The organism is Aquimarina discodermiae, from assembly GCF_040786235.1.
GTDB lineage: Bacteria > Bacteroidota > Bacteroidia > Flavobacteriales > Flavobacteriaceae > Aquimarina.
Map to the genome: position 1 here is coordinate 1 of NZ_JBFMKP010000014.1, position 57,671 is coordinate 57,671.

Below are 57,671 nucleotides of genomic sequence, written 5' to 3' on the forward strand. Positions count from 1 at the left end.
TAATAAACTTAACTGATCTTGATCATAGGTCTTAAAAACTACTTTTCTACTCATTCTTAAAGTTAAAAAATAACTCAAAAATCTACAAAAAAAAGACTGCCTTTTTAGACAGCCTCTTTATTTTATAAGCGAATTAGAGCTCCTAGTATTAATCAATAGAAATTCCTTCGGCTATTTCTTTTAAGGCCCCAAGATCTAATCTACCTTGTTCTACAGAACGTGCCAATTTGATCATTTTTTCGGGTTTCATATTATCGCCCAAAATACGCACCAAAGCCAACCCTTTGCTCTGATCGGTTGCAAATACCACCACCTCGTCTATATTTTCTTCTCCCAGAGACTTAAGCACGACTTTGGTATCATTAGATCCAAATCGTATCAGAGTTTCATAGGTATCTGATTTTAGAATATTACTAATATCATTGGTCTCTTTATCATAGGCATTTTGCATCTCTTCATTTTTAAGTGGCAATAACAGTAAATTTACCTTATGAATACTATTTAGTGCCTCTTTCTCTTCTTCGTTTAGATTAACTGCATCTGTTCTTATCAAACTAGCAGGCAGATCCAAAGAAATAAAATTTGCATCATTTTGATGATCTATAAAGTATTTCTGTAACGAAGGATCATTGTTACAACTTATCGATAAAGAAATACCTATAATTGCTACGATCCAAATTCCTATATTTTTCATATCCGTTTTTTGATTGATTATTTTTGATTGATCTAGTATATACTATCACATACTGTTTCTGTGATATACTTCTATTTTAAAATATGGCAAAACAGCTCTTTTAGACTTTTACATCAAACCGAACTGCCTTACCCCTTTTAGCAATTAGCCTAAATTATGTGTTGTAACGTCTTATCAACTCCAGTTACTATACTAAAGTATCCAAACACTATTTGATTAATTACCTTTTTTTACATTCTTAAGTTCTTTTCCGCCAGGTATGTTTAAATCATTGGCCAGCTTAGACACTTGCTTAAGATCTATATTACCGGTAATGGTCAAAATAACGGTTTCTGGCCCTCCTGTTTTATCATCATTACCTTGCAAGTACATAAAAAGTTCTCTTACATGATCTTCATCGCTTCCTGGCTTTATATAAAATTTAATATTCTCTCCATCATCACTTTTTATTCGCATTAATTCATCTAATGAAGAGCTCTTTAAATACGTCTGTACATCTGTTCTCATTTGATCACTAATTTTCTTGTTTTCTGTTACAAAAACCTTTATGTTATTAATATTTTCTACCAAATTAAGATACTCTTGGGTTTCTTTATCAGAGCTTTCGAAGTCTATCTTGCTAAGTAACTTAAACATTTTGCTAGTCATTACCATCGAGGTAACATCTTTCATGTTTTCATACTTATCAAAATAACTTTGGGCATTCGATACAAAAGGTAAAACGACCAGTGCTAAAACAATTGCTATTTTTTTCATAATAATTACATTTATACAATCACGAGTATAACTCGTAGTTTTTTTATTTAATAAATTTATTTTTAGTGTTTTCGAATTTTTTCAGGTACACTAGTTCCTGTTTGCCTTCATTCATATACGAAGAAACCATTTTTAATATTTTCTTGGTCTCTTGCAATGCTATTTCGGGATCTTCGTAAGTATCTATTGATTCTGAAGGCTTATTTATATCACTCATAAAAATCCCTGCTATTAACACAACCGAAGCTGCAATACCCACCCAGGCGTACCTCGTTTTTTTCTTTGGTTTGATTTTAAAATCTCGGGTCGCTGTAATGGTACTTTCTTCAGAAAAATACTGAAACATGCTTTTGTAATGTTCGAGGTGAGGCGACACAGTTTCTCTGGTAAAATATACCTTCAATTCTTTTTCTTCAGAAATGGTCGTTTTGCCTTCGAAATACTTTTCTAGTAGTTTTTCTATGTTAGACAACTCCATAATTATGTTTTTTTAATAATTCTTCTCTAATTTTTTTTCTTCCTCTCGATAATGCAACTCTAACCGCTCCTTCTTTAATGTCGAGCATTTTTGCTATTTCTACATTATCGTACTGTTCTATATCTCTTAACTGTATAATAAGCCGTTGTTGTTCTGGCAAATCATTCATTATTTTTTCTACCCATGTAAAACTGTCTTTTGCTTCTACCTGTCGCTGTAAAGAAGGTTGTTCATCCTTATAATTACTATGAACAATCTTTAGATTTCCTGCTTCTTTTCCTTTTAACTTGTCAAAACAATAGTTTTTGGTCATTGTCATCGCAAAAGCCTCGACATTATTATACTCTTGCATTTTATTTTTATTCTTCCAAAGCTTTAGCAAGATCTCTTGCGTAGCATCTTCTGCTTCCTCGTTACTTACCAATAATCGTTTGGCCATCCTAAATAGCTTATCTTTAAACTTATCGGTAAGCGTTATAAATGCGCTCTCTTTCATTTTGATTGGTGGTTTTATAAAACTCTGTTAGCTTTATACCTTGGAGACGACTATATCTTTAATTTGTTACATTCTTTTTTTAATTTACAATAAAGTAGTTACTTTTAACGCTATATAGTAAACTATGTTATACTGCAATATCTCTTTATAATAATGAGTAATTTGGGAAGAATATACTACCTTGAGGTAATTGTTATAAAGTTGCTTTCTAGCAACATATAGTAAAACGTAGATGATCAGAACAATAAAAATTTAATACATGCAAAATTTAAAGCACATAAAACGTATCCAGTATTTTCTATTACTTTTATTAGTTGGTAATTTATGTACCGGATGTTTTACTGATAAAGATGATGAAGTACAAACACCAACAGCCAGCTCGATACATGATTTTATCTGGAAAGGATTAAATGCTTTTTACTTGTATAAAGAAGAGGTTAGTGATCTGCAGAACGATCGATTTTCTTCTAATGAGGACTATGCTGCATTTTTAAATGGATTTACATCGCCAGAAGAAATTTTTAATGCGTTGCGAACCAAAAGAATAGTTGGAGAAATACCAGTAGATGATTTTAGCTTTTTGGTAGATGATTATGTAGCATTAGAACAAGCTTTTGACGGGATTACCAAAAACCACGGAATGGAATATGGGTTAAGAATATATGATGAAGACAGAGATAAATCTGATGACGAAATAAGAAAAGTATACGGATATGTAAGATATGTTCTTCCTAATACTGATGCATCTGACAAAGGAATCGAAAGAGGTTATATTTTTAGTACCATAAATGGCGCTCAAATTACCAACAAAAATTTTAGACAATTAGGTGATCTCGACAGCTATACTTTGGGCTGGGCTTCTTATAACAACGGAAATCCTGAGTCTGATGGTTCTACGGTATCACTTTCTAAAGTACAATACACAGAAAATCCTGTATTTATTACGAAGACAATTGATATAGCTGGTAAAAAGGTTGGCTATTTGATGTACAACTCTTTTACAGCAGACTTTGATAAAAAGCTAAACGAAGCCTTTGGGGAGCTTAAAGCTGCCGGTATTACCGATTTGGTGTTAGATCTTAGATATAATGGTGGTGGATCTGTACGATCTGCTATCGACTTATCCAGTATGATTACCGGGCAATTTAAAGATCAAATTTTTACAACAGAGCAATGGAACGATGATCGACAGGAACAATTTGGAAGTACGAATCGTTTTGGTGATCAATTAAGAGAAGATGACATTGCAATTAATAGCCTTAATTTATCAGAAGTATATATTTTGACCTCTAGAAGTTCTGCTTCTGCCAGTGAATTGGTTATTAATGCCCTTGACCCTTATATCACCGTAAAGAAAATAGGAACTACCACACGAGGAAAATTTCAGGCTTCGATCACTTTATATGACACAGAAGGTTTTGGTAGAAATGGTGCAGAGTTAGCTGGGCACACCTATGCCATGCAACCCCTGGTACTTAAATCTATCAATTCTAACGGAGTTACCGATTATTTTGCCGGTTTTGACCCAGATATAGAAATTGCAGAACAATATGACGCATTAGGTGTATTAGGAGATGAAAATGAACCATTATTAAAAGCAGCATTAGATGATATTACGGGTACAATTGCTAAGTCTTCAAAATCCAATATTGATCCATTTGACCATGTAAAGAATTTTGGAGATAGTAAGATGTTCTCTCCTATTTACGAACGTATGTATAAAGAAAATTAATTCTTATTACAATAAATAATACTCGGGAACAAGTCTAGGTATTAAACCTCAAATCTCGGAAAAAGCGCGATTAGTTTAACTATCTATTTGGAAAGCATTGCTACGCAACTTTTCAAAACAAAGTTTCACTAATATACTGGATATGTCATACATTTAGCAATTCAGAAAATAATTTTACATAAAAGTGATGAATCAACTTTAACTAAAAGTGATTCATCACTTTTTTTGTAGTATAGCATACCCCCTATCACATCCTTATTACTAACAAAAACTTAATTACTAATATTTTAATTAAGAAATTTTTATGTTTCGTTTATTAATAATTTTATTAATTTTGCAACCAAGTTGCATTAACAATACTATATAACATAAACTCAAAAATTACACTTATACTAAACTAACTCAAAGATGGCAGCACATACTTACATATCTGACTCATAATATTACCAACAAAAAGAAAGAAGTACTAAATTAAGAGACAACTAATCTTATTCAACTTTAATTTGCTTCTTGTTCTAAACCTACATCCAAATTGCAGAAAATAAAATAGCAAAAGCTATTTTGTATTTGGTAATACAGCAAAAATACTTCTAGAAATACTTTGCAAAGGTAATTATCTAGTCTGCATCATTAAATGATAGGCAACTGCTCATAACTACTTAATAGATTATAAATCTATTGGGATGGAAGAACTGTGCAACTTTTATATCGAAAAGAAGCAACAAACACACTTACGATTATCTTAAACTAAATATTTAACCAAAACCAAATATTAACACAAATTAATTCATTATGAAAAAAAATCATTCATGCAATTTTGAAAAGGGAAAATTTCAAACCCCCAAACAAAAACTAAGTATTATACTCTCGGTATCATTTTTATTTTTATCCAGCATAACATTTGCACAAACGCAATTACAAAAGGCCAAAATAATACAGCAAAGTAATTATTCTGCGCTAATGGAATTACAACAAAATATAGAACAAGAAGAAACTGCCCAGAAAGCTGAAGCTATCCAAGCTGCTCAAAACAATAATTGGGAAGTACAGAAAACGCTTTCTGATGGTAGTTTTGCCGAATTACAAAGATTAGACGCTGATGGAAATCCAATTTATTACAGAACCTTTAATGTTGCTGCTGCAAAGTCTACAAGAACCAACCACCTTAACTCTGGAGGATCATTAGGACTTAACCTTAATGGGCAGAATATGACAGCCCATGTTTGGGATGCAGGACATGCCAGACTTTCTCATCAAGAGTATGACGGACCTGGAGGTAATAACCGAGTTAGCATTGGAGATGCTGGGTCTGAAAGTTTGGGGGTTAATGATCATGCAGCTCACGTAACAGGAACCATAGTTGCCTCTGGTGTTCAGGCCGATGCAAAAGGAATGGCACCTCAAGCAAAAGCAGTAGGTTATGGATGGAACAGTGATACTTCTGAAGCTACCGCCGCTGCCGCAAACGGAATGATTGTTTCTAACCATTCTTATGGGTTTTTAGCCAATAGTGTACGTGATCAATTGTTTGGTGCTTATATCGATGAGTCTAGAAGATGGGATCAAATTATGTTTAATGCACCTTTCTACCTTATGGTAGTTGCTGCTGGTAATGATGGAAACAATAATACTGCAAATGCGGTACCTCTTGACGGAAACTCTTCATATGATAAACTTACAGGTCACAGTACCTCTAAAAATAATTTGGTAGTAGCTAACGCCAGAGATGCTAATATCGCTAACGATGGCACTTTAAATAGTGTAACTATTAATAGTAGTAGTAGTGAAGGACCTACAGATGATTATAGAATTAAACCTGATATTACAGGTAACGGAACTAGTGTTCGTTCTACATTACATAGAAATGATAGTGACTATGCATCCTATACAGGAACTTCTATGGCTTCTCCTAATGTTGCAGGTACCTTACTACTTTTACAACAACATTACAATAACATCAATAACAACCTGATGAGAGCTGCCACTCTAAAAGGTATTGCATTACATACCGCTGATGACATCGGACCATCGGGACCAGATGCAGTGCACGGTTGGGGGCTATTAAATGCAAAAGCTGCAGCCGAGGCTATCACAAACAACGGATCTTCTTCTAAAGTAGAAGAACTTACCTTAAACAATGGACAAACCTATACTATTACAGTTGAATCTGATGGAAATTCTCCTTTATTAGCATCAATATCATGGACCGACAGACCTGGATCGGCTGTAAGTGCTACTAACTCTAAAACTCCAGTACTGGTAAATGATCTTGATATTAGAGTAACTAAAGGATCTTCGACATTTAGTCCATTCAAATTAACAAGTATTACTACAAATAGCACAGGAGATAATAACGTGGATCCTTATGAAAGAGTAGATGTTGCGAATGCATCAGGAACCTATACTATAACGATTACACATAAAGGTTCTTTAGTAGGAGGTAGCCAAAATTTTTCTTTAATCCTTACAGGAATTAAAGAAAGTACTTCTAATTGTACTGCATCAGTACCAGCAAATGTTGCAAGTTCTAATGTAAATACATCTTCGGCTACTATAGGTTGGGATACTGTATCGGGTGCTACTTATGACCTAAGATATCGTCAAACGGGTACTAATAACTGGACTACTGTTTCCGCAAATACTAATTCTAGAGCGATTACAGGGTTAACGGCCTCTACTGCTTATGAAGCACAAGTAAGAAGTAAATGTCCAGATGGTACAAACTCAAATTATAGTACCTCTGTTAATTTTACGACCACAACTTCGCAAATCAGCTATTGCACTGCAAGCGGTAATAATGCATCAGAAGAGTATATTAGTAGGGTACAATTAGGATCTATAGACAATTCTTCATCTTTAGGAAGTGGCTATACAGACCATACTGCTATCTCTACCAACTTGTCTAAAGGGGTATCAAATACCATTACCATCACTCCTACCTGGACTGGTACTACATATAATGAAGCCTATAGTGTATGGATAGATTACAACCAAAACGGAGATTTTGATGATACAGGAGAGCAAGTATGGACTCAGGATCGTACTCAAAACACACCCGTAAGTGGTTCATTTACTGTACCAGAAACTGCAACCAACGGAGCTACCAGAATGAGAGTCATAATGCGATACAATGCGGCACCATCTGCTTGTGGTACATTTAACTATGGAGAAGTAGAAGATTATACGGTAAACATACAATCTGGAGGTAATTCTAATGATATTTGTGAAGGTGTAACAGCATGGAGTTCGTCACAAACCTATCAAGTGGGTGATAAAGTAACCTATCAAGGAAACCTGTACGAAAAAACTGCTGATAGCTGGACTAATCTGGGTGCTTGTGGTACCTCTGCAAATACTCTTTTTGCAAAACAAAGTACAAATCAACTTTCTAATATAGGTCGTTTTTCTATCTATCCAAATCCTGTAACCAATGGTATCCTTAATATAGAAACCAATACTTTGGAAATCAAAAATTATTCGATAATCAATACCTTAGGACAGGTGATACAGAAAGGAACATTTACTAATAGCATAGACCTACAAGAACTAAAAGCAGGTCATTATATCTTAAAAACTCAACATCAAGCAGAACACTTTATTGTTAACTAAGTTTTTTTAATACTAATTACCTTAAAAATATCCCCAAAACTTACGTTTTGGGGATATTTATTTATTCTATTTTACACAATTATGATTTCTTAAGTCAACTACCTCAGAGCAAGCTCACGAGGCATCAAGTTGAAAAACAGTTTTTACATTTCGAGGCAAGCCTCGAAGAATTAAACTCCACAATGTGAATTAAATAACACTATTTTTTATTGATACAGATTTCATAATATCATATCTTTTATTAGTGATTTATCGCCTCTTAAAATTTAAGATTAAAACCGACTCTAACATTCCTTCCTCTTGTACTAAAACCAAATACTTCTTGATATTCTTCATTAATAATATTATCTACACTACCATAGATGTTTAGGTTTTTTAATAACTGATGACTAACATAGAAATCAAGAAGATGATATGAATCCAATGACCTGGGTTCTGAGGCAAAAGTGATATTATTAAAAAAACTATCGTCTCGGCTATCATTAAACTGATAACGTATCGATGTATATGTTTTTTTGTTTAATTGATATCCAATATTTGTATTAACAATATATTCTGGGATTCTGATACTGGACACCTCATCATCTACATTGGTATAAGTAAGGTTACCACTTAGTGACAATTTATCATCAAACAGTGTCGAACTTACTTCAAATTCTACACCGTCTGTAGTAAATTCATTTTCTATATTTTGATACTTAAAAATAAAATCTCCCGTATCTACAAAATCCACAAAATTCTTTTCTTTTCTATTAAAATATACGGCACTTACTCTAATTTTTTTAGCCCACGAAAACTCTACCCCTCCTTCTATAGTAGCGTTTTCTTCTGGTTTTAGATCTTGATTCCCAAAATCAGCAGCATACAACTGAAATAAAGATGGAGTAATATAAGCTGTACTATAAGAAGCGATCCCTTTAAGATAGTTTTCTCCGATTTTATAGGTATAGGATGGATTTATAGTATAAACCACATGAGTACCATATGAGCTATGAACATTTAATCTAGCTCCGGCATTCACGTTTAACCCAAAACTAGAAACATATACCAAATTAGCATACGGATCTACAATATCAAAATCGGCTTCTCTATCATTAATAGTTTGTATCAACTCTTCTCCTCTACCAGAGGCATTAAAGCCATTATAATCACTATTTGAACCATTGATCCCTATAACAGTATACAATCGGTTATTAAATTTATATTTGTTATATACATCGTAGGTATAAAACCTACTTTCTGATTTTGATGGAAAAGCAGTTTCAAAAGTTCTTTCTAACAGCGCATAACTGGTAACAACACCAATACTCCCCTTTGGGTATGTATATGTTAGATTGGCACCAACTCTTACCTGTTCGCTATCAGAAATATTCTGTCCATCGACACCAGCTCCATCATCAATATCATTTTTATATGCATCTAGATTACCCAAAAAACCTATGTTAAGTCGGTCACTCCACTTGTATCCTAACTTTGCATTTACATTATATTGAGAATACGCATCACTGGTAAAAGAACCTACAGAAGTATCTTCTGGTAGTTTCTTTGCAGAAGAGATCCCATCTGTAAATCGGTTACTAAAACTTGTCAAATAAGTTAGCTTGCCCAATGTACCATTTACTGAAGCCAGATTAACAAACTCATTGATATCATAATCCTGATCATCATTCGTCTGATTGGTTCCTATACTCGATTGAAAATTTGCCGTTACCTTTTCTTTACTTGCTTTCTTTGTAAGAATATTAACTACTGCTGTCCCAGCACCTGATCCATAAAGTGTACTAGAAGCACCTTTTAGTATTTCGATTTCCTTTACTTGATTTACAGATAACAACCTTAAATCGAACTCTCCTGAAATAATAGCGGGATCACTAATGGTTACACCGTCTACTCGTATTACAACCTGACGATTACGTCCCCCTCTAATAAAATAGCCTAAGTCTTTTCCGGCACCGCTTGTATTACCATTAATCACCATCCCAGCGACCCTGCTTAAAACATTTGCTACCGATTGCCCTTGACTGCGTTGCAATTCTTTTTCTGTTACTTTGGTAATTACCTTACCACTATGCTCGCGCTTTAACTTGAACTTAGAATCAGAAATAACAACTTCTTCTAATTCGTTTACATTTTCCTCTATTTGAGTTTCCTGCCCAAATACAACAGAGGAACCTAGCATTAAAAATGCTACTCCCAAAAATCTCTTCTTGATCATTTTACTACTTAATTAATTACAATTACCGGAAAAAAGTATGTAGTTTACCCATACCCAAACCTTTATCCCGAAAGTTTGACTTCTATCGAATCATGGCAGGTATCCTGGCTCGCGTCTTGTTATTTACCTTCCCACCTAAAAAAAACATCATTCTGTACCGTCTTTAATTGATAAAAACATCGAATACTATCTGATCCAAGCAGTGGCTATAGAGAATAACAACAAGCACCTATTACTAGGCTAAGCATACAGTTGCGGGAACAGCTCAGGAGTCTTGATTTACGATTTTAGAGTCACCATCAAAAAAATTATAACTCATAAATTTACCTTCGTACTTCACTTTACCTGATTCCCTTTTAAGCTTCCACTTCAAAACGAGGTGTCAGCACCAAAATTCGGCGCGAATTTATTATATTTTAATGAATTTGAATTAAACTTTAGCAAAAAAATAATATATACTATTACCTTTAGCCTCTTTAAAACGTGAATATAATGATCTATTACATCACAGGAGGAGAACGATCTGGAAAAAGTGATTATGCGCAAAAGCTGGCATTACAGCTATCCAACACTCCACATTATTTGGCTACTTCTCGTATTTGGGATGACAATCACCAACAACGTATAGATCGACATATTGCAGATAGAGACGAGCGTTGGATCTCGATAGAAGAAGAAAAAGAACTTTCTAAAGTAATTAGCGAATCTAGTGTAGTAGTGATCGATTGTGTGACTTTATGGTTAACCAATTTTTTTGTAGATACCGATAATAATATAACCCAATCACTATCCCAGGCCAAAGCAGAGTTTGATAAGTTATTAGATCTTAATGCTACCATCATTATTATTTCTAATGAAATCGGAATGGGAGTTCATGCAACCACAGAAATTGGTAGAAAATTTACAGAACTACAAGGATGGATGAACCAGCATATTGCCAAACATGCAGACAAAGCAACTTTAATGGTTTCGGGAATCCCAGTTCAAATTAAATAATAGCTATATGAATTTTGATATACATCCCATACATAATAAAAGCTTAGCAGCTTCAATTCAACACAAAATTGATCACAAAACAAAACCTATAGGGGCACTGGGCACCTTAGAAAAAATTGCATTGCAAATCGGGCTAATTCAAAATACAGAAACTCCAACATTAAAGCATCCAGCTATTTTTGTTTTTGCAGGAGATCACGGTATTGCAGAAAAAGGAGAGGTAAATCCTTTTCCGCAAGAGGTTACATCACAAATGGTGTATAACTTTATTAATGAAGGAGCGGCCATCAATGTATTTTGTAAACAACATCAAATTGATTTAAAAATTGTTGATACAGGAGTAAACCATCAATTTGATAAAGGGCTTGATATCCTTCATGAAAAAATTGATTTCGGAACTCAGAATTATCAGGAAAAACCCGCAATGACTATTGATCAATGTAATCTGGCTCTCTTACAAGGGGGGACACTAATTACCAATACACATAAGAAAGGAACTAATGTTATTGGTTTTGGTGAGATGGGAATTGGCAATACTTCTTCTGCTTCTTTACTAATGGCATATTTTACCAAGACACCTATAGCAGAATGTGTAGGGGCTGGCACAGGACTCTCCTCTGAAGCTATCACAATCAAACAAAATATACTATCGAATGTATTTAAGAAGTATGCTCCTTCTTCTGCACTTGAAGCCTTAGCCACTTTTGGAGGGTTCGAAATTGCAATGATGACTGGAGCTATGTTAAAAGCCGCAGAATACAAAATGACAATTATTATCGATGGTTTTATTGTTACCGCTGCTCTATTAGTTGCACATGCCATCTGCCCTAATATATTGGACTATTGTATTTTTGCACATACCTCTGGAGAGCAAGGGCATCAAAAAATGCTTGCATTTTTGAATAAACAACCACTGCTTAACCTTGGGATGCGACTGGGAGAAGGTACTGGTGGAGCTATAGCATATCCCATACTCGAATCTTCGGTTGCATTTCTTAACAACATGGCCAGTTTTGAAAGTGCCGGAGTTTCTGAAGGGTAACGCCTATGGTGGTTGATGGTTGATGGTTGATGGTTGATGGTTGAAATTATTATATTTTTATAGAAATAAATATCCTCTAGTGCTAAATCATATAGTTAAAAAATGCTAAAAAAAGAACTACATATATTCTTTACTGCCTTGATGTTTTTTACTCGTATTCCTTGTCCAAAATGGGTAGATCATCAATCAGAATATCTACAATTAAGTGCTAAGTACTTTTCTTTGGTAGGTATCGTAGTGGGCAGTATAGGTGGGATTGTGTTTTATGGAGCCTCTTTTATTTTTTCTACAGAAATCTCATTACTTCTCTCTATGTTCGTGACTATTTACATAACCGGAGCATTTCATGAAGATGGATTTGCAGATGTATGCGATGGATTTGGCGGCGGGTGGACAAAGGATAGTATTTTACGTATCATGAAAGATTCCAGGCTGGGAACTTATGGTACCATAGGATTACTTTTTATACTCGCCATAAAATTTGCCGCAATACGAGAGATGGACCCTTATTTTATTCCTTTACTGATCATATCTGGCCATAGTCTAAGTCGCTTTATAGCAACTACTTTACTTTTTACACATCTCTATGTACGTGATGTTGAAAGTAGTAAAGTAAAACCTACCACAAAAAAAATAAGTAGTTGGTCGCTGGTAATAAGTTTGATTTTAGGCTGTATTCCTTTGCTATTTTTTAAAAATCTGTGGGTATTTCTAGTGATACTGCCTATGTATCTTTCTAAAGTATTTTTAGGAATTAAATTCAAAAAATGGATTGGTGGACAAACAGGAGATTGTGCAGGTGCTGTCCAACAGCTTAGCGAAGTTATTTTTTATCTATCAATTCTTGCCCTATGGAAATATATTTGGTAAGACATACAATCCCCAATATCGAAAAAGGTATCTGCTACGGGCAAAGTGATATCGGAATTACAGAAAGTTTTGATGCCGAAGTAGTAAAAATTCATCAAAATATTCCTATTTCAGAAATTTCTAAAATCTATTGTAGTCCTTTACAACGTTGCAAACTCCTTGCTCAAACTTGTAATAAACCTATTTTTTTTGATAATCGATTAAAAGAAATGGATTTTGGCGACTGGGAATTAAAATCATGGAATACCATAAACCCAAAAGAACTTGATCCATGGATGAAGGATTTTGTGACTACCAAGGTACCTAATGGTGAATCATACATACAGTTACAAAAGCGAATGTTGGATTTTTATGCAGATCTAAATCTTCTTTCTGACGAAAAAATAATCATCATTACGCATGCGGGTCCTATACGAGCGTTACTGTCATATTTACGTAACATAGATCTCAAAGACTCTTTTAGCATAAATGTAACCTATGGCGAAGTTATTAAAATCTAATACCTGAGTCCCATTATACTCCCTGATTTGTTTATAGGATAACCATGAAATGACACTACATTCAGTAAAATGACACTATCTATTTTTCACTGAAAACAGGTAAAAACTAATCGCCCAATACTTTTACATTTGAAACATACACATTTGTTCATCAAACAAGTAACTTTAAACACATCATCATGAAAAAAAAGATTTTAAAAACATTTTTTTTAGCGGCCTTTCTTGTTTTCATAAGTAGCTGTGAAACCAATGAAGATCACTTCCCGGTCATTGAGCAAAAAGAGGCGTTTACCATAGACAAATCAAAAGAAACGATCCATACCATTACCAAATCCAGTCAAAATATCAATTGTTGGGATATTGAAAAATACGAAGGTGGAACGGTAGTCATTACCCCTGAAGGCTTTTTTCCTTATGTAGGTGTTACCGTAGTAGGTGTTTCTGATCAAACTTGTGGCCCTTATATAGGTTGGTCTGCAACAGGAAGCTTTACAATTGTCGAAAAAAATAGTCAACGTGTAAAAGCAATTCGGAACAGTACGGACGCTGGCGAAATTTCATTTATCTATCAAGCAAGTGCTACTCAAATAGGTATATCTACAGTAAAGTTTAAAGCCATACCAGCATCACTTATATGTCCAGAAAGGAAAGATACAGAAATGCTACAGTACTATTCATCTATACATCCCAAAAACTATAGTTCGGATTATAAATATGAATGGACAGTAGTGGATAATATAGGAACCCGTCATACTACAGGACGTGATGCATCACTACGTCGAGGAAGATCGTCAAAAGTAACCCTTAAAGTATCAAAGAGAAATAGTATTTTTTGTGTTTCCCAAAGTAGAACGCAACACTTTTATGTTGATGGTCGACCAGGAAGGTAATACCATAAAAATTTCGCCCCATGCAAAAAGCAGTCAGTATTGGCTGCTTTTTTTATTTATACGCTTATCATCAATTTGGCAAAACACAATTATTCAATTATCAAATAAATAGTACTACTATGGTATAGCATTCATTAAAATTAACCTCATCCTACAATATAACTTATCCTGATTTACTATTTTTACAAAAAAGGATTTTTGATGCGTATTATTTTCTTCTTTACAATACTAACCACGTTTATGTTCTCTTGTAAGAAGGCACCCAAAGAAAGTACACCTCTTACGGTGATGTATATGGCACCGCAACATATCGAATGTGCATCTGGGCTTATAATTGAAAACCACGAAACCTATAAAGAAATCAAAGTCACTACTCCCTGGCCTGGCGCAAAGCGAGAATTAACCTATATTTTACATCCCAAAGGAACCGAAAAACCATTTAAATCAAATACAGCCATTTTTATACAAGTTCCTATAGAAAGGATTGTGGTCACCTCGACCACAGATATCCCCATGCTAGAATACCTAGGGCTTGAAGAAAAGCTGGTTGGGTTTCCGCATACCGATTACATTTCTTCAGAAAAAACCAGGGAACTGATCGATAAAGGAGCGATTAAAGAGCTAGGTAAAGAATACAATTTAAATACCGAAGTTGTTCTTGAACTATTGCCAGAACTCATCATTGGTTTTTCGACCACAGGAGATATCAAAGCCTATGATCTAATTCAGAAAACCGGAATACCTGTTGTAATGAACGGTTCCTGGATGGAAGAGCACCCATTGGGAAGAGCAGAATGGATAAAACTAATCGCAGCGTTTTTTGGCAAAGAAGATAAAGCAGAAGAAATCTTCCAGAGCATCAAAAAAAATTATAATGAAGCGGTTGGGTTAGCCTACAATACTTCGAATACCCCAACCGTGTTATCTGGTAATATGTTTAAAGATATCTGGTATCTTCCTGGGGGTAACAGTTATATATCTACTTTTTTTAGAGATGCACATACCAATTATTTGTGGAGCGACACCAAAGAAACCGGAAGTTTAACCCTAAATTTTGAAAGTGTACTCGAAAAAGGTCAAAACGCATCTCTTTGGATAGGTGCAGGTAATGCCACCTCTCTAGATGAACTTGCTCAAGAAAATCATAGATACCCATTATTTGATGCATTTAAAAATAAAGCCGTATATTCTTCGTCGTTAAAAAAAGGATCGAAAGGCGGTTTGATATATTATGAGCTTGGGCCCATGCGACCTGATTTAATTTTAAAAGACATTATCAAAATTGCTCACCCCGAACTATTAACAGATTATGAACCCTATTTTTTTGAAAAACTAGACTAATTGACCCAAAATAAATCATATAAACGAGCTTTTATAGGTATTCTGGTGCTTCTTATCATTTGCTTTATAGCCAATATAAGCTTAGGATCTGTTTTTATTCCCTGGTTGGATACCCTAAGCTGTTTGGTGGGTGGTGAAGTAGAAAAAGAATCCTGGAGACATATCATTATCAATTATCGTTTACCCAAAGCTATTACCGCAATTATTGTAGGTAGTGGATTGGGAGTTGCAGGTATATTAATGCAAACACTGTTTAGAAATCCATTAGCGGGGCCTTTTGTATTAGGAATTAGCTCTGGTGCCAGTTTAGGGGTCGCTTTATTAATTTTAGGAAGTTCCTTTGCCACCGCATCATTGTCTGTTTTCTTGGTTTCGAAATGGGGATTGGTTATTGCTGCCAGTCTGGGGAGTATATTGGTTTTGATAGCGGTCATGATTGTTTCCAGTAGTGTAAGAGATACTATGGCTATATTAATTATTGGCCTTATGTTTGGGAGTATTACCTCTGCCATTGTAAGTGTACTCTCTTATTTTGCTCCAGCAGATCAATTACAACAATATATTTTTTGGGGCTTTGGTAGCCTCGGTAACCTTTCCTGGTATGATGTATTCATCTTTTTTTGTTTATCAATTCTAGGCTTACTCCTTGCTCTTTTGGCCATAAAACCTTTAAACACTCTTTTACTAGGAGAAAACTATGCCCGTAGCCTTGGATTGAACGTTAAAAAAAGTAGAGTATTGATTATTATTGCAACAGGAATACTTGCGGGTAGTATCACAGCATTTGCCGGTCCTATTGCTTTTATTGGTTTGGCTGTACCTCATCTTACTCGTCAATTATTTCATACTTCGAATCATAAAACATTAATACCTGCTGTTATCTTACTCGGAAGCATTATTATGCTTATTTGTGATAGTATAGCACAATTACCCACCAGCGAATATACATTACCAATTAATGCAATTACCTCATTAATTGGCGCACCGGTAGTTATATGGTTATTAATACGGAAACGAAAAATGTTGTTTTAAAAAACACTATTAATGAACATTACCCATAAAACTATTGTTTGTTGAGTGTATAATTTTTGTCTTTATAATAACGTAAATGATTACTAGTTATACCTATCAAACTATTTGCACTAAAACTTTAAATTGAATGTCCGCAATGCATAATAACGCATAATTGTCAACTTGTTTCAGGCTTTTGTTATAAGTTATAGTTAAATCTATAGTATTTGTCATGGTGAACTTGATTCAGTATCTTAGTTAACAGCTGTACAGCCTAGAACAATGAGATCCCAAATCTAGTTTGGGATCTCATTATATACTGATTTAGCCCTATAGTACTTATGAATGTAACAAGATTCCGAAATAAATTCAGAATGACATTGAAAACATCAGTATTACACAAAACGGATAATCATTAACTTTAAATACCAATCGAACTTGAGTTCGAATTATTTTGTATTTATCATTTTTCTATACTTAGGCTAACATTTTATACAGTCAAATCAACACTTTATACAATCAAAACAACACTATATACAAGTGTAAAAAATAAACACTGGTTATTCTTTAGCTTTACTTCAATTAATATTAAAACCTAAATAATTATGAAAACTATTTTTGAAATTACAGGACAAAAACTGTCTAAAGAAGCACAAAGTAAAATTACTGGAGGTAATTTTTTCTTAAACGATTGTGAAGATGTGTTAGTTTGTATAAAATATGATTATGAAAATTTTGAATGTTTAGAAACAGTAATTGAAGTTGATTGTAATGAGAATTAACCTTCTCACCTCTCAATTTTGTACACACTAGAAACTAATGCCTATAATCAATATGGCATTAGAAACTAATTATTAGGGTTGTTAATTTCATAACTTATAAATTTTGTTGACAACCCTAACTACTTCTTTATTTTTATTAGGTTACTCTTTTAAATTTTGCCGATATATTATTGGACTGGTTTAAACTTCTTTCGAATGGAATATAAGAGCAGTAGATATTTGCGTTACCACACGTAAAACATCTAAAACCAATTCTTACAACAACAAACAGCTGGAAAGAATGTAACGATCTAGCATTTATGGTTACAAGCATTAGAAAATTTAAAAAGAAAAAAAATGAAAAAAGTTTAGACCACTCAAGTATAGGTGCTTTCTCCTAAAAAAAGCTTTTTAATTATAAATACGCAATAAATTTTTATAACAACATAAATCTATTTTTGACTAGCTAGCAGTCATTGTAATCTTAAAACTCTTAAAACTCAAAAAAATGAAAAAAATCGCATTGATTTTATGCGGAATATTAGCTATCACATCTTGTGAAAAATCTGAATTTGAAAATGAATCTGTAGAAGTTCAGGAAGCCTCTCGTGAAGAAATAAATAGTAATCATACTACAGCTTCTAAAAAGCCTATATTTCATGCTACTTATGATAAGAACTTAACCGAAAAAGAAGCTAATGCTAAATTTGAAAAAGATGCCAAAAGTTTTATCAATAAATACAAGCAAAAAAACTCAAAAAGTTCATCAGGTACAGATGAATGGTTTTATAGAGTAACAACACGTACAGGTCAATTACAGAATGCACAAACTGATGGTGATGTAACTTTCAATACACAATTTCTGACAGATTTAGGTTATTTCAATGCTCATGACATCGTATTAGATAATTTATATGGACAAGGTAAAGATGACAGAGAACAAGGGCAATGGGATTATTATATTTTTAGAATAGATAATACATATGGACCACGTGTTAAATGGGTTGAACTAGCTTATATAAAACTAAATTTGGATGGGAACGATGGATGGTATGTTACTACATTTAATGTTGATGTAGATCCAATTATACAAACCAATCAATCAAGCGGAAGAGCTTATCTTCATAGTAACCCTAATGTTTGGTTAGATAATGACGATCCTAAAGCAAATAATGAATATGCAATTTTTGGAAATGGTTCTGTCATAAATTTCAATTAATAAATTAGTTGTAACATAAATATATTTCTGACCAACTAGCAGTCATCGTAATCTTAAAACTCAAAAAAATGAAAAAAATGAAAAAAATCGCATTTATTTTATGCGGAATATTAGCTATCACATCTTGTGAAAAATCTGAATTTGAAAATGAATCTGTACAAGTTCAGGAAGCCTCTCGTGAAGAAATAAATAGTGATCATACTACAGCTTTAAAAAAGCCTATCTTTCATGCATCATATGATAAGAACTTAACCGAAAAAGAAGCTAATGCTAAATTTGAAAAAGATGCTAAAAATTTCATAAATAAATACAAGCAAAAAAACTCAAATCGTTCATCAAGTACTAATTGGTTAATAAGAGTAGCAACACGTACAGGTCAAATACAAAATGCAGAAACTGATGATGATGTAACTTTTACTGCAACTTTTGAAGTATTCTCTAATTCAGGTAAATTTATAATTTTTAAATCTCCCGATTTCATACTAGATAACCCAATTGATGACAGAGAACAAGGTCAATGGGATTATTATATTTTTTCAATAAATTATTCACCAAATTTTTCATCATCTTCAAAACCTCTTAGTCACATAATATTAGAGACCACACAAATCAAATTAAGTGGGAACGATGGGTGGTATGTTACTTATTTCAATGTAGACGCACCCTCATATATACAACCAAAACCTACTAGTGGATCAACTCGTATTTATACTCAACCTAATGTTTGGTTAGATAATGATGACCCTAATGCAAAAAACTTTTTTCAGGAATTTAGAAATAATAATCCTTCTGCTTTATATTTCGAATAATAAAGTAGTTGTAAACTTAAAAATTTTAGAGGGTGTCTAAAAAGTTAAAACACCCTCTTTTTATATTGAACTGGTTTAAAATTTCGTAGTTTATAAATTTTAATACAAACGACTATTATTTTTTCCTCATTTACTACCCGATAGATTGTAAAGAATCAACTGATTTTATCGATTTTCAGGAATTTTAACTGCTAACACAGAAATTCCTAGTAATGATTAGCTGTGCATTCAAAAAGAATTACTTTACTTTGTGTACTATAGCAAAATCTATATTATTTGTCATCATGAACTTGATTTGGCATCTTACTTAATATGCAAATAGCCAAGAAATATGAGATTCCAAATCTAGTTTGGAATGACATTATAAACTGATTTAGCTATAACACACACATAAATTATTTTAATTAGAAAAGTTTAATGCCAAAATTTCCTTTTTACCATCAAGCAGAGTCCAAAGACTGTGGCCCAACGTGTATTAAAATTATTGCAAAACATTATGGTAGGGTATTAAATACCCCAAAACTTAGGGCTTTGAGTGAAACCACTAGAGAAGGAAGCTCTCTTTTAGGGTTAAGCGAAGCTGTAGAGCAAATTGGATTTAGATCTCTTGGTGTAAAACTTTCTCTTACCAAATTAGAAGAGGTTCCGCTTCCTTGTATTGTACATTGGAACAAAGTACATTATGTAGTTGTTTATAACATAAAAACCTCGCGCAAAGGTACAATGACAATTTATGTTTCTGATCCCGCTCATGGATTAATCACCTATACCAAAGAGGAGTTTATCAAAGCTTGGATTGGTAACAATGCAGATGAACACACAGAAGAAGGAGTTGCTTTATTAATAGAGCCTACTCCCAAATTTTATGATGATAATCTAGAAGAAGAAAATGAAAAATTTGGGTTTAAATTCATCTCAAAGTATCTATTCAAATACAAAACTTTTCTTTTTCAGTTGGTGCTGGGGTTACTGGCAGGAAGTTTATTACAGCTTATTACTCCGTTTTTAACGCAAAGTATAGTCGATGTAGGGATTAAAAATCAGGATCTTAATTTTGTATACCTCGTACTCATTGCGATGCTATCTCTATTTATAGGTAGAACCCTAATAGATGTATTACGTAGTTGGATTTTGCTTCATTTAAGTACCCGAATTAATATCTCATTAATTTCTGATTTTTTTATAAAACTTATGAATTTACCTATCTCCTATTTTGATGTAAAAATGACAGGAGATTTATTGCAAAGAATTAACGATCATAAACGAATAGAACAGATCTTAACAATGTCTTCGTTAAGTGTATTATTTTCTATGGTCAACCTTATTGTATTTAGTATTGTACTTATCTATTACAGCGTCCCTATTTTCGGAATTTTTGCAGTGGGTAGTTTTTTCTATTTTGCCTGGGTACTTATCTTTTTTAAGAAACGTAAAAAGCTTGATTACAAACGTTTTTCTCAAATTAGTGAAGAACAAAGTAAGGTGATAGAATTGGTCAACGGGATGCAGGAAATTAAACTGCACAATGCCGAAAAAAGAAAGCGATGGAATTGGGAGTTTGTGCAAGCTAAACTTTTTAGAATTTCGATAGAAAATCTTGCTTTAGAACAATATCAAAACGTAGGATCTGCTTTTATCAATGAGTTAAAGAACATTTTGATCACTGTCTTTTCTGCCAAACTGGTTATTGATGGAGATATCACTCTAGGTATGATGCTTGCCATTACGGCAATCGTAGGACAATTAAATGCTCCTATCTCTCAACTTATCAACTTCTTACGTGAATTGCAAGATGCACAAATATCATTAGAGCGACTGGGTGAAATCCATAATAAAGAAGATGAAGAAGAGGCTGGTGTAGAGAGAATCAAAGAAATTCCGGATAAAGTTGGATTTGATATTAAAGACATGGATTTCAGGTACGTAGGATCCGAAAAACCAGTATTAGAAGGGCTTGACCTATCAATTCCTGCCAACAAAATAACAGCTGTAGTAGGTGTAAGTGGTAGTGGAAAAACCACTTTAATGAAGCTATTACTTAAATTCTATGAACCTGATAAAGGTCAAATTTTTATTGGTAATCATGACCTTAAAAATGTATCTCAAAAATCGTGGCGAGATCAATTTGGAGTGGTAATGCAAGAAGGGTATATATTTAATGATACGATCGCCAATAATATTGCTGTAGGAGATGATTATGTCGATAAGAAAAAATTAGCTCATGCTGTCGACGTAGCCAATATACAAGAGTTTATAGAATCACTCCCACTATCGTATAATACAAAAATAGGTATGGAAGGGATTGGTCTAAGTACAGGACAAAAACAACGCCTTTTTATCGCCAGAGCCGTATACAAAAACCCAAAATACTTGTTCTTTGATGAGGCTACCTCTGCTCTAGATGCCAATAATGAAAAAGTTATTATGGAAAAGTTGGATACTTTTTTCAAAGATAAAACTGTAATGGTAATTGCGCATCGATTAAGTACGGTAAAAAATGCGCATCAAATCGTAGTACTAGACAAAGGAAAAATTGTAGAAGTAGGTAATCACGAAGCACTCATCAAAAAGAAAGGGAGTTATTTTAATCTAGTAAAAAACCAACTTGAATTAGGAAAATAAACACAATAATTACGAATAGAAGATGAATGAAAAAGAGAATGTCATGACCAGTAAAAACCCATCACATACAACCAAAGTTCGTAATTTATAATTATACATCATGCCAGACGAAAATACATTAGACGACATACAACTACGCAGTGAAGAAGTACAGGAAATTTTGACTCGTGTACCACATTGGATGATCAGATGGGGGAATCTTTTGATTCTAGCATTGGTACTACTACTTCTTTTCTTATCATGGTTGATAAAATATCCTGATGTAATACCGGCACAGGCCATTATCACCACCAAAATACCACCTCAAAAAGTATATGCCAAAGTAAATGAGAAAATAGAATCTATCTTAATAAAAGATAATCAACAAGTTACCAAAAATACCCCACTTGCCATTTTACAAAGTAGTGCTAATTATAAAGACGTATTCTTGCTTAAGTCTATTGTGGATACTATCAAAGTAAGCAACACAGCTTTTAAATTTCCTATAAACGATATCCCTGTATTATTTTTAGGAGAAATCGAAACTAGTTTTGCAATCTTTGAGAACAGCTACTCTGAGTATATTTTGAATAAAGAATTGCAGCCTTTTTCTAATGAAGCAATTGCCAACCAGGTATCTCTCTCAGAGCTTTATAGAAGGTTTGAAAATTTGAAGGCTCAAAAAAGACTTAGTAAAACAGAGTTAGACTACAAAAAAAAGGAATTACAACGTCAAAAAAACTTATTCGAAAAAGGTGTTATCTCTGCACAAGAGTATGAAAGTAAAGAATTAGATTATCTGCAAGTAAAACGTGCTTATGAAAACAATGATGTACAATTGTCACAAATTACAGAAAGTATTAGTAATGCCAACAAAACATCAAAAGGCACCGAGATCAATAAAAGAAAACAAGAGATTAATTTATTTAAAAAAGTAATCCAATCCTTTGGGCAGCTAAAAAAGAGTATCAAAGATTGGGAGCTACGATATGTTCTTAAATCTGATATGGATGGGAGAGCATCTTTTCTTAATTTCTGGACAGAAAATCAAACCGTAGCTGCAGGAGATTTGGTATTTATTATTATTCCCTCTGAAGACTCTTCATATATCGCAAAAATAAAAGCTCCTGCACAGAACTCGGGAAAAATCAAAGCAGGGCAGATCGCTAATATTCGATTAGAGAACTTTCCTGATAATGAGTTTGGGACGCTTAAAGGAAAAGTAAAACACATCTCACTTCTTCCTAATAAAGATGGTTTATACCTAATAGAAGTAGCATTACCAGAAAAACTAATTACCACATACGACAAGGAGATTCCTTTTAAGCAAGAAATGAGAGGAGTTGTCGAAATAATTACCGAAGATCTTCGTCTTATAGAACGATTCTTTTATCAGTTTAGAACACTAATGGATAAATAATTACGGTTCTAAAATTTTATCGTAATGTTGTACCATTAACTTGGTAGTTATTCGTATGATACGACAAATATCAGGCTTGGGTATCATGAATATAAACCATCATCCCCAAAAACACGTTAAATCTCTATGAATATATGTGTTTTGCAGAAAAAAGTTTTAGACATGGATTTTTTTCAGGTACTTCTTCCACATTTTGAACTCATCTTGACTTTTTGTTTTTAACCGAAATCGAAGATTCATGAACTCTTTATTATAAAAAATAGGCTTCGTGAACTAAAATGAGTTGAAATTTGACCAGATTAGAAACTTTTTGAAAATCATAGCAGTGCTACGAGTAAGAAAGGTAACAAAATATGGATGAATTTCATCCATTTTTTAGGAAATAGAAAAAGTCAAGATGAGTTCTTTTTCAAAAACTGTTGTCATGAAAAAAACATACCCATTTTTTCTTTTCATCCTTATAGTGTTTTCCTGTAAAAAAGAGATCAAAAAGGATCTTGTAACCCCTCCTAATCCATCGTATAAAATACCGGTCTATGCATGGGCTATTTTACCAGAAAACAAAACAGATAACGAACTAAAAAGTCAATTCAAAAGTTTAAAAAACAAGGGTATTGACGGATTGATGTATTCTGCAGGTCATGATCCTCTGATTTATAAAAGAGTAGGTAAAATCGCAAAACAAGCCGGAATGAAGTTTCATGCATGGATTCCTACCATGATTCAATACACCAATCCTAAGCTAAAACCAGAATGGTACGCTATAAACGGAAAAGGCGAATCTGCTTTTGACAAACCGGCTTATGTATCACACTATCAGTTTTTATGCCCCAGCAAACCAGAAGTGCATGACTTTTTAGTAAACTTATATCAAAGTATCGCCGATATAGAAGAAGTCGACGGTATCCATTTGGATTATATACGTTTTCCTGACGTAATTTTGGCAAAAGGATTGTGGAAAAAATACAATCTGGTCATGGATAAAGAGTACCCACAATTTGACTATTGTTATTGTGATACATGTGCGCATGATTTTAAATCTTTATCAGATATAGATATTAAAAAAGTAAAAGAGCCTTCTCAATTACAAGAATGGAAACAGTTTCGTTATGATTTGATAACTAACCTAGTTAATAAACTAGCCGATAGCGTACATCAAAAAAACAAAGTAATTAATGCGGCTGTTTTTCCCGGGCCCCATTCAATTGCAAAAAAATTAGTTCGACAAGAATGGGATAAATGGAATTTGGATGCTTTTTATCCTATGAATTATAATGATTTTTATCTGGGAGACACCTCATGGATTGGCAAACTCACCAAAGAAGAAGTAAGCAGTATTAATGCCAAAAAACCCATTTATAGTGGTTTATTTATCTGCCCGAAACCTAAAAATAAAAGCCAGGAGACAGATCCTGAGAATCATGGTTTGTTACCAGAAGAGTTAGAGGCAGCTATCAAAGAATCTATGGTAAACGGTGCTTCTGGTATTTGCCTGTTTACTCCGGATAGAATGACCGAAGCTCATTGGGAAGTCTTTCAGAAAGCGATCTATACAGATTATACCAAAACTACCTCTCGATACTAATGAGAGTTGCATCTATAGATATTCTTAGGGCCGTTACCATGGTTCTGATGATTTGGGTCAATGATTTCTGGACACTTACCGATGTTCCTAAATGGCTTACCCATGCGGCTGCTCATGAGAATTACCTGGGATTTTCTGATATCATATTTCCATTATTTTTATTTATTGTGGGGTTAAGTATCCCTCACGCTATAGGGCACCGTATTGCTAAAAAAGAGCCTACTTCAAAAATTGCCCGACATATTATCATTAGATCTTTTTCTTTGATTATCATTGGTGTTTTTATGGTTAATTATGGTACCGCACATCACCAAAGCATCATTATCGGAAAATACTTTTGGGGATTACTCATGGCATTTGCCATTGCCTTGGTATGGATGAATTGGAAAAAAACACCCCTACCCAAAAAATGGCATCCCTATTTTAAAATCATTGGTATAGGTATTTTTATTTTTCTAGCCGTCATATACAAAGGTGGCGCTGAAGGGACCGATTGGATGAAAACACAATGGTGGGGCATTTTAGGATTGATAGGCTGGGCCTATTTCATTAATGCTTTGCTCTATCTCTATAGCAGAAAAAATAGCATTACTATTGGTATTATATGGATCATCTTAATTGTCTTATCTGTACTATACCAAACCAATCTAATTGTTTTCAAAAGTGAAATTATCACCTCTTTTTCGGTGTTGTATACAGGTACTATTCCGGCTTTTACCACCGCAGGTATCCTTGCTTCTTTACTCCATATAAAACTATCTAAAACCAAATTACCATGGTTTTATGCACCCCTTATTGTATTAGGAATCATAAACATTGCTTTTGGAATGATCACCCGTTCATTTTGGGGGATCTCCAAAATACAGGAAACCCCTTCATGGCTGGCCATTTGTACAGGAATAGGTTTTCTTTTGTTTTCGATGTTGCACTTTATTGCAGATGTCAAAAAACAAGTAAAATGGGCAGCTATCATCGCTCCTGCTGGTACTGCGACCTTAACATGCTATATGATTCCTTACTTTCTATATCCCATTTGGGTACTTACAGGTATAAAACTTCCAGATGCTCTAAATGCCTCGATAATCGGTTTACTTATTTCTTTTGGTTTTGCCTTATTGGTTGTTGTTTTTACCGGTTGGTTAGAAAAAAAGGGATATACGCTGAAGTTGTAAAATTGGTTTTACTAAGGTTATACTTTTCAAGTAAAATTTATCAAAGCACCCTCAAAATCTCATTTTTTGCTGGTTATTTTATATTTTGGGTCAATAGATATTGAGGTACATATATATTTAAATATAGAAGAATATAGTTACTTTAGTAACTATATATAATTGTTGGCAGTAATTTAAAACTAAATAAATGAATAAAGGGGAACCTACAAATATTTCATTAACTGGAAAAAATAGTCATTCTATAACAATTTCTCCAGGTCAAGGAAGCTTTACTATTGGAGCTATTGGAATGGATACGAAAAAATATGATGTTCTTGTCGATAATGACTTGCCTATTAATTGGGATTCTTTCAATTTACTCTTTACTTCACACGGAAAAAAACACTCAGACCTACATCCTTATGGAAATTGGCCACGTGTTTTCCGTTACTCGGGAAATGATTCTAACTTTTCAAAATGGTCTGAAAAAAGAGAAATAGAACAATTCACTTGGACTCCTTTAAAACCTGTATCTGCAGATTTTTCAAAAGCAAAAATAAGTGGATTAATTATTAATGCTGAAAATCATAAAATAAATCTAAAACTAGGTAACCATTCTGGATTTTCTCTAACTGGAAATATAGCAAATGTAGATATAGAAAGTGTCGTGAAAGTGGATTCATTAGCTTTTCATCCTTCTACCGACAAAAGCAGTAAAACACCTTATAAGTTACCAACTATTAAAGAATTTAGTAAAGCTAGCAAGGTAAGTATTTATGTGGAACCTTTTGGTCAAGCTTTTGATTGTAAAAGCCTTTTACAATTTAAAAACCTAACAAGTTTAGAATTATATGGTAACGTTACCAATTTACAATACCTAGAACAATTTGAGAATTTGGATAGACTAGCCATAAGATATGCTCCAAACTTAAAAGAGTTACCATCTCTAAAATCTTGGAAAAAATTAACATCATTCATTGGCTGGAATATTGAAGAGACCAAAGGAAAATTACTTAGAAGTGAATTAAAAAAATTAACCAAAGAACGAGAGTTAGATTATTCAACCGTTTCTCAATTAAGAAAATCCATTTGGTTTACTACGGAATATGGAATACCATTTTCTGCCTGGAAAGGTAAAAATGCTAAATCAGCTATAAAAAACTATAAAGCGACTTTAAAGAAATTAAAAAAAGTCAAAACAGAAAAGGAAGCAAAAGAAATATTAATAGACTTTACTAAAACATTTAATGATTTATCACAAATAGAAACAACAGAAAGAGAAGACATTGGCGAAGCTATAGAGCAATTAAGACAAATTCCAAGTTTTGAAATTGACGCAAAAAAAGCAATTAAATGGTTTGATGAGGTTAGAAATTATTAAGTAAAAAAACTACTGCCAACAATGGCTATAATTAATACGGGTTTTGCTATTTAATCCAAAAGTTAGTGTATTTTTATAATGTCCGCCAAATCTTTTGATTTGGCTTTAAAAATAAAAAAATTAAAACAAAATAAAAAGTTTTGGCTAATTGCTTAATCGGAAATTAATCGCTTTTTTATTCCCGTACTAATCATAGCCGAAGCCGCTGGCCTTAATAAAATATGGATACTAAAATTTTAGCTAATAAAGGATTAAATATAAGTGACTTTTTTTTACCTCCGTTTGATCTAAATCAAAGTGAATTACTCGGTATTATTATAGGAAATGATCATCATTCTGAGTTTCTATACAATACCCTGAAAAATTATCTTTCTGAAGATGAAAATTATTTAAACCCTGAATAAAAGCTAAGCTTAGCAAAACATTTTACAGAAAAAAATTGACTGGGGTTTGAGAAAATCTTCTCAACCAAAGTTGGACAATTCTTAAAAAAAATGCAGATAAAGGACCTGACCTAACAAATGAAATATATAAAATTGACTATATAAATCCTTCTACAAGAATTGATTACTTGCCAGGAAATCCAAGACGCATAATGACCTTGATAAACACTATCTCAAAATCAAAATATATTCTTTTCGACACTTTTGGTCAAGATAATAGAGGGGTAAAGGAAACTCTACATTTTGTAAAAAAAAAATGTAATAGATAAAGGAGGCTCAGCTATTTGGATAGATAACTTTGGAGTCAATAAAGATCTTTGTACAAAGTTTATAACCATAGAAAAAGACAACAAACCGATTGAATCTAAAAAGTTTAAGTTTAAATTAAAAATATAAACACAACAAAGAGAGATGTAATTCACCGCTAATAAATCTCTTCATAGAATTCATTCTAATTTTATTACCTTGTTAAACTTATTGGAATGTTTCCTTCGCCACCGTAGCAGTTCACCAGTTGCTATTACTGCGTTGTGCAACAAACCATACATTAAATGTTTCCATACATTAAAAAAATATGACTAACAATCAAGACCAAATAAATCAGCTCCTAGAAAAGCTGGATACCCTTTTGAAAAGACAGGATGACTTTTCGAGAGATATCAATACACTTCGAATTGAGATCGATAGACTGAAAAACAACGAGACTGAACAGAAGGTTAACAAAGAACAGGACAAGCTTGCCATCGACAAAAACGTTGAAATCAAAAAAGACACAGCAACGACTGCTCACAAACATCAGCAACCAAAGCAACTACAGCAAGAACCTATAAAACAAACTGCTCCACCTGTCAAGAAGCGGCCTAAAGTAAAATCTGATCTCGAAAAATTTATTGGTGAAAACCTAATCAACAAAATTGGTATTGCGATTACCGTTATTGGCGTTGCGATCGGTGCAAAGTATTCTATTGAGAATGATTTAATAAGTCCGCTTACAAGAATAATCTTAGGGTATTTGACGGGGTTAGGACTGTTAGGATTTGGAATAAAATTGAAGAAAAAATATAAAAACTATAGTGCTGTTCTTGTGAGTGGTGCAATGGCAATACTATATTTCATTACCTATTCGGCTTATAGTTTTTATGGCTTGATTCCACAAATTATGGCTTTTGCACTGATGGTTGTCTTTACAGCTTTTACCGTTATTGCAGCCATAAATTATAACAAACAGGTAATTGCTCATATCGGATTAGTGGGTTCATATGCTGTTCCATTCCTGCTAAGCGAAGATTCGGGAAAGGTTGGTATCCTATTTACTTATATAGCTATTATCAATATCGGGATTTTGGTCATTGCTTTCAAAAAATATTGGAAATCCCTCTATTATTCGTCCTTCGGGCTTACTTGGTTGATTTATTTTAGCTGGTATGTATCTGAATACCAAATTAATACCCACTTTGGGTTGGCACTTATATTTCTCTCTTTATTTTTTGGTATATTTTACCTAACATTTCTTGCTTATAAAGTACTGCAAAAAGAAAAGTTCGAATTTAGCGACACTATCTTACTCATTACCAATTCATTTGTTTTTTATGGAATTGGCTATACCATTCTCAACACACATTACACGGGAGAACAATTATTAGGTGTTTTTACACTTTTTAATGCCATTGTACATTTTATTGTGAGCATCCTAATTTATCGCCAAAAACTGGCCAATAGAAACCTGTTTTTTCTTGTATCTGGATTGGTATTGATCTTTATCACTATTGCTATTCCTGTTCAACTTAACGGCAATTGGGTCACATTGCTATGGGCCGGTGAAGCTGCTTTATTATTTTGGATTGGAAGGACAAAAAATGTACCTATTTATGAAAAACTGTCCTACCCACTAATGATTTTAGCATTTTTTAGTATTGTTCACGACTGGATGACGTTATATGACGTTTATTATATTGAAAGTCAAGAACCAAGAATAACCCCATTGCTTAACATCAATTTCTTAACCTCTATATTATTTATAGCAGCTTTCGGTTTCATTAACCTATTGAATCACAATAAGAATTATCTTACTAAATTGCTTCCAAGAAAAGGAATGTCAAAAGTCTTTTCCTTTTTAATTCCCGCAATGCTATTGATCACCATATACTATGCTTTTCGTATAGAAATTGCATATTATTGGAATCAACTTTACCAGGATTCAGCACTAACCATTAACGAAGCAGGTCAAGAGTATTCAGATCACTATTGGAACAACGATTTGAGAAAATTCAAGTCAATCTGGATCATCAATTACTCTCTGCTATTCGTTTCTTTACTTGCTTTTGTGAATTTCAGAAAATTAAAAAGTCGAACATTAGGATTTATTAACCTTGTTTTAATCATCTTAACTCTTGTTGTATTTTTAACTCAGGGACTATATATCCTAAGTGAATTACGAGAAAGCTATATGCAACAGACCTTATCGCAATATTATAAAAAGGGTGTTTTCAATATCATCATAAGATACGTTTCATTTGCATTTGTTGCTTTAACATTTGTCGCCTGTTATAAATATCTACAGCAACAATTTATGCGAATAAATTTCAGAATGGCCTTTGACTTTTTATTGCATACCTCTGTTTTGTGGATTGCCAGCAGCGAGTTAATCTATTGGATGGACATGTCAGAATCAACACAATCTTACAAACTAGGATTGAGTATTCTTTGGGGAATCTATTCACTTTTCCTCATTACTTTAGGAATATGGAAAAAGAAAAAACATTTAAGAATTGGAGCCATTATATTGTTCGGAGTAACGTTGATCAAGCTGTTTTTCTATGACATTTCACACCTTAATACAATTGCAAAAACCATCGTATTCGTGTCTTTAGGTGTATTACTTCTGATAATTTCATTCTTATATAACAAATACAAACATATCATTTCTGATGAAACACCTAAATAGTATCTTATGTTGTCTGCTAATTCTTGTAACCTATTCATTTTCTTATGGGCAGCTAGCAGACAACGACTACAAACGAGAATTAAAAGGGATTACAGCACAATGGCATAAGATTATTGTACCCAATGAGCTTTTTGAAAAGGCCTCTCCAAATCTAGCGGACCTGCGAATTTTTGGGCTAACAGAAAGTAATGATACCATTGAAATTCCTTACTTATTGCGTTTATCTGCTGAAAAAATATCCACCAAAGATGTAGCATTTACATCCCTTAATGCCTCACATAATGATAAGGGGTATTATTTTACATTTGAAATTCCCTCTAAAGAATCCATCAATCAAATCAAATTAGATTTCAATCAAGAAAATTTTGACTGGCGAATTACTCTTGAAGGCAGTCAGAATCAAAATGAGTGGTTTACTGTGGTCGAGAACTACCGAATCCTATCTATCAAGAATAACCAGACTGATTTTCGATTCACTAAATTATCCTTCCCAGATTCGAAATATCGTTTTTTCAGGTTGCTCATAGACAGTAAAGAAAAACCTAAACTAACGGTTGCAAGCTTAATACAAAATGAAATTACTGAGGGCAAATTCAGAACATACAGCATAAAGAAAATGACTGTTAAAGAGCATAAGCAAACTAAACAGACTGTTGTTGACGTTGACCTTCAGTTACCTGTTCGACTAAGTAGTATCCATATAGATGTTTCTGAAACTTTTGACTATTACCGTCCTATAACCATCAAATATGTTACAGATAGCTTAAAAACCGAGCAAGGGTGGAAATACAATTATAGCAAACTAACCTCTGGAACATTAAATTCGATAGAAAAAAACGAGTTTCAATTTGGTAACACGACGGTTCAAAAACTAAAAATCTACATTGACAATCATGACAATCACCCCCTAACCATTAATAAAATAGAAGTAAAAGGACACCTACATGAATTAATCGCTCGTTTTACAAATCCTGCAACGTATTTCCTAACCTATGGTAACCAAAGAGCTACCAGGCCTAATTATGACATTGCACGTTTCACAAATAATATTCCCAAGGACTTAACTGAATTGGATCCGGGTTCTGAATTGATCATAGAAAAAAAGAAAGCATCAGTAGTAGCCCCTATTTTCGAAAACAAGACATGGCTATGGGTAATCATGACCGTAATCATAGTATTACTGGGGTGGTTGTCTATAAAAATGATACAAAAGAAATAGAACACAAATTATTGTTTAGTCCTATAATTTCTAATTGAGATTACTACTCCAGATACAAATACCCAAAAAAATCCGGAGCATGAAAATTTGGAGTTTCTCCCATGGTACTACTCCAACAAGCAAAAGTGGCATTTTTTTCGGTAACACTCCAATCTTTACTTTTGTGATCCTCATTAGAAATAATTCTAAACATGTTAAGCCGATATATAGTATCTATAGTTTTATTAGGATATTGTAATAAACCAAGAGGAATTTTAAGGTATCCTATCCATGTTTTATTTTCACTGTCTTTTTTGACCGTATGAATGATCCCAGAAGTAGCTATATCTACCAGATCTAATGCAAATTTTTTATCACTTTTATAACGATTTGTTATTTTGGCCAAAAACAGGGCATTATTAGGATTTAACTGTATCTCCAGGTAGTTTTCCTTAGTTTCTTTTCCTTTACTTATAAAAAGCTCAAAAACCTCTTGTTTAAATAGCCATGAATTGTCTTTCGTATAGCTATTTTGATCTAACCTAGGATTGTTTCTACATTCGAATTTTATTTCTAAAAACTCATTATCATACTTCATCGATACCAAAGTCTCTTCTTTTATAGGTTTCCCTCCTACCGAATGATTAAAATATGTAGTATCTATTTTGGTGAATGTATCTTTATTAATTCTTAGTACCGGTAGTTCTTTATCAGGATAAATGACTATTGCCTCATTTGTTTTTTTTACTTCTTTTTCCTGACAGGATAATGAAAAAAGAATAAATAATGCTACAAGAGTTACTTTCATAATACTATAATATTGTAAATCAACCGCCTACAAGCAATTTCACAAGGCATCCAGCAGAAAAACAGTTTTACATTTCGAGGCAAGCCGCGGAGAATTAAACTCCATAATGTGGATTAAAAACCTCATAGGATTTCTGCTATGAGGTTTTTATTATATGATTATATCTGATCAAGTCTAAGAACCAACTTTTCTATTTTTGGTGATACTTTTTTTAGAAATCCATACCGCTACCAAGTCCTCTAAGATGGTAAGAGGTACTGCTCCATTTGTCAATACAACATCATGAAACTCTCTGATATCGAATGCGTCACCTAATACTTTCTTTGCACTTTCTCTTAATTCCAGAATTTTATTCATTCCTATTTTATATGCAGTTGCTTGACTTGGCATCACAATATGTCGTTCTACCATTTTTACAGCATCACTTTCTGCATTAGGAGTATTATCGGTATAATACTTAATACCTTCTTCTCTTGTCCATTTTTTGGTATGAATCCCAGTATCTACCACCAGTCGACAAGCTCTCCATAACTCCATTGCCAATCTACCAAAATCAGAATAAGGGTCGCTATACATTCCTATTTCCTTGGGCAAATACTCGTTATATAATCCCCAACCTTCTATATAGGCAGTATATCCTCCAAATTTTCTAAACTTAGGTACTCCTTTTAACTCTTGTGCTATAGAAATTTGCATATGGTGCCCTGGTATTCCTTCATGATATGCCAGTGCTTCCATTTGATATTTGGGCATTGCCTTCATATCATATAAATTAGCATAATAAATTCCTGGTCTGGATCCATCTGGAGTTCCTTGCTCATAAAAAGCTGTTCCTGCACTTTTCTCTCTAAAAGCTTCTACTTGCTTTACTACTATATCAGCTTTTGGCTTGGTTATAAAGAGCTGATCCATTTTAGATTTCATTGTATCAATTAGCGCAACTGCCTGTTCTAGATATGCTTTTTTACCTTTCTCATCCTGAGTAAAATAGAACTGAGAGTCTTCTTTCATAAACGTAAAGAAGTCTTTTAAGGTACCATTATAACCTACTTTTTTCATAATATGACGCATCTCCTCATGAATACGTGCCACTTCTTTAAGCCCGAGTTCATGAATTTGATCTGATGTCATATCGGTAGTAGTTGTTCTTTGCAATGCAATCTTATAGAACTTTTCGCCTTTAGGAAATTTCCATACCCCATCTTCGGTTGTTGCTCTTTGTTGTTGTTCTTCTAACAACGATATAAGTGCTTCATAAGCTGGTTTAACACCTTCTAAAAGTCCTTTTTCTGCTTTAAATATTAACTCTTTTTTGTGTTCATCAGAAATTTCCAGCGCATTTACTTTTCCTTTAAAATCAGCTAGCAGTGTACTTTCTTTATTTGACTTATCAAAAGGTTGCCCGGTAATGATATTACGGCTGTCATCCAAAACTTTTGCAAACACAAACTTAGGCAGCATGATACCGTTTTTCTCTCTCATTTTTATATTATCGACAAGTTGAGCAAACATTGGTTTAATACCGTATAATCTAGAAATATATGCCTCTGCATCTATAGTGTCGCTTACCCTATGTATGCTAATTAAGAAACTTGGTATCTCTGCTTGCATACCATGCATTTGATTTACAGGATAGTCATAAAAACGGTATTGAAAATCTTCTATTTCATTTTCTAGATTTTGTTTCATCAATTTATAACTTAAAGTCGTCGCCTCATCTAATTTAGAAAGGTCTACCGAGTCCTTTAGGTAAGAAAGACGTTGTTTTGCCAGTTCTAAATCTTCAACTTTTCGTTTTGAAGATATATCATCCCATTTACCATAATCTTCTGTTTTAATACCCAAATAAGACTGCGTTATTGGGGATTTTTTTAACTTATCCTGAAACTGTACTTCAAACCAATCATTTAGTTTTTCAGAATACGTTTCATTACTTATCGCTGTAGAAGCATTCGTATTCTTGGCTTCTTTGTTTTCTTGTTTACAGCTAGCAATGGTCAGAAGAGATAAAAACAATAATCCCTTTATTTTTATTGCGTTCATAATCTTGGGTATTTGGGTTAATACTTATTTTAAAATAGTGACCTCTATGGAAGAATCATGATATATCGTATGTGTCTGCTTTGTAAAGTCAGTATCCTTTGCTTTAAAAATATTAGGTACAAAGGTCTGTGGGTTCAAATCGATCAACGGAAACCATGTACTTTGCACTTGTACCTGAACCTTATGGCCTTTTTTAAAGGTATGGTGAATATCTTGTAATTTGATGGTTACATCGGTCTTTTGATTAGGAACAAAAGGCTCTGGTTTACCAAAATCATTTCTAAAACGTCCTCTCATTACTTCGCTACGCACCATTAAATGATAGTTTGACATTTTTAAATATTCCTGAGTCTCTTTTGTATCTTCTGTTTCATCAGGGTATATATCTATTAGTTTTACTATCCAATCGGCATCTGTACCTGTAGTCGCTACTTTTAGCTGGGCAAGGATATCACCGGTAATAGTCATATCTTCTGTCAAAACTGGTGTTTCAAAAACCATTACATCTGGACGACGGGCTGCAAAACGTTGATCATCTGTCATATATTTTCGCAACTTGTATTCCATTTTAATATCTTCAGAATACGGTACTGGTTTTTTAGGATCACTCACAAACTGCACGTTTCCTTCTTGCGTTGCAGTTCCTAAAAGCCCGCTACCAGATAAGAAAAAGGATTTCTTTTCTATATTTTTTGGAGGCCAGGTATCATATGTATTCCATTCTTTTTTACCGGTATCAAATACTCGTATTTCTGATAACCCAGTGTTATTATCTCCCGATCCTTTAAGAAAATGATTAAAAAACTTTGTTTCTATATCACGTTGATACGCTATAGATAGATCATCTCCAAAATAAACATTTCCTATTGCCTGACGTTTTTTGGTGTAATACCAATCCCCATGTCCCCATGGACCGAATACCATAATATTATAATTATCACTATTCTTCTCGATACTTTTATAGGTTTCTAAAGGCCCGTATAGGTCTTCTGCATCAAATAAACCTCCTACGGTCATTACGGCAGGTTTTACATTTTTTAGATGTTGTATAATCCCTCTTGATTTCCAGAACTCATCATAATTAGGGTGTTCTGATAATTGTTTCCAGAAAAAATTACCATCAAAATGTCCTTCTATATTACTTAAAGAACCTGCTTTTAAGAAAAAGTCATATTGGTCTTTACTTTTCAATTTTGGAAACTCATACCAAACCTCTTTGGTACGTCCTTCTTTGGGATATCCAAACACTGCGGTACCTCTCCAATAGCTTAATATATACGCTCCATTATGATGAAAGTCATCAAAGAAAAAGTCTCCGATAGGAGCTTGTGGAGATACAGCTTTTAAAGCAGGGTGTGCATCTAACAAAGCACAATTAGCGTAAAACCCCGGGTACGAAATTCCCCAAACTCCTACTCTACCATTGTGATTCGATACATTATTGATTAACCATTCTATAGAATCATAAGTATCGCTCGATTCATCAATTTGTTTTCCCTTTTTATTCGGAATATAAGCGCGCATATTATCATACTCTCCTTCACTGTTCCAACGACCCCTAACATCCTGATACACAAAAATGTTCCCTTCTTTCATCAAGAACTTATTAGGCCCTAGCCTTTTTCTAAATTTACCTTCTCCGTAAGGTTTACAACTATAAGGAGTACGCTGAAATAATATGGGGTATTTTTTTGAAGTATCTTTAGGTGAATAGATAGTCGTATGTAATTTGATTCCATCTCTCATCACAATATCCACTTCCTGCTTGATATAGTGATCTTTAATTTTATAGGTATCTGCTGCTTCTTGAGAAAAAACGACACCTACATAAAGGAGCATTATGCACCCTAAAAGAATAAATTTTGTTGATTGCATTAGTTTACATTTTGTTTATCGATGAAGATAAAAAAATGTGTTACTAGGCATACAGTTTTAAGGAGATTTTAACATCTTTAAACTACAACAGTTTTTGACTGAATTTGTATACATTATTTTTGATTCATATCGATCAGTACTACACTCTCGATGCAATTTTATGAACACATATCGATCAACGTATGTTTTCAAGCAAAAGCCTAATTTCGATACAATTTTTCTTCGTTTCACTATGAAAAATCACTATCACTGGATATTTTGTAATAATTTGTTTTTCAAAGTTTTACATATTCTTAATTTTTTACCTAACCTCCTTTGATTTAACTTTCTGTTCATTTTCTTTGCTCGCCCAAAGAAAACGAACCAAAAGAAAAGGCGCTTTTTTTAAGGTATTTTTCAATTTCATTGAAAACCAGATTTGTTTTGCTAAAATCTTTCCAAGGTTTCAAGATTTTTTAACGCAAAATAAATCTTATACTGGTGAAAAAAGATTTCAAAGCTCTGCTTTGAAACGTCAGTACAACCATTGGATAAAATTTATTGGATATCTCAATTTGACGGCTTTTTATCATTTTACTGTTGTTCCGAGTTCCCGTTAATCAGGTAATGTCTTGATATAAAAGCCATGTAATTGTACTATTTTTATAATATCATCTTCGGTGATATTGGTGTTAGCCTCAATCCGAAGTACATTATCTATGTCCTCGAGGTCAACAGACCACCTTAAAATATCGGTATACTTTTTAAATACAGGTTTTAAGAATTTTACTTTTTTCTTTGATTTAATATCGGTACGAAATATTAATAGTTCCATAGTGCAATGAGGGTTACTCTGATTCTGAGGTTGTATCTTGGTCTTGATTTAATTGTCTTTCTATATATTGTTGATACTGCTCATCTCCTTCTTCTTTCCAAAATTTATCATAGTATTTCCATTTTGAAAAATCGGTTTTAGCACCTTTTTTACATTCGTCTTTTGACGATTTCGAACCACCCCCTGTACCACAACCGCCAAGAAGTATTTTAAGTAATATAAACAACCCAACTGCTTGCCAGTATGTAAGTGTGGTTAACCCAAATATCTCTGGCATAAGCCAGTTCCATAACCACATAATTACAAAACCGAACAAAATGACTAATCCTATAATGGCTATCCCACCAAAAATGATCATCCCGACTATTTCTATGGGTGATTTTTTTCTAAACTTATGAGTGAAAAAATTTGTCATAATCTAATCTTTTATTAATTAATTTCTAATTCTATTTTTTTATACAATATGCCAATTGCTCTATGCCTTCTGGACATAAGTGTTCCTATAGGAATTCCTGTTTCTTGTGAAATCTCTTTATACGAATACCCTTCAAAATCAACTGCTATGATAATGTCTCTATACGCTGGTTTTAACTGATCAATTCCCTTTTTTAACATCAGTACCATTTGATCTGATGGGTAATCCTCTACCGACTCGCATAGTATGTCTGCAAATTCTAACAAGTCACTTCTCTTATCTATCGAATCCATCCTTTTTGAGGTTCGCATCACATCTATAATTTTGTTTTTTATAGAGCGATAAACGAAACCAGCAACATTATTGATTGGTGCATACCTATCTGCTCCCGAAAACAATTTTAAAGCCACGTCCTGCACAATATCTTCTGGATTACGGTTTACGGTAGTACTGATTTTAGTGCCTACATAAAGCTTGAGAGATTCATACTCTCTCCCAAAGAAATCCTTAAGTTTTTTATTATTGTCCGATTCCGATTTCATTAACACCTTTTATTGGGCCTTTTGATTAAAAAGACGATACTTTTTTAATGTATTGCATTTTTCTAGAATTATTTTTTTCGACTGCACCTTATTTATCATTAACTGACGATTATCAACCTAAATTTGTTTCAGGCTCTCATCATAAATAGCTGTTTAGTAACATGTAAGATTCCAAAATAAATTCGGAATGATATTAAAATTATGATTATGGATAAGAACGAACAATTCATTATTTTAAATCAATAAGAAATCCATTAGATTTGTAGGAAATATATGGGATATGATAGCAATTGCTATTGTATCATTGTTAGCTACAATAGGAATTATAAAAATTGGTGAGCTATGATAGAATTTAAACCTTTTAATATTGATCTCGCTGCTGAATATGCAAGGATGAGGAATGTACCCGAGATTCTTGATAATGGATATGACAGGACTCCAAACCCTTTTACCGAGAAAGATGCTTTAGAATTAATAAGTAAAGAAATAGGAAAGAGCCCTTCTGAGCGTTTCTTCATTTTCTGGAATGGAAAATTAGCTGGTGAAATCGGAATTTCCATTAAAGAAGATGTTTTCAGATTAAACGCTGAAATAGGATATTTTGTAGGTAAAGAATTTTGGGGACAGGGAATAGCTTCAAAGGCAGTTGATAGAATGACCACTTATGCCTTTGATAAATTTAATATTGTCAGAATAGTTGCAGGAGTTTTTGATTATAATAAATCTTCAATGAAAGTTTTGGAGAAAAATGGTTTTTATCTTGAAAGTATAAGAAAAAGTGCTGTAATTAAAAAAGGAAAGATACTTGATGATTATATTTGGGTAAAATTAAAAGAATAAAATAAAGTTGTTGACAACATATACACCCCATTAAAACGGGGTTTACATCTGGACGTTCACCAATAATTCGAAATGAGCATCGAAAAATCAACACTACAGGAAATTTTTAAAAACATCTCGTTTTCAAAAGAAGAAGAAAACCTTATTGAAAGTAAACTTGAAAAACTCACTCTCAAAAAAGGTACTATACTATTAAAAGCAGGCGATAAAGTTATCAATCAATATTATGTTCATCAAGGATGTTTAAGAACGTACTTTATTGATACATCAGGTAAAGAACATACTCTGCAATTCGCAATTAATGATTGGTGGATTAGTGATTATACAGCAATCTTCACTACATCCAATGCGATAATGTATATTGAAACTATTCAGGAAGCAACTCTATATAAAATTTCTCAAAAAAGTATGGAAGATTTATTTAAAGAGATTCCGCTATTAGAAACTTTTTTTAGAAAAAAAATGGAAGGAGCTTTTGCTCGTTTTCAAAAGAGAATATTGGCAAATTTAGCACAATCAGCCAAAGAAAGATATATTTCATTTATAAACACTTATCCAAATATAGAACAGAGTGTAAAAAACTACCATATTGCTTCTTATCTAGGGATTACTACCGAAAGTTTAAGTAGAATTAGAAAAGATATATCCCATAATTGATTTCTTATCCTAGATCAATTTTTAATACTTGATTTGATAATAATTTTACTTCTGTAAAACAAAATCATTATCCAATGAAAAGAATAACAGCAATTGTTATCGCTTTAGTCTTATTTTCTTCTTGTGATAAAAGCACAAAAGAAACTAAAGCTAATGAACAAAAATTAAGTATTAATATAAAAAAAAGTAACGCAATGAAAAAAGTATTATTTGTATTAACAAGTCATGAAGATTTAGGAAACACTGGGCTTAAAACCGGTTTTTGGATTGAAGAGTTTGCCACTCCATATTATCTATTAAAAGATAAAGGAATTGAAATTACTTTGGCATCTCCAACGGGAGGGAAACCTCCAATCAACCCAAAAAGTAATGGTCCAGATTTCCAAACTCCTTCAACAGTACGATTTAATAACGATACTGAAATACAAGAAGTATTATCTAAAACGATAAAATTAGAAACTGTAAATCAAGAGGATTATGATGCCATATTTTATCCAGGAGGTCATGGACCACTATGGGATTTGGCTGAAGATAAAAATTCAATTGCCTTGATAGAAGATTTTTATAAAAAAATCACATAGTATTAAATAACATTACACAAAACCACATACATAATCATTGCAGGAAAACGATCTATCAAATGGTATTGTATATTTGGTAGGACAACAATGTTTGCATAGCGCAAAAAAACTAGTAATCAATGCACAGAAAAATCGAAAAGTAGAGTAACATTTTGCTTTGCTAAGACATATATAGTAAATATTAGTTTTTATTGACAGATGAACTTTATTAGAGAAATATTTAATAAAAATAGAATTAATTGTCCTAGGTGCCTCGGAAAAGGAGACGTGGATTGGGAAGATATAAAAAGACTAAACAAAAGACTCAAATGGCGACCTGGAAAATGTGCTTACTGTAATGGGAAAGGAAAAGTTAGTAAAAGTTTTGAAAATAAAGTAGCAGTTGACACAACTTACTTAACTTCTGACTTGAATAATGATGAAAGGAATAAAATATTAAAAGGAGACAAACAAGCTTTATCAAGAGGAATTTTATCCGAAAAAAGAGCAGACGATTTCATTGAACAAGTCAAGTTTTTGAATTTAAAGGGAAATTTGACTGTCAAGGAAATAATTGAATTTTATCTAATTCCAGAGAATAAAATATCTGCCGAAGAAAAAGAAGAATTGATGGATTATATAAAACTAATAATAGAATTCGATAATAAAAACAAAAGCTAACACTATTTAAAAGAAAACCAAGTTGAGTCCTAAAATTGAACTATCATTATTTTTCATTGCAGCATTTTTTATTTTCAGACTAATGGACCAATTCTAGTAAAAAGCTAAAAAATAGTCTTTTAAAAGAGAATCCAAAATTGATAGAAAAAGTTTCTTGGTATTTTAAATTTGCAACTTATTTCTTTCAAAGTTTCCCTATATTTTGCCAAATATATGTTGTACTAACCTGGACCGACATTGTTAAACTTGATAAATTATATGATTGAATTTTTGATAATTACAATTCTAATAACTCTTTTTGGTGTTTTTTTGTATTGGGCATATTTACCGGATTATAAAAGAAACCCAAAAGAATTTTGGCGAACAATAATTGGAATGCCAATTGGAATGTTGCTGGGCGGACTAGGATTCACAAAATTGAATGATAGAATAAAAAAATGGACAACGGACAAGAATCGCAAAAAAATAAATTAGAAAAGTAAAGTGATTTGTTTACAACATTTTTTATTTGCCTATAGAAGCTAAGTAATCAATCGAATAGTTGTTGTGTTTTTGTTAAAACGCAATGCTTGCAATAAAAAAAAGCTAGTAATCAATGCGCAGAAAAATCGAAAAGAAAGGAGAAATTTTGCCTTGCTACGACACTTATAGTAAACGCTATGTGCAACAAAATCAATTATTGATATAAACAAATTCCGAATCTAATGTTTAAAAATATATTTAAGAGAAGAAAAAATGATTTAGCTTCAAGATGTCAAACCTATCTTGAAGCTGGACCGCCGGAACATATGTCTAATTATGTACCAGGATCTTTAACAGAAATGATTATTGGACATGGAGCTCAGGGAAACAAATTGGATTCCGAGTTAGTAGAAATAGCTAGTATTATATTAACCGAGACTCAGTCAATTCAAAAAATCGAAGATGATAAGATTCGAGATTATTTGTTGCAAGGATCAATTTTAGTAAATGAAATTCTTAGTAGTCAGTAACGAATATTCAAAGTACAAGAAAAATGAAAAATAACGTTTATGGCATTTGATATATCTAAACAACAATAGAACTTTTATAGATTATCATGAAGAAGGGCTAAAATGAATCAAGTTATTGAAACAAAGAGTGATTAATAGACTTTAAAACTACACACAGTAATTTGTATATTGCATATGTACCTTCGCCAGGTAAATGTAAGAGATGTTGCGTTTAATGTTGGAAATGAAATTCGAAATAAAAAAAGCTGAATCAAAACATAAATATGAACTGCTACAACTTTATAGAGAAGTAGCTGAAATCTCGGATGGAATAATTCGAAATAAAGATGAAATCAATGAAGAATATATTTCAAACTTTCTTACCCAATCTATAGAAAACGGACTTATTTTAATCGGAACTATTGGGGATAAAATTGTTGGAGAAATTCACGCTTATACTCCAGGAATTTACGCATTTCAACATATACTTACAGATTTAACTATAATCGTTGACCCCAATAATCAAGGAAAAGGAATTGGACGTAAGCTTTTCGATTTTTTTTTTTGGAAATAGTTGCCACCGACTTAACTCAGATTAAAAGAATTGAATTGTATACTCGGGAACATAACGAGCGGAATGTTAGATTTTACGAAAGTCTTGGTTTTATAAACGAAGGACGACAGAAAGATAAAATATTTATAAATGAATCTGAATTTAAAACACCATTACATATGGCTTGGTTCAATCCAAATTACGGAATGAAAAAACACTAAACATAACAACCAACGTGTATAAGCAATAGCGGTTTGGGTATTTACTCAAACCGTTTTTTCATTTAAATAAAGTATATTGTTATCCGAAAAGTAGTTGTGAAGAATCCGCTACTACTCATATACAAAATCATTAGTAGCAACTCATACTTAAATAAGGCACTATGTATGAGAAAATAGAATTAATTCAAAAAAGTAAATTGATCATTTATAATTCAAAAACATGAAAAGATTACGAATAGCTATTCTTAGCATAACTGTACTATTTTTTACGGCATTCACAAAGACTTCTTATGACAATTATACTATAACACATGGACAAGCTGGCCCCTTTACAATAAATAGTGCTTTTCCTGGAGAAGGAAAACACTTTGGTTATGATATCGTGAAAAAACAAACCATTCGTTATGCTGAAGACGGAGCTGATACATTAACTATTTTTCATGCACAAAAAGAAGAAATTACCCATATTATTATACACCCAAAATTTGACAACAATGCATTGATTGAAGAGTTAGAAGTGGTTAGTCCTTTATATGAAACTAAGGCTGGTATTGGAGTAGGAAGCTCTATCAACGACTTTTATTCATATTACAATGATGCTGAAGCATTATTCACTTTTGTTAGTGACAGCTACTGGTTAGAAACTAGAGCCGTACATGGTGCACAATTTCAATTTCAGGCCAAATCACATAAAGGCGCTCCAGATACTTTTGAAGATTTAACTATTTTAGAAAAAAACAAAATAGACACAAAAGGAAGAATCATTAAAATTCGTTTATTTTAATAATCAACAAATTGGTAGTAGTAAAAATACTAAAAGTAATATTTATATTAGTTTTAATCCTCTGTTTAGGATGTAATACCAGCAGAAAAAACAGAACTAAAATTGTGGTGAAGGGACAAGTAGATAAGTTGGAAAAAATTGTGCACAACAATCTGAATAACGAGTCTGAATTGAATCCTGAAATAGTGTTGAATTCCATTGTGGAATTATATCTATCAGATAAAAATATAATTGTAGGATCTAATGAAAATCCGATTGACATTTACGCAACTTATGGCACTGATTTCTGGAGAGAAAATAACAAAAATAAAACCTTTGAAATTTCAATTGCTCACCAAAAAGTTGGTGAAAATGACGGAATTCTCTACGAGTACCGAATTGATATGATATACAAACCAACCGAATTTAAAGGAATTACGGGTTTTAATTTAGGTTATAACCCAACATCGGATTTGGGACAATTCAAAAAGTCAATAAAAGAATCCGACGGATTTAAAAAAGCGTTGAAAATCAAACCTATTAGAGTAGAAATAATTAAAGAACGGATATAAAATAATTTGCTAACAACGTATATGAGCCAAGTGCTGCCAAGTGTTCGATCTAATGGTTATTATATTTTGATAAGACACAATACTTGCAGAGAGGAAAAGTTAGCAATCACTAGGCTAGAAAAGTCGAAAAGCTAAGTAACATTTTGCTCCGCTTCGACACATATAGTAAACGTTGTATCTCATAATAATTTTAAAGACTAATGCTAAATTTTTTCAAAAAAAAAGAAAATCCAAATTCCTGAATTCTTAAAAATTGATGGATACCAAAATAAAGATAAATATTTTATAAGAACCGCAAAGTGGGACTGGTTAAATAAAGAACAAATCAATGTTATCCAAAAGATAGATGGCAAAATTAAAATGATGACAATGGATTATTGGTATCAAGAAATATTTTTAGATGCTGATGGACAAAAAACAATAAAAGAAAACTTAGATAATATGGTTAAACAATTTATAGATAGTAAAATGGAAATTCCTAGTGAACTTGATGAGATGTTAATTGAAATTTTAGACGAACTTGAAAATGAATTAAAAATTGTTCAACTTGTTGACCAGAAAACAGAACTTAAAGTGGAATTTAAATTACCATTATCAAAACAATAAAACAAAAACACAATGTTGTGATCCATACAATACTAAGACTGTATGAATATACATTTAAATTTATATTGCTTTTCAAAAACTAAACCTATACTAAATTCCGGTATCTAAGCCACCCAGCCGTAAAACCTACTTTTCAAAATTCGTTACCCCCCCCTTCAACCATTTAAGATATTCATTGGCATCGGGTGTATAGGCAGTAGTAGCATTTAATAAATTCATATCTGTATCTAACAATACATAATACGGCTGTGAATTATTTTGAAAATTAAGGGTCTGAAATGTGGCCCATTTATCACCTACAGTTCTAATTTCTTTAACTCTACCTTCTGGTTTTAAAAACTTAAACTGCTCCTCTTTTGGCAGCTCTTCTCTGTCATCTACGTACAAAGAGATCAAAATATAGTCATTTTTGAGAATATCTATAATATCTGGATGACTCCAGACCTGTTCTTCCATCTTACGACAATTTACACATGCCCAACCTGTAAAATCTACCATAATGGGTTTATTTTGTGCTTTTGCAGCAGCAACACCTTTTTTAAAATCTGTATATGCATTTAATCCTAAAGGACCATGTGCTTCTTTTTCATAAATACTATAGAAAAGAGGTGGCGGAAAACCACTCAATAATTTTAAATTGGCATAAGCGGTATTGGTAAGTCCCGGAATTAGATACAACACAAAGACTAAGGTAAGCACACCTAATATTTTTCTACCCAAACTCAATTTTTGAATAGGACTATCATGTGGGAAACGTATTTTTCCGAAAAGATATAGTACTAACCCCAAACCTATTAGAATCCATATTCCTATAAATATTTCTCTTTTTAAAACCCCCCAATGCTCTACCAAATCGGCATTCGATAAAAACTTAAACGCCAATGCCAACTCTATAAAACCAAGTACTACTTTTACCGCATTTAACCATCCCCCGCTCTTTGGCAGAGAATTTAACCAATTAGGAAACAGTGCAAACAATCCAAAAGGCAAGGCCAGGGCTAGTCCAAAACCACCCATTCCTGCACTTAGCTGCATAGCTCCCCCATCACTTGTTAGGGATCCTCCCAATAAAGAACCAAGAATAGGCCCTGTACATGAAAACGATACCAAGGCCAAGGTTAATGCCATAAAAAATACTCCTACAATCCCTCCTATACTATTGGCTTTGCTATCTAACTTATTACTCCATGAAGCAGGTAATGTGATCTCGAAATACCCAAAAAAGGATATAGCAAATACAATAAAAATGATAAAAAAGATACAGTTAAGAATCACATTGGTCGAGATATTATTTAATATCTCTGGATCTACAGAATCTAATAGATGAAAAGGAAGGCTTAATAACAGGTAAATCGCAAAAATAAAAAAGCCATATAGAACGGCATTAAACGTCCCTTTTTTACGATCCTTTGCTCCTTTAGTAAAAAAGGAAACGGTAAGCGGAATCATAGGAAATACACATGGTGTTAACAACGCTATGAGTCCTCCTAAAAAACCTAAGATAAATATATTGAAATAACTTTTTTTCTCTACCTGTTCTGATGGATACGTATCCCAACCTTTAATATCAATCAGTAAGCTTTTTGACTTTTCTTTGTCTGCCTCTGTGATACTCGACAGATCTCCTTTGTTTTCTTTAACTTCTCCCAAAAGGTCGATAGTAAACTTTATTGCTTCTGGGGCCAAACATTTTTCATCATCACAGACTGAAAAATATACTTCGGCTTCTATACTTTTAAGACTTTTATCAATGAGTTTAATTTTCTGAGAAAAAGTTACTTTTTCCTCAAAATACTTCACGTCCATCTCAAAAATATTGTCAAACTTTTGAATCCCGGCAGGCTCTGTAGTTTCTCCAACAAGCGCATACGTCGTCTCTGAAGCATTATACGTAAACTCTGTAGGAGTTGGAGCTATCTCATCGGTTTCTGCTTCATGCTGAGAATATAAATGCCAACCTTTATCGATTTTTGCCTTAAAATATAGTGTATACGTATCTTCACTTTCTTTTTCGACACTGGCTTCCCATTCTACGGGATCCAGAGTTTGTGAAAAAACTGATGTAGATACAATTAATAAAGATATGAACAGCAAAATGATATTTTTCATCGATGTATTGTAATTTTTAATAGTTCTTTTGATTGGGGTGTTATTTTATATCTGTTATCTGCCCTGTAATTTATAACCCATACTATTTCCTTTCCAGAACATAAAAGCCATACCCTTTCTTTGGCCAGTAACGATAATTTTTCGTCTTTGAAATATTTACTTAATTTTTTCTTTCCTTTCATTCCTAATGGATAAAAATAGTCGCCTTCTTGCCATTTTCTTACAATCAAAGGGTATTTTAACTTTCCTTTATCAACATAAATAGTAGTAAGATCAGTATCCAAGATTTCGTTCACCTCTTTAAACTTAAGAGTTCCAGAAGGAATCATCACAATATTTTCTTCTTCAGGAACTTTATAAGTACAGTCAGAAATTTCTTTGATCAAAGGGGTTATTAACAAATATTCTCTATCTTTTATTAATCGATGTGTTTCAGAAAAAATCTGTTTTCCAGATTGTGCTGTTATAATTTGTTCAATATCATCCCAAGCCTTAAAACCATAATCTTTCAACAAAAAGTATAAACAAGCTCTAGAGTTTCCAAAATCTCTTAATCTATTAATAGGTATTTTTATCGTATCGGTTTCTAAGACCTCAAACAGTTCTTTTTTGATTACAAATGTTTGATTTTTGATAAACTCACTCGCCTGATTAACATATTCTAACGTTTTATTAAAATTCTGAAGAAACTGAGGGTTCATTAATTTTAATTGTGGAATGAGATCGTGTCTTACCTTATTTCTAAGATATTTGGTATCACTATTACTCCTATCCTCCCGCCATTCGATATCGTTCTTTGTTGCAAACTCATAAATTTGTTCTCTTGTAAAAGGCAATAAAGGGCGAATAAAAACATCATTAATCTCGGGTATCCCTGTTAATCCATCAATACCGGTTCCTCTAGACAAATTAATCAAAAACGTCTCTAAAGAATCATCTGTATGATGTGCTGTAAGTATGTAATCAAACTTATACAAGCCAGCAAGCTCTCTAAACCAGTCGTATCTCAATTCTCGTGCTGCAAGTTGAATAGATAAAGTATTTTTTTTTGCGTATACTTCTGTATCAAAAGACTTTATATACAATGGGATATCTAACGTTTCTGATAGGTGTGTTACAAACTTTTGGTCTCCATCACTTTCTTCTCCTCTTAACTTAAAATTACAATGAGTAAGACTAATATCCATACCCAAAGCGTGACAAAGCCTTGTAAGCACAATACTGTCTAACCCTCCACTACAAGCTATTAACAATTTACTTCGTAATAGAAATGTGAGATTGGCCGTAATATGATTTTTAAAGTCTTGCAGCAATAGGTTTTAAATTAAAAATTTTGGTTGTTCAAATATACGATTTTGAATCACTACTGCCATTACTTGAATAAATCAATATTAAATACTGATTATCAATTTTTTAACATTAATTGTAATTAGTTTTTACTATTTTTAGGAGACAACTTCTTAAAATACTGATCAATGAATAGGCCACATGAATCACAGAAACCTCATCAGACAAACCAACAAAAAGAATTTAGTAAAAAATTATTATCGATCGTACCTCATTTACACCCTTATGTAAAGCACCGACTTTATATAGCAGAAAGCATTGGTATTCTACCTCAAAATATGTATTGCTCTAATGGTATTATTGATGACGCCATTGTAAAGTTACATCAAGATGATATCGATACCGATATAGATACGCTTTCTCTAGAGCTTACTCTTTTTAAAATTACAGATGAACTTTTAGACGAACTTTATATAAGCGAAGGTTGGCATCAAAAGAATATTAGTACGAACTACTTCTTGAAAGAAGAACTTGAAAGGCTTGAAGAAAACTTTACTGTAGAAGCTAATAATGAGCTAATCATGAAAGAAGAATTAGATGATATTTGCTACCAACAAAAGAATTATATTCATAAACAAAACTTTATTTATGATGATTTGGATTCTGATATTTTAAAAGTTGTGGAAATAGAGCCAAGTACTGATCAAAGAAAACAAAAACTCCTTGGTAAATTTTATAGTTGGCTCCCTATGGAAACGTCTAAAATTATCGACTTGTTCGTTTTTGGAAAGCTAAATTTTGTAGAAATTGCCACTATCAAAGGGATTAGCCCCCAAGAGGTAAAAGAAATCATTATCGACGTAAGAAAGAGTTTTAGACGTAATTTGATTTAGGTTTCTCTAAATTAAAAGAGGAATAGCAACTTGCTGTATTTGCTCTCTCTGAGAAAGGAGTAATAAGATTTATGGATGAGAATTCGTAAATCGTATAAAGTTAAGGGTCATTACTGTATCCCCTCATCCTAACCTTCTCCCAGAAGGAGAAGGAACTAAATAAGTTTTAAATCGAGTTATTTAGTTTATACTTTCTAAAACTTCTCTCATTGCCTTGGCTTTTAACAAGCACTCTTCGTATTCACGATCTGGGTTGGACTTGGCTGTTATAGCTCCTCCTACTGTATAGGAAATATATTTTTGTTCTTCGTTATATAAAATACTTCGAATAACTACATTAAAATCAAAATCTCCTTTTGGGCTAAAATATCCTACTGCACCACTATATAATCCTCGTTTGGATTCTTCCAGGTCTTCTATAATTTGCATAGCTGATACCTTGGGTGCTCCTGTCATACTTCCCATAGGAAACGTAGTTTTGATCACATCTACAGGAGAAGTGGTAGCATCTATTTCTGAAACCACAGTAGAAATCATTTGGTGTACCTGATCAAAAGAATATACTTTACACAACTCTTCGACAGTAACAGATCCTTTGACCGCTGTTTTCGAAAGGTCATTACGCACCAAATCAACGATCATAATGTTTTCTGATCGTTCTTTAGGATCATTTTTAAGGTTATTTATTAACTTTTGATCCTCTTGTATATCCTCAGATCTTTTTGCCGTTCCTTTGATGGGTTGCGAAATAATTTTTTGCCCTTCTTTCCGTAAATAACGTTCTGGAGATGCCGATAACAAATATTGATACCTACTCTTTAAAAAAGTAGCAAAAGGAGGTTTTGATATCGAATTTAGATGTGTATAGGTTTGTAATGGGTCTATACAACTATTTTGAGCAAAAAATTCCTGACAAAAATTAGCCTCATAAATATCGCCTCGATGTATATGAGCCAACATTTTATTGATCTTCTTTTTATAGGTGTCTTTTGTTATGCGCAGGCTTATTTTAATCTTACCACAAGGTGAATTCTCTTCTTTTTTGGCATTAGTATTTATTGTCTCAATTTCATTAAAATCCTCTTCTATTTGATCATCAACCATGTTTAGATAATGTACCTCTAGCGCATCATCTTGTAGTAAAAAAATTTTTTTTGGTTGAAAAAAATACAAATCAGGAAACTCAAGCAAATCTTTATTGGTCGAGCTTAAATTCTCTATATCGTTTTTTAGATCATAAGATAAGTATCCAAAAATCCAATCTTTGGCTTGTTCTTGATATTCTTTTAAAGCTTCAAAACTATTATAATAGTCTGTTTTTATGGTCGTAAAAGCATCTACTGCCAGTACTGCATCATAACTAGAATATTTTTGAGCATAATGATTAGAATCTAACCAAATAACTTCTTCAAATTGCTGCGCCCAATGCAATAATTTGGTTTTAAATTCTAAAGGGTTTTTTAAGGTATATTCTCGAATACTACGCACCTGCTCACTATATTTGATGCGCAAAAGTACTGAGAACTTCTCTCAATCCCAACAAAAGTGTCTCATCTGTTACGGTTTTTGATTCTATCGAAAAATTATCATAAAAAGAAGGAAAACTAAAACTATCTATAATATCGGCTCCAAATCTAGGAAACACACTTTTTGCATATTCCAAAGCTCCCACTCCTCCTCTCTTTCCAGGAGAAGTACTCATGACCAAAATTTTTTTACCCTCAAGAAAATTACGATCTAATCTAGACAGCCAATCTACCGTGTTTTTAAAAAAAGCACTCCAGCTACCGTTATGCTCGTTCACAGAAATAATTAAAGCATCTGCTTCAGAGATTTCCTGTTTAAGCGCAAGTATCATTCCAGGAAAGGCATTATTTTTCTCCTGATCTTCACTATATATTGGCGCGGTATAATTTACAAGATTGATGACTCTTGTTGTATGTATTTTAATTTCTGATGCAATAAATTCTACTAATTTTTGATTGATCGATGTGCTACTATTAGATCCTGAAAAGGCAAGGATTTTTTTCATCATTAGTATATTAGGAAATCAAAAGTAATCAAAATGTAAACAGTCCCAAAATAAGGCTACCTTTGCAATATCAAAAAAGAATCAATTGGCTTTTCAAGATTTAAATTTAAGTACGCAATTACTCAACGCATTAGATGATCTAGGATTTAAGACTCCTACTGCTATTCAGGAAGAAGCATTTTCTCCTGTTATGTCTGGTAAAGATGTTGTTGGTATTGCACAAACTGGTACGGGTAAAACTTATGCCTATATGCTACCCATTTTAAGAATGTTATCTTATTCTGTTCAACAAAACCCAAGAGTGTTGGTATTAGTACCTACACGAGAACTGGTTGTACAGGTAATTGATGAAATTGAAAAACTCACTACTTATATAAATGTGCGTTTTACCGGGGTGTATGGTGGTACTAATATCAATACTCAAAAACAGGCTGTCTCACAAGGGTTAGATATTGTTGTAGCAACTCCAGGACGATTATATGACCTGGCGGCAAGTAGAGCCTTACAGCTAAAATCAATTCAGAAATTAGTTATTGATGAAGTAGATGTGATGATGGATTTAGGTTTTAGGCATCAGCTTATGAATATTTTTGATATCCTGCCAAAGCATCGTCAAAACATTATGTTTTCTGCAACCATGACCGAGGAGGTAGAAACACTTATTTCAGATATTTTTACAAGTCCGCAAAAAGTATCCATTGCAAAAAGTGGAACTCCATTAGAAAACATATCCCAATATGGGTATAAAGTAACTAACTTTTATACCAAAGTTAATCTCTTAGAGGATATTCTTCAGGATTTTGACTCTTATCAAAAAGTATTATTATTTGTTGGAAATAAAAAAATGGCGGATCGACTTTTTGATAGATTCGAAAAAACATTTCCTGACCAATGCGCGGTCATTCATTCTAATAAAACTCAAAATTACAGATTGCGTAGTATCGAGCAATTCGAAAGTGGAGAACATCGCATTTTGATTGCCACAGATGTAATGGCAAGAGGGCTTGATATCGATGATATTACTCATGTGATTAATGTAGATACCCCAGAATATCCCGAAAACTACATGCATCGAATCGGTAGAACAGGAAGAGCTCAAAAACAAGGTACTTCACTAGTGCTTACCACAGAAAAAGAAGAAGAATATCTCGAAATTATAGAAGATTTGATGGAAATGAAAGTAAATCAACTGGATTTTCCTGATCATATTACGATCTCTGATGAGTTAACTCCCGAGGAACAACCCAAAGTAAAAGAAATTTACAATCCACATAAACGCCCTAATGACGAAATTGGAGCTGCGTTTCATGAGAAAAAAGCAAAAAACCAAAAAACTAACCAAGGTGGTTCTTACCAACGTGAAATCAAAAAGAAATACAAAAAACCAAAAACCAAAGGAGATAAAACTTTTAATCTAAAGCATAAAAAGAAGAAAAGAAAATAACTGGTTTATGAAATTAAATACCATTACCAATTATGTTTTTGTTTTAGGATTAATTGTATTATTACTAAATGATCATTTTCTAAAATCTTATTTTCATAATAACTTAACTGGAAAGATATCAGATTTTGCCGGCATTTTAATATTTCCCATGCTCCTAACATTTTTGTTTCCAATTAATACTAAAAAAGCCGTTATAGCTACCATACTTTTCTTTGTTTACTGGAAATCTTCATTATCACAACCTCTTATAGATTTCATAAATTCGTTTGAAATCGTAAACTATGTAAGAATTGTAGATTATACAGATTTTATTGCTTTTCTGATACTTCCGGTTACTACATATGTATTGAAGCATATTGAGCTTTTTGAAATAAAATTTACACGAAAAAAATTTAAAAACTTTGTCGGTTATTCTTTATTATTTATTTGCTCAGTTACTTTTATGGCCACTTCAAACGATGATGACACCCATGACCAAACTTTTACAGAACATTGTTGCAATCAAATTCCTATATCTAAAAAAGTAGGTAATGGTATGATTTACATTCCTTCTATATTTACTCCTGATAATAATGGAGTTAATGATATATTTCAAATCTCTATTGATTCAAACATTGTAAAAATTGATACCTTTTTAATATCCAGAGAAATTTTTGTGGGCGGTCGTAATAAAATAGATACTGTTTTTAACAAAACAAATATCACAGAGATAACATCTAAAAATGGTTTTGACGGAAAGATATCAGATTCTATACCACCACAAGCCCTATATCAATTTACGATAGTTGTTTCTTCGAAAGATAGTATAACCAAAAAGTTCACAGGAAATATATGTGCAATCCCATGTCAAAAAAACACAGAAAATAGTGAACCTGATAATTTTGAGTCTTGTGCTTTTTCTTCGCAATTTGATCCAAAAAAAGGTTATGATCCTAATATAGAGCCAGACGAAGATATAAGTTGTTTTGATTAAAACCCGGAATATGCATTAGAAAATCTATTACAGCTTCCAATTGCTTCAAAAACTGATGCTTCGCTGTGTTTTTTTAATGTAAGCATAACCCTTCGGCATTGCTCAGGATAAACTGCTATGCTGAAATTAAGAAAACACAAGTTTTTATTGCACTTGAAACCCTCATAACGAAGTTCTAATGTATAATCCGGGTTTAAAAATTATTGTTTTAAAATTTTCAAAATGGTCGTACCATGAACACCCAATATTTTCACAAAATAAGTTCCAGCTTCTTTTAATTCATTCGTAAACGATGTTTTTACAGGAGCCTCTTCTTTAAAATTCTGTTGTTCAATAAGTCTTCCTGTAATGTCATATAATTGTATTGAAGTTACAGATTCCCTATCACTATAGTCACTAAAGTCTAACGTAAATATACCTTGAGTCGGATTTGGGTATAATTTAGGTGCTTTAGCATAATCTACTTTTTTCTGATTATTTTCTTTAGCATAAAACTTTAAATTATCAATCCAAATTCGAGTACCAAACCCAGAAATGTTTTTAAATTTAATCAAAAGATCAGAAGACAAATCTTTATATTGATCTAAAGATATATTTTCTGTTCTCCAATCAGTACTATTTGTAGGTATCCAATCATTAGAATCGTTTGTTAGCACCTCTGCAGTTTCTAATTCTAGGTGGTTTTTTCTAAATAACACTTTCCAAGTATTACCGCAATCTAAAGAACCTAATATTTCTAGAACATCTTCACTATTATCATCATATCTAGTATAAGCAACATCAAATGACAAACGTGACACCCCTGTCGAAAGATCAATATCTGATAATGTAATTTCGTCTATTTTACCTGCAGGGTTATCTGCATTATTCATAATCATACAATACCTATCACCATTTCCTGCATCATTACGCTTTTCCCAAGTTAAAGCATTATCGGGATTATGGATCACCCAACCAAATGGAGGAAACTGCCCTTCAAAAGTTTCTATATCCCCTGTTTTGATAGGATTTTTTATCTTTATAGCCCCTTTCAAGGTCTTTTTATCTTCGCCATAAAAGTTTTTTGAAACCAAATATACATCATATACTCCTGGAGAGGTATAGGTAACTGTTACATTTCTTTCTTGTGAGGTCGATGGTGTTCCTCCCTCAAAATACCAGAAACTAGTTGTATCAACACCGGTTGACTCATCTTTAAACTGGGCAGTAACCAGATTATCGTTATTGCATATTGATGCTCCTATCTGCCTATAACTGATATTCGCAATTGGTCGATCATTACCTCTTAGTTTTACCCTAAAATTATCGATCATGATTTTAGTTCCAAATCCAGAAGTGTTTTCAAACCTAATTATCACATTACTTTCGCCATCATATGTACTTAAATCTATTATTTCTTTTCTCCAATGGTAATTTTCTGTCGGAATCCAATTGTTCGACAAATCAGTTGGCACCTGATAAGTCTCTAGTTCTGTATGTGTTTTAGCATACACATCATCCCAGGTAACCCCACAATCCTTAGAAACCTGTAGTTTTAAAATATCTGGGCTTGAATCATCGAATTTTGTGTAGGCGAGATCAAAATACATCTGACTTTTAAACGCATTAGAAAAATCATAATTTGGAGTTTGTATATAATCTTTTTGCCCGACCTTTTTATTATCACTATTATTCATTGCCATACAGAAGTTATCTCCTTTTCCTATATTTATTTTACGATGCCATTTGTATAAATTATCTGAATTAGTAATTTTCCAGCCTAATGGAGGAAATTGTTTATCAAACTTCTCTACTTCTAAATAGTTTACTAATCCCTTATTAACATAAACATAATTTTTTTTCTGCACAGTATGACTTCTTTTTCTCAATTCATCTGTAGCAGTCAGTTTTACATTATACACTCCTGGCGTATCATAAGTAACTTCGGGGTTTCTTTCTATGGATACAGCAGGTGTTCCTCCTTCAAATTCCCATTTCCAGAAGGTTGGTGTTCCTTTAGAGTTATCCATAAATGAAACCGTTTCTCCTATGCATACGGTAATATCACTTCTGAAATTTGCAATAATATCAGAAGGTTCTACTCCTGTAGCAATTAAATTTTCTGGTTGCCATAGATTTCTTCTCGGAAAGGGGTTGTTGTCTGACTTTTCTAGATCTAACCAATACTTCATAAAATCAGTTTGTCCCTGTGTAAACATTTTTCTACAAGAACGATTATAACTCATAAAGTTTTCATAATTAGGGTATACCCCGCAGCTATTTAACACATCGAGGTTACATCCAAAATTTACTGTAGTAGACGGAGTATCATCTATACCATCATTTATCGAATCACATCCTTTATAAAAAGTATGTTGCAAACCTAAATAATGCCCTACCTCATGTGCTAATACAAAATTACCAAAAGAGAAAGATCCTAATTCACTACACCCCAATGACGATGTCCCTGCTTCATAATACCCTCCTAAGTATCGACTATTCATATATATTCTAGGAATGACATCTGATGTTGGTAAATATGAGATTCCAGCAGCACGATTTCCGCTACTATTAAACAAAGAATCAAAAACCATGATATCTATATAAAATTTGTTGTTTTTACCCCACCATAGATAAGAAGAGATTGAGGGATCAGGAACTGTATGGGTTGTTATGCCCTCATCAATTAATAAATTAACTCCTGGAACTTCTAAAACATTTCCATACGGATCGATAGTAGCCGCTACAAATTCTATATTAACTTTTCCTCTTATATCTCTAAATCTTTTATCAACTTCATTTGAATACAAGGTCCCATAAATATTCTCTAATGAATTGTTGAAATTTCCATTAAGAATTTGCAAGGCAGAATTAACTTGACACTTTAAGTCTTCATTACTGCTCCTTCCATTATTATAAGTAATCCCAGTATCAAAACCAGAGCGTTTACCTGTATAAAAAAAATGAAACACAACAGGAATCTTATATTTTTCTTCCATTTTTTTTGAGGACTTATTCTTTTCAAAACCTTTTTGATTTTTGAAATCAAACAATGCTTTTTGGTATCTTATTTTTTCTTTGGAAGACATTTTTTCTGTACCACAAGAATTTTGAATTGTTTGAGCAAAACTCGAAAATGTGGAAACTAATATTATAAAGGCAAGAATTCTGTACATTTTAAAAAAATTTGTGAATATTCAAAATGCTTAATAATGACATTAAAAACATCCTTGATTAAGCAAAAACGGATAATCATTGGTTAATACTTTTTATTATAAAACGTTTTATCCCTTCTAAAATATCCGTTAAATGTATAAAATGACTGTATTAGTGTATAAACAGCATTTCTGACTGTATAAAAAGCATTTCCTATTCAAAGAAATAGGTCTAACAGGCATATACTTTACGATTTATTTGAGCAAGTTTATTATTTTTAATACTTGATATTTGTCGATTCTAAGATGATAATAGTTTTCAAAGATTTGAAACTCAAAAAACTTAGTAACCATGGCTATAGTAATATCTTTTATATGCCCCTGAACAATGTGGGGATAAGTTGCTCTGTAACATAACAGCTTTATTTATACCAAATTATTAATGTATACTATCTCTTTATTTAAAAATTGATCACATAAAGTATGAAAAAGTACGCTACTCCATCAAAAAAAAAGAAATCAAAAGTAACCTTACTGCGAGCTTTTAAGACCATCATATGGCCTAGAAGAAGTCTTGTTTTTATAGGGCTAGTTCTTATTGTTTTTAACCGTATTGCCGGACTTATACTTCCCTGGAAAAGTAAGACGTTATTAGACGATGTTGTTCCTAGTAAGGATATGGAATTACTCTACGAATTATTAATCATAGTAGGAACCGCAATTCTTGTGCAGGCTA

At 32.8% G+C, this 57,671-nt stretch carries 49 protein-coding genes and 1 riboswitch (1 of these 50 running past the window's edge); of the genes, 33 read left to right on the forward strand and 16 right to left on the reverse strand.

The genetic code is table 11. From position 1 onward, the window contains the following. Positions 1 to 148 precede the first annotated feature (148 nt). From ABW636_RS10265 to ABW636_RS10280, 4 genes are all read right to left on the reverse strand, one after another. Positions 149 to 694: a GFO_1091 family lipoprotein gene (locus tag ABW636_RS10265; protein WP_367589890.1), complete on the reverse strand. Its 546-nt coding sequence runs from the start codon at positions 692 to 694 to the stop codon at positions 149 to 151. A gap of 216 nt (positions 695 to 910) precedes the next feature. Beyond that, entirely contained in the window at positions 911 to 1,450 is a 540-nt protein-coding gene (locus ABW636_RS10270) for a GFO_1090 family protein (protein WP_367589892.1), read from the reverse strand. A gap of 43 nt (positions 1,451 to 1,493) precedes the next feature. Then, on the reverse strand, positions 1,494 to 1,928 hold the full coding sequence (locus tag ABW636_RS10275) for a PG0215 family putative anti-sigma factor (RefSeq protein ID WP_367589894.1): 435 nt from the start codon (positions 1,926 to 1,928) through the stop codon (positions 1,494 to 1,496). After that, positions 1,915 to 2,424, reverse strand: coding sequence for a GFO_1088 family ECF-type sigma factor (locus ABW636_RS10280; RefSeq protein ID WP_367589895.1), 510 nt, complete (start codon positions 2,422 to 2,424; stop codon positions 1,915 to 1,917). Before ABW636_RS10280 ends, ABW636_RS10275 begins: the two co-directional genes overlap by 14 nt. A 259-nt stretch (positions 2,425 to 2,683) precedes the next feature. On the opposite strand from ABW636_RS10280, the gene ABW636_RS10285 reads away from it, so the two are divergent. After that, on the forward strand, positions 2,684 to 4,156 hold the full coding sequence (locus tag ABW636_RS10285; RefSeq protein ID WP_367589896.1) for a GFO_1087 family putative carboxy terminal peptidase: 1,473 nt from the start codon (positions 2,684 to 2,686) through the stop codon (positions 4,154 to 4,156). Positions 4,157 to 4,948: 792 nt separating this feature from the next. Beyond that, positions 4,949 to 7,765 carry a S8 family serine peptidase gene (locus tag ABW636_RS10290; RefSeq protein ID WP_367589897.1) on the forward strand — a complete coding sequence of 939 codons (2,817 nt, stop codon included), beginning with the start codon at positions 4,949 to 4,951 and terminating at the stop codon, positions 7,763 to 7,765. Positions 7,766 to 8,024: 259 nt separating this feature from the next. On the opposite strand, the gene ABW636_RS10295 is transcribed toward ABW636_RS10290, so the two are convergent. After that, positions 8,025 to 9,980 carry a TonB-dependent receptor plug domain-containing protein gene (locus tag ABW636_RS10295; RefSeq protein WP_367589898.1) on the reverse strand — a complete coding sequence of 652 codons (1,956 nt, stop codon included), beginning with the start codon at positions 9,978 to 9,980 and terminating at the stop codon, positions 8,025 to 8,027. Between the two features lie 77 nt (positions 9,981 to 10,057). Further along, positions 10,058 to 10,388, reverse strand: a riboswitch (cobalamin riboswitch). 84 nt (positions 10,389 to 10,472) lie between these two features. On the opposite strand from ABW636_RS10295, the gene ABW636_RS10300 reads away from it, so the two are divergent. The 18 genes from ABW636_RS10300 to ABW636_RS10385 all read left to right on the forward strand — a co-directional run bounded on the left by ABW636_RS10300 (position 10,473) and on the right by ABW636_RS10385 (position 32,163). Next, complete coding sequence (locus ABW636_RS10300; RefSeq protein ID WP_367589899.1) at positions 10,473 to 10,976, forward strand: bifunctional adenosylcobinamide kinase/adenosylcobinamide-phosphate guanylyltransferase; 504 nt, start codon at positions 10,473 to 10,475, stop codon at positions 10,974 to 10,976. A gap of 7 nt (positions 10,977 to 10,983) precedes the next feature. Then, entirely contained in the window at positions 10,984 to 12,018 is a 1,035-nt protein-coding gene (gene cobT / locus ABW636_RS10305; RefSeq protein ID WP_367589900.1) for a nicotinate-nucleotide--dimethylbenzimidazole phosphoribosyltransferase, read from the forward strand. 102 nt (positions 12,019 to 12,120) lie between these two features. Then, positions 12,121 to 12,888 (forward strand): adenosylcobinamide-GDP ribazoletransferase, encoded by a 768-nt coding sequence (locus ABW636_RS10310; RefSeq protein ID WP_367589901.1) that lies wholly within the window; start codon positions 12,121 to 12,123, stop codon positions 12,886 to 12,888. Next, positions 12,870 to 13,388: an alpha-ribazole phosphatase gene (cobC, locus tag ABW636_RS10315; protein ID WP_367589902.1), complete on the forward strand. Its 519-nt coding sequence runs from the start codon at positions 12,870 to 12,872 to the stop codon at positions 13,386 to 13,388. The genes ABW636_RS10310 and cobC overlap by 19 nt, the downstream gene beginning before the upstream one ends. 179 nt (positions 13,389 to 13,567) lie before the next feature. Then, the gene (locus tag ABW636_RS10320; protein WP_367589903.1) at positions 13,568 to 14,278 is read left to right on the forward strand and encodes a hypothetical protein; all 711 of its coding nucleotides are present in this window, start codon (positions 13,568 to 13,570) and stop codon (positions 14,276 to 14,278) included. Between the two features lie 201 nt (positions 14,279 to 14,479). After that, on the forward strand, positions 14,480 to 15,619 hold the full coding sequence (locus tag ABW636_RS10325; protein WP_367589904.1) for an ABC transporter substrate-binding protein: 1,140 nt from the start codon (positions 14,480 to 14,482) through the stop codon (positions 15,617 to 15,619). Beyond that, positions 15,620 to 16,651 carry a FecCD family ABC transporter permease gene (locus ABW636_RS10330; RefSeq protein WP_367589905.1) on the forward strand — a complete coding sequence of 344 codons (1,032 nt, stop codon included), beginning with the start codon at positions 15,620 to 15,622 and terminating at the stop codon, positions 16,649 to 16,651. Between the two features lie 584 nt (positions 16,652 to 17,235). Continuing rightward, the gene (locus ABW636_RS10335) at positions 17,236 to 17,412 is read left to right on the forward strand and encodes a hypothetical protein (RefSeq protein ID WP_367589906.1); all 177 of its coding nucleotides are present in this window, start codon (positions 17,236 to 17,238) and stop codon (positions 17,410 to 17,412) included. A 487-nt stretch (positions 17,413 to 17,899) separates the two neighbouring features. Next, positions 17,900 to 18,610, forward strand: a complete 711-nt coding sequence (locus ABW636_RS10340; RefSeq protein ID WP_367589907.1) for a hypothetical protein — start codon at positions 17,900 to 17,902, stop codon at positions 18,608 to 18,610. A gap of 77 nt (positions 18,611 to 18,687) precedes the next feature. Further along, entirely contained in the window at positions 18,688 to 19,419 is a 732-nt protein-coding gene (locus ABW636_RS10345; protein WP_367589908.1) for a hypothetical protein, read from the forward strand. Between the two features lie 417 nt (positions 19,420 to 19,836). Next, positions 19,837 to 22,041: a peptidase domain-containing ABC transporter gene (locus ABW636_RS10350; protein WP_367589909.1), complete on the forward strand. Its 2,205-nt coding sequence runs from the start codon at positions 19,837 to 19,839 to the stop codon at positions 22,039 to 22,041. A 100-nt stretch (positions 22,042 to 22,141) separates the two neighbouring features. Continuing rightward, on the forward strand, positions 22,142 to 23,440 hold the full coding sequence (locus tag ABW636_RS10355) for an HlyD family secretion protein (RefSeq protein ID WP_367589910.1): 1,299 nt from the start codon (positions 22,142 to 22,144) through the stop codon (positions 23,438 to 23,440). Positions 23,441 to 23,864: 424 nt separating this feature from the next. Beyond that, positions 23,865 to 25,025: a family 10 glycosylhydrolase gene (locus ABW636_RS10360; protein ID WP_367589911.1), complete on the forward strand. Its 1,161-nt coding sequence runs from the start codon at positions 23,865 to 23,867 to the stop codon at positions 25,023 to 25,025. Next, entirely contained in the window at positions 25,025 to 26,197 is a 1,173-nt protein-coding gene (locus tag ABW636_RS10365) for a heparan-alpha-glucosaminide N-acetyltransferase domain-containing protein (RefSeq protein ID WP_367589912.1), read from the forward strand. Before ABW636_RS10360 ends, ABW636_RS10365 begins: the two co-directional genes overlap by 1 nt. Before the next feature lie 187 nt (positions 26,198 to 26,384). After that, on the forward strand, positions 26,385 to 27,557 hold the full coding sequence (locus ABW636_RS10370; RefSeq protein ID WP_367589913.1) for a hypothetical protein: 1,173 nt from the start codon (positions 26,385 to 26,387) through the stop codon (positions 27,555 to 27,557). 221 nt (positions 27,558 to 27,778) lie between these two features. Further along, positions 27,779 to 27,961 (forward strand): hypothetical protein, encoded by a 183-nt coding sequence (locus ABW636_RS10375; RefSeq protein WP_367589914.1) that lies wholly within the window; start codon positions 27,779 to 27,781, stop codon positions 27,959 to 27,961. A gap of 613 nt (positions 27,962 to 28,574) precedes the next feature. Continuing rightward, entirely contained in the window at positions 28,575 to 30,944 is a 2,370-nt protein-coding gene (locus tag ABW636_RS10380; RefSeq protein WP_367589915.1) for a DUF2339 domain-containing protein, read from the forward strand. After that, positions 30,928 to 32,163: a DUF3999 family protein gene (locus ABW636_RS10385; RefSeq protein ID WP_367589916.1), complete on the forward strand. Its 1,236-nt coding sequence runs from the start codon at positions 30,928 to 30,930 to the stop codon at positions 32,161 to 32,163. The genes ABW636_RS10380 and ABW636_RS10385 overlap by 17 nt, the downstream gene beginning before the upstream one ends. A 43-nt stretch (positions 32,164 to 32,206) precedes the next feature. Here ABW636_RS10385 and ABW636_RS10390 read toward each other — a convergent pair whose 3' ends face one another. The 6 genes from ABW636_RS10390 to ABW636_RS10415 all read right to left on the reverse strand — a co-directional run bounded on the left by ABW636_RS10390 (position 32,207) and on the right by ABW636_RS10415 (position 38,639). Continuing rightward, positions 32,207 to 32,950, reverse strand: coding sequence for a carbohydrate-binding family 9-like protein (locus ABW636_RS10390; RefSeq protein ID WP_367589917.1), 744 nt, complete (start codon positions 32,948 to 32,950; stop codon positions 32,207 to 32,209). 174 nt (positions 32,951 to 33,124) lie between these two features. Then, positions 33,125 to 34,993 carry a DUF885 domain-containing protein gene (locus ABW636_RS10395; protein WP_367589918.1) on the reverse strand — a complete coding sequence of 623 codons (1,869 nt, stop codon included), beginning with the start codon at positions 34,991 to 34,993 and terminating at the stop codon, positions 33,125 to 33,127. 24 nt (positions 34,994 to 35,017) lie between these two features. Beyond that, positions 35,018 to 36,868: a CocE/NonD family hydrolase gene (locus ABW636_RS10400; RefSeq protein ID WP_367589919.1), complete on the reverse strand. Its 1,851-nt coding sequence runs from the start codon at positions 36,866 to 36,868 to the stop codon at positions 35,018 to 35,020. A gap of 595 nt (positions 36,869 to 37,463) precedes the next feature. After that, on the reverse strand, positions 37,464 to 37,682 hold the full coding sequence (locus ABW636_RS10405) for a hypothetical protein (RefSeq protein WP_367589920.1): 219 nt from the start codon (positions 37,680 to 37,682) through the stop codon (positions 37,464 to 37,466). Between the two features lie 13 nt (positions 37,683 to 37,695). Continuing rightward, positions 37,696 to 38,097 (reverse strand): hypothetical protein, encoded by a 402-nt coding sequence (locus ABW636_RS10410; RefSeq protein ID WP_367589921.1) that lies wholly within the window; start codon positions 38,095 to 38,097, stop codon positions 37,696 to 37,698. Positions 38,098 to 38,111: 14 nt separating this feature from the next. Continuing rightward, on the reverse strand, positions 38,112 to 38,639 hold the full coding sequence (locus tag ABW636_RS10415; RefSeq protein WP_367589922.1) for an RNA polymerase sigma factor: 528 nt from the start codon (positions 38,637 to 38,639) through the stop codon (positions 38,112 to 38,114). A gap of 342 nt (positions 38,640 to 38,981) precedes the next feature. Between ABW636_RS10415 and ABW636_RS10420 the strand changes: the two genes are divergently transcribed. The 9 genes from ABW636_RS10420 (at position 38,982) to ABW636_RS10460 (ending at position 45,063) form a co-directional block, all read left to right on the forward strand. Continuing rightward, positions 38,982 to 39,479, forward strand: a complete 498-nt coding sequence (locus ABW636_RS10420) for a GNAT family N-acetyltransferase (RefSeq protein ID WP_367589923.1) — start codon at positions 38,982 to 38,984, stop codon at positions 39,477 to 39,479. Between the two features lie 72 nt (positions 39,480 to 39,551). Further along, positions 39,552 to 40,136 (forward strand): Crp/Fnr family transcriptional regulator, encoded by a 585-nt coding sequence (locus tag ABW636_RS10425; RefSeq protein WP_367589924.1) that lies wholly within the window; start codon positions 39,552 to 39,554, stop codon positions 40,134 to 40,136. Positions 40,137 to 40,210: 74 nt separating this feature from the next. Beyond that, on the forward strand, positions 40,211 to 40,717 hold the full coding sequence (locus ABW636_RS10430) for a type 1 glutamine amidotransferase domain-containing protein (RefSeq protein ID WP_445012684.1): 507 nt from the start codon (positions 40,211 to 40,213) through the stop codon (positions 40,715 to 40,717). Positions 40,718 to 40,915: 198 nt separating this feature from the next. Then, on the forward strand, positions 40,916 to 41,377 hold the full coding sequence (locus tag ABW636_RS10435) for a hypothetical protein (protein ID WP_367589925.1): 462 nt from the start codon (positions 40,916 to 40,918) through the stop codon (positions 41,375 to 41,377). 704 nt (positions 41,378 to 42,081) lie between these two features. After that, the gene (locus tag ABW636_RS10440; RefSeq protein WP_367589926.1) at positions 42,082 to 42,369 is read left to right on the forward strand and encodes a hypothetical protein; all 288 of its coding nucleotides are present in this window, start codon (positions 42,082 to 42,084) and stop codon (positions 42,367 to 42,369) included. Positions 42,370 to 42,592: 223 nt separating this feature from the next. Further along, positions 42,593 to 42,922: a GNAT family N-acetyltransferase gene (locus tag ABW636_RS10445; protein ID WP_367589927.1), complete on the forward strand. Its 330-nt coding sequence runs from the start codon at positions 42,593 to 42,595 to the stop codon at positions 42,920 to 42,922. A gap of 420 nt (positions 42,923 to 43,342) precedes the next feature. After that, positions 43,343 to 43,906 (forward strand): hypothetical protein, encoded by a 564-nt coding sequence (locus tag ABW636_RS10450; RefSeq protein ID WP_367589928.1) that lies wholly within the window; start codon positions 43,343 to 43,345, stop codon positions 43,904 to 43,906. A gap of 11 nt (positions 43,907 to 43,917) precedes the next feature. Further along, positions 43,918 to 44,457, forward strand: coding sequence for a hypothetical protein (locus tag ABW636_RS10455; RefSeq protein ID WP_367589930.1), 540 nt, complete (start codon positions 43,918 to 43,920; stop codon positions 44,455 to 44,457). Positions 44,458 to 44,826: 369 nt separating this feature from the next. Continuing rightward, a complete protein-coding gene (locus ABW636_RS10460; protein WP_367589931.1) occupies positions 44,827 to 45,063 on the forward strand; it encodes a hypothetical protein in 237 nt (78 codons plus the stop codon). A gap of 126 nt (positions 45,064 to 45,189) precedes the next feature. On the opposite strand, the gene ABW636_RS10465 is transcribed toward ABW636_RS10460, so the two are convergent. Together ABW636_RS10465 and tilS are read right to left on the reverse strand one after the other, a co-directional pair. Then, entirely contained in the window at positions 45,190 to 47,172 is a 1,983-nt protein-coding gene (locus tag ABW636_RS10465; RefSeq protein WP_367589932.1) for a cytochrome c biogenesis protein CcdA, read from the reverse strand. Continuing rightward, positions 47,169 to 48,485 carry a tRNA lysidine(34) synthetase TilS gene (tilS, locus tag ABW636_RS10470; protein WP_367589933.1) on the reverse strand — a complete coding sequence of 439 codons (1,317 nt, stop codon included), beginning with the start codon at positions 48,483 to 48,485 and terminating at the stop codon, positions 47,169 to 47,171. The genes ABW636_RS10465 and tilS overlap by 4 nt, the downstream gene beginning before the upstream one ends. A gap of 162 nt (positions 48,486 to 48,647) precedes the next feature. On the opposite strand from tilS, the gene ABW636_RS10475 reads away from it, so the two are divergent. Further along, positions 48,648 to 49,352 carry a hypothetical protein gene (locus tag ABW636_RS10475; RefSeq protein ID WP_367589934.1) on the forward strand — a complete coding sequence of 235 codons (705 nt, stop codon included), beginning with the start codon at positions 48,648 to 48,650 and terminating at the stop codon, positions 49,350 to 49,352. A gap of 180 nt (positions 49,353 to 49,532) precedes the next feature. Here ABW636_RS10475 and pabB read toward each other — a convergent pair whose 3' ends face one another. Both pabB and ABW636_RS10485 read right to left on the reverse strand, forming a co-directional pair. Further along, positions 49,533 to 50,840, reverse strand: coding sequence for an aminodeoxychorismate synthase component I (pabB, locus tag ABW636_RS10480; RefSeq protein WP_367589935.1), 1,308 nt, complete (start codon positions 50,838 to 50,840; stop codon positions 49,533 to 49,535). A 7-nt stretch (positions 50,841 to 50,847) separates the two neighbouring features. Then, positions 50,848 to 51,387, reverse strand: coding sequence for an NADPH-dependent FMN reductase (locus ABW636_RS10485; RefSeq protein WP_367589936.1), 540 nt, complete (start codon positions 51,385 to 51,387; stop codon positions 50,848 to 50,850). Between the two features lie 82 nt (positions 51,388 to 51,469). Here ABW636_RS10485 and ABW636_RS10490 point away from each other — a divergent pair, with 82 nt between their 5' ends. Next, positions 51,470 to 52,828, forward strand: coding sequence for a DEAD/DEAH box helicase (locus ABW636_RS10490; RefSeq protein ID WP_367589937.1), 1,359 nt, complete (start codon positions 51,470 to 51,472; stop codon positions 52,826 to 52,828). A gap of 7 nt (positions 52,829 to 52,835) precedes the next feature. Beyond that, on the forward strand, positions 52,836 to 53,801 hold the full coding sequence (locus ABW636_RS10495) for a hypothetical protein (protein WP_367589938.1): 966 nt from the start codon (positions 52,836 to 52,838) through the stop codon (positions 53,799 to 53,801). 200 nt (positions 53,802 to 54,001) lie between these two features. On the opposite strand, the gene ABW636_RS10500 is transcribed toward ABW636_RS10495, so the two are convergent. Continuing rightward, complete coding sequence (locus ABW636_RS10500) at positions 54,002 to 56,956, reverse strand: M43 family zinc metalloprotease (RefSeq protein WP_367589939.1); 2,955 nt, start codon at positions 56,954 to 56,956, stop codon at positions 54,002 to 54,004. 462 nt (positions 56,957 to 57,418) lie between these two features. On the opposite strand from ABW636_RS10500, the gene ABW636_RS10505 reads away from it, so the two are divergent. After that, positions 57,419 to 57,671: the 5' end (the start) of an ABC transporter ATP-binding protein gene (locus ABW636_RS10505; protein WP_367589940.1), read on the forward strand. 1,514 nt of this gene lie beyond the right edge of the window; 253 of the gene's 1,767 nt are visible here — the first part of the coding sequence; its start codon is at positions 57,419 to 57,421; its stop codon lies off the right edge, out of view.

What these genes read in the sequence shown, in the direction of transcription:
- ABW636_RS10375 (WP_367589914.1), top strand. Translation starts at nt 27,779, where the DNA reads ATGGATACTAAAATTTTAGCTAATAAAGGATTAAATATAAGTGACTTT.
- ABW636_RS10400 (WP_367589919.1), bottom strand. Translation starts at nt 36,868, where the DNA reads ATGCAATCAACAAAATTTATTCTTTTAGGGTGCATAATGCTCCTTTAT.
- ABW636_RS10445 (WP_367589927.1), top strand. Translation starts at nt 42,593, where the DNA reads ATGAAATTCGAAATAAAAAAAGCTGAATCAAAACATAAATATGAACTG.
- ABW636_RS10285 (WP_367589896.1), top strand. Translation starts at nt 2,684, where the DNA reads ATGCAAAATTTAAAGCACATAAAACGTATCCAGTATTTTCTATTACTT.
- ABW636_RS10395 (WP_367589918.1), bottom strand. Translation starts at nt 34,993, where the DNA reads ATGAACGCAATAAAAATAAAGGGATTATTGTTTTTATCTCTTCTGACC.
- ABW636_RS10420 (WP_367589923.1), top strand. Translation starts at nt 38,982, where the DNA reads ATGATAGAATTTAAACCTTTTAATATTGATCTCGCTGCTGAATATGCA.
- ABW636_RS10325 (WP_367589904.1), top strand. Translation starts at nt 14,480, where the DNA reads ATGCGTATTATTTTCTTCTTTACAATACTAACCACGTTTATGTTCTCT.
- ABW636_RS10380 (WP_367589915.1), top strand. Translation starts at nt 28,575, where the DNA reads ATGACTAACAATCAAGACCAAATAAATCAGCTCCTAGAAAAGCTGGAT.
- ABW636_RS10365 (WP_367589912.1), top strand. Translation starts at nt 25,025, where the DNA reads ATGAGAGTTGCATCTATAGATATTCTTAGGGCCGTTACCATGGTTCTG.
- ABW636_RS10435 (WP_367589925.1), top strand. Translation starts at nt 40,916, where the DNA reads ATGAACTTTATTAGAGAAATATTTAATAAAAATAGAATTAATTGTCCT.
- cobC (WP_367589902.1), top strand. Translation starts at nt 12,870, where the DNA reads ATGGAAATATATTTGGTAAGACATACAATCCCCAATATCGAAAAAGGT.
- ABW636_RS10370 (WP_367589913.1), top strand. Translation starts at nt 26,385, where the DNA reads ATGAATAAAGGGGAACCTACAAATATTTCATTAACTGGAAAAAATAGT.
- ABW636_RS10450 (WP_367589928.1), top strand. Translation starts at nt 43,343, where the DNA reads ATGAAAAGATTACGAATAGCTATTCTTAGCATAACTGTACTATTTTTT.
- cobT (WP_367589900.1), top strand. Translation starts at nt 10,984, where the DNA reads ATGAATTTTGATATACATCCCATACATAATAAAAGCTTAGCAGCTTCA.
- ABW636_RS10275 (WP_367589894.1), bottom strand. Translation starts at nt 1,928, where the DNA reads ATGGAGTTGTCTAACATAGAAAAACTACTAGAAAAGTATTTCGAAGGC.
- ABW636_RS10385 (WP_367589916.1), top strand. Translation starts at nt 30,928, where the DNA reads ATGAAACACCTAAATAGTATCTTATGTTGTCTGCTAATTCTTGTAACC.
- ABW636_RS10350 (WP_367589909.1), top strand. Translation starts at nt 19,837, where the DNA reads ATGCCAAAATTTCCTTTTTACCATCAAGCAGAGTCCAAAGACTGTGGC.
- ABW636_RS10295 (WP_367589898.1), bottom strand. Translation starts at nt 9,980, where the DNA reads ATGATCAAGAAGAGATTTTTGGGAGTAGCATTTTTAATGCTAGGTTCC.
- ABW636_RS10290 (WP_367589897.1), top strand. Translation starts at nt 4,949, where the DNA reads ATGAAAAAAAATCATTCATGCAATTTTGAAAAGGGAAAATTTCAAACC.
- ABW636_RS10465 (WP_367589932.1), bottom strand. Translation starts at nt 47,172, where the DNA reads ATGAAAAATATCATTTTGCTGTTCATATCTTTATTAATTGTATCTACA.
- ABW636_RS10425 (WP_367589924.1), top strand. Translation starts at nt 39,552, where the DNA reads ATGAGCATCGAAAAATCAACACTACAGGAAATTTTTAAAAACATCTCG.
- ABW636_RS10440 (WP_367589926.1), top strand. Translation starts at nt 42,082, where the DNA reads ATGTTTAAAAATATATTTAAGAGAAGAAAAAATGATTTAGCTTCAAGA.
- ABW636_RS10360 (WP_367589911.1), top strand. Translation starts at nt 23,865, where the DNA reads ATGAAAAAAACATACCCATTTTTTCTTTTCATCCTTATAGTGTTTTCC.
- ABW636_RS10415 (WP_367589922.1), bottom strand. Translation starts at nt 38,639, where the DNA reads ATGAAATCGGAATCGGACAATAATAAAAAACTTAAGGATTTCTTTGGG.
- ABW636_RS10500 (WP_367589939.1), bottom strand. Translation starts at nt 56,956, where the DNA reads ATGTACAGAATTCTTGCCTTTATAATATTAGTTTCCACATTTTCGAGT.
- ABW636_RS10310 (WP_367589901.1), top strand. Translation starts at nt 12,121, where the DNA reads ATGCTAAAAAAAGAACTACATATATTCTTTACTGCCTTGATGTTTTTT.
- ABW636_RS10300 (WP_367589899.1), top strand. Translation starts at nt 10,473, where the DNA reads ATGATCTATTACATCACAGGAGGAGAACGATCTGGAAAAAGTGATTAT.
- ABW636_RS10475 (WP_367589934.1), top strand. Translation starts at nt 48,648, where the DNA reads ATGAATAGGCCACATGAATCACAGAAACCTCATCAGACAAACCAACAA.
- ABW636_RS10390 (WP_367589917.1), bottom strand. Translation starts at nt 32,950, where the DNA reads ATGAAAGTAACTCTTGTAGCATTATTTATTCTTTTTTCATTATCCTGT.
- ABW636_RS10430 (WP_445012684.1), top strand. Translation starts at nt 40,211, where the DNA reads ATGAAAAGAATAACAGCAATTGTTATCGCTTTAGTCTTATTTTCTTCT.
- ABW636_RS10495 (WP_367589938.1), top strand. Translation starts at nt 52,836, where the DNA reads ATGAAATTAAATACCATTACCAATTATGTTTTTGTTTTAGGATTAATT.
- ABW636_RS10405 (WP_367589920.1), bottom strand. Translation starts at nt 37,682, where the DNA reads ATGGAACTATTAATATTTCGTACCGATATTAAATCAAAGAAAAAAGTA.
- ABW636_RS10460 (WP_367589931.1), top strand. Translation starts at nt 44,827, where the DNA reads ATGGATTATTGGTATCAAGAAATATTTTTAGATGCTGATGGACAAAAA.
- ABW636_RS10280 (WP_367589895.1), bottom strand. Translation starts at nt 2,424, where the DNA reads ATGAAAGAGAGCGCATTTATAACGCTTACCGATAAGTTTAAAGATAAG.
- ABW636_RS10335 (WP_367589906.1), top strand. Translation starts at nt 17,236, where the DNA reads ATGAAAACTATTTTTGAAATTACAGGACAAAAACTGTCTAAAGAAGCA.
- ABW636_RS10320 (WP_367589903.1), top strand. Translation starts at nt 13,568, where the DNA reads ATGAAAAAAAAGATTTTAAAAACATTTTTTTTAGCGGCCTTTCTTGTT.
- ABW636_RS10265 (WP_367589890.1), bottom strand. Translation starts at nt 694, where the DNA reads ATGAAAAATATAGGAATTTGGATCGTAGCAATTATAGGTATTTCTTTA.
- ABW636_RS10270 (WP_367589892.1), bottom strand. Translation starts at nt 1,450, where the DNA reads ATGAAAAAAATAGCAATTGTTTTAGCACTGGTCGTTTTACCTTTTGTA.
- ABW636_RS10410 (WP_367589921.1), bottom strand. Translation starts at nt 38,097, where the DNA reads ATGACAAATTTTTTCACTCATAAGTTTAGAAAAAAATCACCCATAGAA.
- ABW636_RS10340 (WP_367589907.1), top strand. Translation starts at nt 17,900, where the DNA reads ATGAAAAAAATCGCATTGATTTTATGCGGAATATTAGCTATCACATCT.
- ABW636_RS10355 (WP_367589910.1), top strand. Translation starts at nt 22,142, where the DNA reads ATGCCAGACGAAAATACATTAGACGACATACAACTACGCAGTGAAGAA.
- ABW636_RS10485 (WP_367589936.1), bottom strand. Translation starts at nt 51,387, where the DNA reads ATGATGAAAAAAATCCTTGCCTTTTCAGGATCTAATAGTAGCACATCG.
- ABW636_RS10345 (WP_367589908.1), top strand. Translation starts at nt 18,688, where the DNA reads ATGAAAAAAATCGCATTTATTTTATGCGGAATATTAGCTATCACATCT.